The 56,768-nt window shown below is 64.7% G+C and carries 56 protein-coding genes and 1 tRNA gene; 17 read left to right on the forward strand and 40 right to left on the reverse strand.

Going from position 1 to position 56,768, the window contains the following annotated elements; all coding sequences use genetic code 11:
* Positions 1-204: 204 nt before the first annotated feature.
* Positions 205-888 (reverse strand): pyridoxamine 5'-phosphate oxidase family protein, encoded by a 684-nt coding sequence (locus tag QM588_RS24180; protein WP_283317139.1) that lies wholly within the window; start codon positions 886-888, stop codon positions 205-207.
* Between the two features lie 92 nt (positions 889-980).
* On the opposite strand from QM588_RS24180, the gene pdxR reads away from it, so the two are divergent.
* Positions 981-2,384, forward strand: coding sequence for a MocR-like pyridoxine biosynthesis transcription factor PdxR (gene pdxR / locus QM588_RS24185; protein ID WP_283317141.1), 1,404 nt, complete (start codon positions 981-983; stop codon positions 2,382-2,384).
* Here the strand turns inward: pdxR and murA are convergent.
* Positions 2,377-3,630: a UDP-N-acetylglucosamine 1-carboxyvinyltransferase gene (gene murA / locus QM588_RS24190; protein ID WP_027497895.1), complete on the reverse strand. Its 1,254-nt coding sequence runs from the start codon at positions 3,628-3,630 to the stop codon at positions 2,377-2,379. The two genes, pdxR and murA, sit on opposite strands and share 8 nt — an antisense overlap.
* Positions 3,631-3,683: 53 nt before the next feature.
* On the opposite strand from murA, the gene QM588_RS24195 reads away from it, so the two are divergent.
* A complete protein-coding gene (locus tag QM588_RS24195) occupies positions 3,684-4,277 on the forward strand; it encodes a cob(I)yrinic acid a,c-diamide adenosyltransferase (RefSeq protein ID WP_032373968.1) in 594 nt (197 codons plus the stop codon).
* Positions 4,278-4,295: 18 nt separating this feature from the next.
* Here the strand turns inward: QM588_RS24195 and QM588_RS24200 are convergent, their stop codons facing one another.
* From QM588_RS24200 to argS, 22 genes are all read right to left on the reverse strand, one after another.
* Positions 4,296-4,733, reverse strand: coding sequence for a DUF2550 domain-containing protein (locus QM588_RS24200; RefSeq protein ID WP_032373969.1), 438 nt, complete (start codon positions 4,731-4,733; stop codon positions 4,296-4,298).
* Positions 4,734-4,762: 29 nt separating this feature from the next.
* Positions 4,763-5,122 (reverse strand): F0F1 ATP synthase subunit epsilon, encoded by a 360-nt coding sequence (locus tag QM588_RS24205; protein WP_027497898.1) that lies wholly within the window; start codon positions 5,120-5,122, stop codon positions 4,763-4,765.
* A gap of 30 nt (positions 5,123-5,152) precedes the next feature.
* Positions 5,153-6,601 (reverse strand): F0F1 ATP synthase subunit beta, encoded by a 1,449-nt coding sequence (gene atpD / locus QM588_RS24210; protein ID WP_027497899.1) that lies wholly within the window; start codon positions 6,599-6,601, stop codon positions 5,153-5,155.
* Between the two features lie 3 nt (positions 6,602-6,604).
* Entirely contained in the window at positions 6,605-7,576 is a 972-nt protein-coding gene (locus QM588_RS24215) for a F0F1 ATP synthase subunit gamma (RefSeq protein WP_032373970.1), read from the reverse strand.
* 52 nt (positions 7,577-7,628) lie between these two features.
* Positions 7,629-9,272: a F0F1 ATP synthase subunit alpha gene (gene atpA / locus QM588_RS24220; protein WP_032365581.1), complete on the reverse strand. Its 1,644-nt coding sequence runs from the start codon at positions 9,270-9,272 to the stop codon at positions 7,629-7,631.
* 88 nt (positions 9,273-9,360) lie between these two features.
* A complete protein-coding gene (locus tag QM588_RS24225; RefSeq protein WP_027497902.1) occupies positions 9,361-10,188 on the reverse strand; it encodes a F0F1 ATP synthase subunit delta in 828 nt (275 codons plus the stop codon).
* Positions 10,189-10,196: 8 nt separating this feature from the next.
* A complete protein-coding gene (locus tag QM588_RS24230) occupies positions 10,197-10,766 on the reverse strand; it encodes a F0F1 ATP synthase subunit B (RefSeq protein WP_027497903.1) in 570 nt (189 codons plus the stop codon).
* 7 nt (positions 10,767-10,773) lie between these two features.
* Positions 10,774-11,013 (reverse strand): ATP synthase F0 subunit C, encoded by a 240-nt coding sequence (locus QM588_RS24235; protein ID WP_032368773.1) that lies wholly within the window; start codon positions 11,011-11,013, stop codon positions 10,774-10,776.
* 78 nt (positions 11,014-11,091) lie between these two features.
* Positions 11,092-11,817, reverse strand: a complete 726-nt coding sequence (atpB, locus tag QM588_RS24240; RefSeq protein WP_032368774.1) for a F0F1 ATP synthase subunit A — start codon at positions 11,815-11,817, stop codon at positions 11,092-11,094.
* A 441-nt stretch (positions 11,818-12,258) separates the two neighbouring features.
* The gene (locus QM588_RS24245) at positions 12,259-12,690 is read right to left on the reverse strand and encodes a hypothetical protein (RefSeq protein ID WP_283317214.1); all 432 of its coding nucleotides are present in this window, start codon (positions 12,688-12,690) and stop codon (positions 12,259-12,261) included.
* Between the two features lie 94 nt (positions 12,691-12,784).
* Positions 12,785-13,993: a glycosyltransferase family 4 protein gene (locus QM588_RS24250; protein ID WP_027497907.1), complete on the reverse strand. Its 1,209-nt coding sequence runs from the start codon at positions 13,991-13,993 to the stop codon at positions 12,785-12,787.
* A gap of 18 nt (positions 13,994-14,011) precedes the next feature.
* A complete protein-coding gene (locus QM588_RS24255; protein ID WP_027497908.1) occupies positions 14,012-14,674 on the reverse strand; it encodes an L-threonylcarbamoyladenylate synthase in 663 nt (220 codons plus the stop codon).
* A gap of 66 nt (positions 14,675-14,740) precedes the next feature.
* Positions 14,741-15,625, reverse strand: a complete 885-nt coding sequence (prmC, locus tag QM588_RS24260; RefSeq protein WP_283317149.1) for a peptide chain release factor N(5)-glutamine methyltransferase — start codon at positions 15,623-15,625, stop codon at positions 14,741-14,743.
* 34 nt (positions 15,626-15,659) lie between these two features.
* Entirely contained in the window at positions 15,660-16,454 is a 795-nt protein-coding gene (locus tag QM588_RS24265) for an SHOCT domain-containing protein (RefSeq protein WP_283317151.1), read from the reverse strand.
* Between the two features lie 106 nt (positions 16,455-16,560).
* Positions 16,561-17,637, reverse strand: a complete 1,077-nt coding sequence (gene prfA, locus QM588_RS24270) for a peptide chain release factor 1 (RefSeq protein WP_027497911.1) — start codon at positions 17,635-17,637, stop codon at positions 16,561-16,563.
* Between the two features lie 96 nt (positions 17,638-17,733).
* Positions 17,734-17,967 (reverse strand): 50S ribosomal protein L31, encoded by a 234-nt coding sequence (gene rpmE, locus QM588_RS24275; protein WP_283317154.1) that lies wholly within the window; start codon positions 17,965-17,967, stop codon positions 17,734-17,736.
* Between the two features lie 200 nt (positions 17,968-18,167).
* Positions 18,168-20,330: a transcription termination factor Rho gene (gene rho, locus QM588_RS24280; protein ID WP_283317156.1), complete on the reverse strand. Its 2,163-nt coding sequence runs from the start codon at positions 20,328-20,330 to the stop codon at positions 18,168-18,170.
* Between the two features lie 310 nt (positions 20,331-20,640).
* Complete coding sequence (gene thrB / locus QM588_RS24285; RefSeq protein WP_032365577.1) at positions 20,641-21,573, reverse strand: homoserine kinase; 933 nt, start codon at positions 21,571-21,573, stop codon at positions 20,641-20,643.
* A gap of 19 nt (positions 21,574-21,592) precedes the next feature.
* On the reverse strand, positions 21,593-22,660 hold the full coding sequence (gene thrC / locus QM588_RS24290) for a threonine synthase (protein WP_027497914.1): 1,068 nt from the start codon (positions 22,658-22,660) through the stop codon (positions 21,593-21,595).
* Complete coding sequence (locus tag QM588_RS24295; RefSeq protein ID WP_032368776.1) at positions 22,657-23,958, reverse strand: homoserine dehydrogenase; 1,302 nt, start codon at positions 23,956-23,958, stop codon at positions 22,657-22,659. Before QM588_RS24295 ends, thrC begins: the two co-directional genes overlap by 4 nt.
* Positions 23,955-25,376, reverse strand: a complete 1,422-nt coding sequence (gene lysA / locus QM588_RS24300; protein WP_027497916.1) for a diaminopimelate decarboxylase — start codon at positions 25,374-25,376, stop codon at positions 23,955-23,957. The genes QM588_RS24295 and lysA overlap by 4 nt, the downstream gene beginning before the upstream one ends.
* On the reverse strand, positions 25,373-27,025 hold the full coding sequence (gene argS / locus QM588_RS24305; RefSeq protein WP_283317161.1) for an arginine--tRNA ligase: 1,653 nt from the start codon (positions 27,023-27,025) through the stop codon (positions 25,373-25,375). The genes lysA and argS overlap by 4 nt, the downstream gene beginning before the upstream one ends.
* A gap of 232 nt (positions 27,026-27,257) precedes the next feature.
* Between argS and QM588_RS24310 the strand changes: the two genes are divergently transcribed.
* The 8 genes from QM588_RS24310 to QM588_RS24345 all read left to right on the forward strand — a co-directional run bounded on the left by QM588_RS24310 (position 27,258) and on the right by QM588_RS24345 (position 33,525).
* On the forward strand, positions 27,258-28,163 hold the full coding sequence (locus QM588_RS24310) for a DUF3105 domain-containing protein (RefSeq protein ID WP_283317162.1): 906 nt from the start codon (positions 27,258-27,260) through the stop codon (positions 28,161-28,163).
* A complete protein-coding gene (locus QM588_RS24315; protein WP_283317163.1) occupies positions 28,163-28,879 on the forward strand; it encodes a DUF305 domain-containing protein in 717 nt (238 codons plus the stop codon). Before QM588_RS24310 ends, QM588_RS24315 begins: the two co-directional genes overlap by 1 nt.
* A gap of 69 nt (positions 28,880-28,948) precedes the next feature.
* Positions 28,949-29,021: transfer RNA gene (locus QM588_RS24320), tRNA-Arg, on the forward strand.
* Positions 29,022-29,081: 60 nt separating this feature from the next.
* A complete protein-coding gene (locus tag QM588_RS24325; RefSeq protein ID WP_283317165.1) occupies positions 29,082-30,011 on the forward strand; it encodes a hypothetical protein in 930 nt (309 codons plus the stop codon).
* A 14-nt stretch (positions 30,012-30,025) separates the two neighbouring features.
* The gene (locus QM588_RS24330) at positions 30,026-30,613 is read left to right on the forward strand and encodes a class I SAM-dependent DNA methyltransferase (protein ID WP_283317166.1); all 588 of its coding nucleotides are present in this window, start codon (positions 30,026-30,028) and stop codon (positions 30,611-30,613) included.
* A 72-nt stretch (positions 30,614-30,685) separates the two neighbouring features.
* Positions 30,686-32,029, forward strand: coding sequence for a DUF2254 domain-containing protein (locus tag QM588_RS24335; RefSeq protein ID WP_283317168.1), 1,344 nt, complete (start codon positions 30,686-30,688; stop codon positions 32,027-32,029).
* Positions 32,030-32,064: 35 nt separating this feature from the next.
* The gene (locus QM588_RS24340; RefSeq protein ID WP_032365573.1) at positions 32,065-32,598 is read left to right on the forward strand and encodes a MarR family winged helix-turn-helix transcriptional regulator; all 534 of its coding nucleotides are present in this window, start codon (positions 32,065-32,067) and stop codon (positions 32,596-32,598) included.
* Positions 32,599-32,700: 102 nt separating this feature from the next.
* A complete protein-coding gene (locus QM588_RS24345; protein ID WP_283317170.1) occupies positions 32,701-33,525 on the forward strand; it encodes a hypothetical protein in 825 nt (274 codons plus the stop codon).
* Between the two features lie 116 nt (positions 33,526-33,641).
* Here the strand turns inward: QM588_RS24345 and QM588_RS24350 are convergent, their stop codons facing one another.
* The 7 genes from QM588_RS24350 to QM588_RS24380 all read right to left on the reverse strand — a co-directional run bounded on the left by QM588_RS24350 (position 33,642) and on the right by QM588_RS24380 (position 42,689).
* The gene (locus QM588_RS24350) at positions 33,642-34,418 is read right to left on the reverse strand and encodes an enoyl-CoA hydratase (protein ID WP_283317171.1); all 777 of its coding nucleotides are present in this window, start codon (positions 34,416-34,418) and stop codon (positions 33,642-33,644) included.
* Entirely contained in the window at positions 34,415-35,323 is a 909-nt protein-coding gene (gene mmsB, locus QM588_RS24355) for a 3-hydroxyisobutyrate dehydrogenase (RefSeq protein ID WP_283317173.1), read from the reverse strand. Before mmsB ends, QM588_RS24350 begins: the two co-directional genes overlap by 4 nt.
* Positions 35,320-36,378, reverse strand: coding sequence for an enoyl-CoA hydratase/isomerase family protein (locus tag QM588_RS24360; RefSeq protein WP_283317174.1), 1,059 nt, complete (start codon positions 36,376-36,378; stop codon positions 35,320-35,322). The genes mmsB and QM588_RS24360 overlap by 4 nt, the downstream gene beginning before the upstream one ends.
* Entirely contained in the window at positions 36,375-37,514 is a 1,140-nt protein-coding gene (locus QM588_RS24365) for an isobutyryl-CoA dehydrogenase (protein ID WP_283317176.1), read from the reverse strand. The genes QM588_RS24360 and QM588_RS24365 overlap by 4 nt, the downstream gene beginning before the upstream one ends.
* A 6-nt stretch (positions 37,515-37,520) precedes the next feature.
* The gene (locus QM588_RS24370) at positions 37,521-39,029 is read right to left on the reverse strand and encodes a CoA-acylating methylmalonate-semialdehyde dehydrogenase (protein ID WP_032365569.1); all 1,509 of its coding nucleotides are present in this window, start codon (positions 39,027-39,029) and stop codon (positions 37,521-37,523) included.
* 73 nt (positions 39,030-39,102) lie between these two features.
* Positions 39,103-39,855 carry an SWIM zinc finger family protein gene (locus QM588_RS24375; RefSeq protein ID WP_094643557.1) on the reverse strand — a complete coding sequence of 251 codons (753 nt, stop codon included), beginning with the start codon at positions 39,853-39,855 and terminating at the stop codon, positions 39,103-39,105.
* A complete protein-coding gene (locus tag QM588_RS24380; RefSeq protein ID WP_283317178.1) occupies positions 39,855-42,689 on the reverse strand; it encodes a DEAD/DEAH box helicase in 2,835 nt (944 codons plus the stop codon). Before QM588_RS24380 ends, QM588_RS24375 begins: the two co-directional genes overlap by 1 nt.
* Before the next feature lie 91 nt (positions 42,690-42,780).
* On the opposite strand from QM588_RS24380, the gene QM588_RS24385 reads away from it, so the two are divergent.
* The 3 genes from QM588_RS24385 to QM588_RS24395 all read left to right on the forward strand — a co-directional run bounded on the left by QM588_RS24385 (position 42,781) and on the right by QM588_RS24395 (position 45,356).
* Positions 42,781-43,680 carry an NADP-dependent oxidoreductase gene (locus QM588_RS24385; protein WP_283317180.1) on the forward strand — a complete coding sequence of 300 codons (900 nt, stop codon included), beginning with the start codon at positions 42,781-42,783 and terminating at the stop codon, positions 43,678-43,680.
* A gap of 143 nt (positions 43,681-43,823) precedes the next feature.
* Positions 43,824-44,492, forward strand: a complete 669-nt coding sequence (locus tag QM588_RS24390; RefSeq protein WP_283317215.1) for an HNH endonuclease family protein — start codon at positions 43,824-43,826, stop codon at positions 44,490-44,492.
* A 36-nt stretch (positions 44,493-44,528) separates the two neighbouring features.
* Positions 44,529-45,356 (forward strand): shikimate 5-dehydrogenase, encoded by an 828-nt coding sequence (locus tag QM588_RS24395; protein ID WP_206497833.1) that lies wholly within the window; start codon positions 44,529-44,531, stop codon positions 45,354-45,356.
* Position 45,357: 1 nt separating this feature from the next.
* Here the strand turns inward: QM588_RS24395 and nagB are convergent, their stop codons facing one another.
* From nagB to QM588_RS24410, 3 genes are read right to left on the reverse strand one after another with little or no spacing between them, the layout of a single operon-like run.
* A complete protein-coding gene (gene nagB / locus QM588_RS24400; protein WP_206497832.1) occupies positions 45,358-46,152 on the reverse strand; it encodes a glucosamine-6-phosphate deaminase in 795 nt (264 codons plus the stop codon).
* Positions 46,153-47,337 carry an N-acetylglucosamine-6-phosphate deacetylase gene (locus QM588_RS24405; RefSeq protein ID WP_283317182.1) on the reverse strand — a complete coding sequence of 395 codons (1,185 nt, stop codon included), beginning with the start codon at positions 47,335-47,337 and terminating at the stop codon, positions 46,153-46,155.
* A complete protein-coding gene (locus QM588_RS24410) occupies positions 47,334-48,581 on the reverse strand; it encodes a PTS transporter subunit EIIC (RefSeq protein WP_032365561.1) in 1,248 nt (415 codons plus the stop codon). The genes QM588_RS24405 and QM588_RS24410 overlap by 4 nt, the downstream gene beginning before the upstream one ends.
* Before the next feature lie 177 nt (positions 48,582-48,758).
* Between QM588_RS24410 and QM588_RS24415 the strand changes: the two genes are divergently transcribed.
* Entirely contained in the window at positions 48,759-48,989 is a 231-nt protein-coding gene (locus tag QM588_RS24415) for a glucose PTS transporter subunit EIIB (RefSeq protein WP_027497937.1), read from the forward strand.
* Positions 48,986-49,450, forward strand: a complete 465-nt coding sequence (locus QM588_RS24420; protein ID WP_283317183.1) for a PTS sugar transporter subunit IIA — start codon at positions 48,986-48,988, stop codon at positions 49,448-49,450. The genes QM588_RS24415 and QM588_RS24420 overlap by 4 nt, the downstream gene beginning before the upstream one ends.
* Before the next feature lie 2 nt (positions 49,451-49,452).
* On the opposite strand, the gene QM588_RS24425 is transcribed toward QM588_RS24420, so the two are convergent.
* Positions 49,453-50,199, reverse strand: coding sequence for a GntR family transcriptional regulator (locus QM588_RS24425; RefSeq protein ID WP_027497939.1), 747 nt, complete (start codon positions 50,197-50,199; stop codon positions 49,453-49,455).
* Positions 50,200-50,372: 173 nt separating this feature from the next.
* On the opposite strand from QM588_RS24425, the gene QM588_RS24430 reads away from it, so the two are divergent.
* Entirely contained in the window at positions 50,373-50,849 is a 477-nt protein-coding gene (locus QM588_RS24430) for an acyl-CoA thioesterase (RefSeq protein ID WP_027497940.1), read from the forward strand.
* A gap of 2 nt (positions 50,850-50,851) precedes the next feature.
* Here the strand turns inward: QM588_RS24430 and QM588_RS24435 are convergent, their stop codons facing one another.
* The gene (locus QM588_RS24435; RefSeq protein WP_283317185.1) at positions 50,852-51,877 is read right to left on the reverse strand and encodes a phosphotransferase family protein; all 1,026 of its coding nucleotides are present in this window, start codon (positions 51,875-51,877) and stop codon (positions 50,852-50,854) included.
* Between the two features lie 107 nt (positions 51,878-51,984).
* On the reverse strand, positions 51,985-52,311 hold the full coding sequence (locus tag QM588_RS24440; protein ID WP_206497829.1) for a hypothetical protein: 327 nt from the start codon (positions 52,309-52,311) through the stop codon (positions 51,985-51,987).
* A 588-nt stretch (positions 52,312-52,899) separates the two neighbouring features.
* On the opposite strand from QM588_RS24440, the gene QM588_RS24445 reads away from it, so the two are divergent.
* The gene (locus QM588_RS24445; protein WP_283317187.1) at positions 52,900-53,613 is read left to right on the forward strand and encodes a hypothetical protein; all 714 of its coding nucleotides are present in this window, start codon (positions 52,900-52,902) and stop codon (positions 53,611-53,613) included.
* A gap of 39 nt (positions 53,614-53,652) precedes the next feature.
* On the opposite strand, the gene QM588_RS24450 is transcribed toward QM588_RS24445, so the two are convergent.
* The 3 genes from QM588_RS24450 to QM588_RS24460 are packed head-to-tail and all read right to left on the reverse strand — an operon-like array spanning position 53,653 to position 56,515.
* On the reverse strand, positions 53,653-55,074 hold the full coding sequence (locus tag QM588_RS24450) for an NAD(P)(+) transhydrogenase (Re/Si-specific) subunit beta (RefSeq protein ID WP_027497942.1): 1,422 nt from the start codon (positions 55,072-55,074) through the stop codon (positions 53,653-53,655).
* Positions 55,074-55,397 (reverse strand): NAD(P) transhydrogenase subunit alpha, encoded by a 324-nt coding sequence (locus tag QM588_RS24455; RefSeq protein WP_283317190.1) that lies wholly within the window; start codon positions 55,395-55,397, stop codon positions 55,074-55,076. Before QM588_RS24455 ends, QM588_RS24450 begins: the two co-directional genes overlap by 1 nt.
* Positions 55,397-56,515, reverse strand: a complete 1,119-nt coding sequence (locus QM588_RS24460; RefSeq protein WP_032385072.1) for a Re/Si-specific NAD(P)(+) transhydrogenase subunit alpha — start codon at positions 56,513-56,515, stop codon at positions 55,397-55,399. Before QM588_RS24460 ends, QM588_RS24455 begins: the two co-directional genes overlap by 1 nt.
* Positions 56,516-56,768: the final 253 nt, after the last annotated feature.

Consider the following 56,768-nt stretch of genomic DNA (forward strand, 5'->3'; position numbering starts at 1 on the left):
TGAAGACCGGGTCGGTGTCCGTCGCTCTGACTCGACAAAAGTTACGCCACCAACCCCACACACGCAAATCGGCAGGTGGATCGAGTTACCGCCGGCATCTACGCAGGTCGGAGTGCGTGAGCTCGAAGAATGCTTCGCAGCCGGCAGGCTCATCCCCTCGTGTGACGCCAGCCATATCCAGCGAACAGTCGACAGAAACGGGTTTCACGCGCGAGACAACGCCAGAACGTGGTCGGGCACATCGAGCTTCGGTTCCACATCTTCCCCACGTTCTGCAGTGCCGACGGCTTCGTCGATCGGAATCACACCCGCCCACACTTCACCTGCGGCAATGTCGGCCTCGTCGTCGATCGGACCACCGGCACGCGCTTTCACCGATGCTTCGTACAGCGGAAGCGCCAACACACTGGTCGCCGCCAGCTCTTTTCTCGTATGCGCCCGCAGATGCGTGCTCCTACCCGGTACGACCTGATCGACGATGGCGTCCAACGCCCGTGTTCGTTCGCCCTCGTCCTCTACTCGACGTGGCCGTCCCACGATGACGGCACTTCGATAGTTCATCGAGTGATGGAACGCGGAACGGGCCAGGACCAGCCCGTCTACGACCGTGACCGTCACACAGATGTCCTGATCAGGCGCCTCCACCAGGCTTCGAGAAGCGACCGAACCATGGAGGTACAGGGTGCCCGCCCTGTCCGGGCCATCCGCATCCAGGCCGAACACCGTCGGGAGCACGCGTGGCACGTTCCCCACCAGCACCCCCATATGACAAAGGCGAGCCGACCGGAGAACGTCGAGCAATGCCGTCCGCTCCGACTGTGCGCGCTGCCGACCTCGGACCACGGTGGTTCTGGATGTTGGGGACAGAAGTGTTTCGTCGGCCGTCATGCCACCAGAGTGCCGCCCTGTTGGCTCACTGTCATGGTCCAATAGGAAGCAATAATGCTAGGCCACTTTCTGCCATGGACAGGTGACGCACGATGACCTTGCCGCCGAGTGCCCTGTCGATCGCGATCGATCGAGCCGACCGTCGCACGTTGCCCGTTCAGGTAGCCGACGGCATCCGGGCGGCCATCGATCGCGGAGACCTGACACCGGGTGCCCGATTGCCCAGTACCAGAACGCTTTCCGGCGAACTGGGCCTGGCTCGCGCAGTCAAGGAGAAGGCGTACGAACAACTGGTCGCCGAGGGCTGGCTGGACGCACGTCGCGGAGCGGGTACGTACGTTCGAGATGTTCCGCACGCCGTTGGATCGCGTCGCAACCCGCGCCGAGCACAAGAAGACCTACCGGTTGCTCAGCGTATTTCGCTACGACCAGGAATACCCTGGACTCCGCCTCGCGCATCCGAAGCGTGGAAGCGGGCATGGCGAGACGTCGGTGCTTCTCCCCCACCGGGCGACTATCCCGATCCGGCGGGCTTGCTCGGCTTGCGCATGCGCATTGCCGACTTGCTCGGCCGTGCACGCGGCCTGCACACCGACGCGGATTCGATCGTCGTCACCACGGGCAGCATTCACGGTCTGGACCTGGCACTGGGGGCCCTCTCTGCAAACGTCGGCGTCGAACATGTTCTCGCACTGGAGAATCCGGGATACCGGGCTGCTACAGCCCTCGCCACACACCGCGGGTGGTCCGTTCACGACGTCCCCGTGGACCGCGAGGGCCTTGTGGTCGGGGAACTCGAATCTGCACCGCCGAGGACCCCGGCCGTCTACGTCACCCCCTCACACCAGTACCCCACCGGCGGACTCATGCCCATCGGTCGTCGACGCGCCCTCGCGGACTGGGCACGAAGTACCGGATCCACCATCATCGAGGACGACTACGATTCCGAATTCCGTTACGGCATAGCACCTTTGCCTACGGTCACCGAGCTCGTGCCGGACCGTGCCGTCTACCTGGGAACGGTATCGAAGACACTGGGTGCCGGCGTACGCCTCGGATGGATGGTGGCTCCCCCGTCGATGGTCGAGCGCATCACCGACACACGTCGCGCCATCGGCGACTTCCCGTCGGTTCCCGTCCAGCAGGCCATGACCTCGCTGTTGCGGGACGGTGAATGGGACCGGTCCGTACGCACGGCACGTCGGATCTATCGGGCACGTGACCGCGTCGTCGCCGCTGCGCTGGCACCATTCGGCGAACTTCGGGGCGTCGGTGCCGGGCTGCACACGGTGCTCGTACTCGACGCCGACGTTGCACGCGATATCGCAGCCGACTGCGCGGACAACGGAGTCGATCTGCCGACGCTCGCACATTCGACGCGATCGCCGACCACCGATGGTGGCATCGTCGTCGGCTACGGGTCGGTGGCGGACGATCGATTCGAGCGCGCGCTGCGGGTGCTGGTCGACGCTCTCGAGAAGAGGTCGGTCAGCTGACCCGCTCGATGCTCCCGCCGAGAGCGGTCAGGTTTTCCACGAATCGCGGATAGCCCCTGTCGATGTGGAACACGTCGTGCACTTCGGTCGTACCGTCCGCAACCAACCCGGCCAGGACCAGCCCGGCCCCAGCTCGAATGTCCGAAGACCACACCGGCGCACTGGAAAGTTGGGGAACACCGCGAACCACAGCATGGTGGCCATCGGTACGCGCATCAGCGCCCAGTCGGATCATTTCCTCGACGAACCGGAAGCGTGCCTCGAACACGTTCTCGGTGATCATCGACGTCCCGTCGGCGACGGTCGCGAGCCCGATAGCCATCGGTTGCAGATCCGTCGGAAACCCGGGGTACGGCAGCGTCGCAAAGTTCACTGCTCGCGGCCGTTCGTGCTGGACGACGCGGAAGCCGTCCGGTTCGCTGGTCACCTCGGCGCCAGCAGACCGCAGCTTGTCCAGTACGAGCGAGAGATGCTTCGGGTTGACCCCCCGCACGCGAACGTCCCCGCGCGTCATCGCGGCCGCGATTCCCCATGTAGCAGCCACGATTCGGTCGCCGATGACGCGATGAGTCGTCGGCTTCAACGCGCTGACACCCCGGATGGTGAGGGTCGAGGTACCTGCACCTCGGACGTCGGCACCCATCTCGTTGAGCATGTTGCACACATCGACGATGTCCGGTTCGCGGGCCGCGTTGTCGATCACGGTCTCACCGGTGGCAAGCACTGCCGCCATCAGGATGTTTTCCGTCGCTCCCACAGAAGGGAAAGCCAACCTGATGTTCGCGCCGCGCAACTCGTCGGCTTCCGCCACGACGCATCCGTGTTGAATTTCGCTGCGCGCCCCCAGCAACTGCAGGCCGGACTGGTGCATGTCCAGGGGACGAGACCCGATGGCGTCCCCGCCCGGCAATGCCACCACCGCGCGCTTGCACCGCGCGACGAGAGGGCCGAGGACACAGACCGATGCCCTGAACTGGCGTACCGCCGCGAAATCGGCGTGGTATTTCGGCATGGCCGGGGTCGTGATGTGGACGACCGAGCCGTCGAGCTCCACCTCACACCCGAGCCCGCGCAACACCTCCGCCATCAGCGGGACGTCCAGGATGTCGGGACAGTTGGTGATCGTGCTGGTTCCCTCGGCGAGCAGGGCCGCGGCCATCAGCTTGAGGACGCTGTTCTTCGCACCACCGACCGCCACCTCACCCACGAGGCGATTACCACCGTTGACCAAAAAGCGTTCACTCACTTCGACAGCGTAGCCAGCGGTACCGACCGGCAACCGCGCGGTACCGTAGCCGCATGGCCGTTCACCTCACTCGCATCTACACCCGGACCGGCGACGACGGGACCACGGGATTGAGCGATTTCTCGAGGGTCTCCAAGAACGACGAGCGGCTGATCGCCTACGCAGATTGCGACGAGACCAATGCCAGCCTCGGAGTCGCACTGGCACTGGGAAATCCGAGCGAATCCGTGCGGACCGTCATCCGGACCGTTCAGAGCGATCTGTTCGACGCCGGTGCCGATCTGTCGACTCCTGTCGTCGAGAATCCGGAGTATCCACCGCTGAGGATCGATCAGAGTTACATCGACCGTCTCGAAGGCTGGTGCGACGAATTCAACGACGAGCTACCGGCGTTGACGTCGTTCATCCTGCCCGGCGGCACACCTCTGGGAGCGTTGCTGCACGTCGCGCGCACCGTCGCTCGGCGCGCGGAGCGGTCGGCCTGGGCAGCAGTTCATGCCGGCCCGGAAACGACGAGCGATCTGCCGGCCAAGTATCTCAACAGGCTCTCGGACCTGCTGTTCATCCTGAGCAGGTATGCAAACCCGGAGGGCGACGTGCAATGGGTACCGGGAGCGAGCCGCTCGACGGGTACCGATTCCGACTGATTTCCGGCGAGCGACTCGTCAGGCCGCCGGTCGACGGCGCCGCGAGCGCCCCGATGGGCGTGACTCCACCCAGGACAGGAAAGCGGTCAACGCACTTCTGTCCAATGCCATTTCGTAATTCTTGCCGTTGTCCGACAACTCCAGCACAGCGATGTCCGGAGTCATGATGTCGAACTCGGTGTCGCGTGGGGCCCGTCGGTCCCCCACCTGAACGTCCTGTCTGCCCAGCCGATGGTCGGGCCCGGGTCGCAAACTGGACAGTTTGAAGAACACCAGCGTGTTGTCGCCGTACCGAATGATGCCGTGCCGCCAACCGGCACCGCCCTCGGACGGGAGCACACGCATGATCGCCGCCGTACCGCCTCGTCGCAGCACCGCGAGACGATACGCAAAAGCCGCGACGAGCCCTGCGAGCAGCACAACCAGAATGATCAGAGCAATCAATCCGGAGTGCATCGTAGGTCTCGTCGCGGCTTCTCGTGAACCTAGGACCGCTCGACAGCGCGGATACGTCCCTTGGCCACCGCAATGGCCTCGAGGTCGTCGCCGTTCTCTGCCACTACAGCCCGTGCCGATTCGACATCGATGTCATCGGCGAAATCGGCGGACTCCGCCAGCACTGTGACGGTCTTACCCGTCACCGACAGGAAGCCACCGTGCACCGCAGCGATGATCTTCTCGCCGTCGGTCGTCGTGATCGACACCGTGCCCGCCTCGACCAGCTGGCCGAGGACAGGCTCGTGGCCGGCCATGATGCCGATCTCACCTTCGGTGGTCTGAGCACTGACGATGGTCGCAGTACCGGACCAAAGCTTCTGCTCCACAGCGACCAGGGAGACCTCCATGCCGCTCTTCTCGGAAGAAGTCACGTCGGTCTACTTTCCGGCCATCTTCTTCGCGGCTGCCTCGACGTCGTCGAGACCACCACAGCTGTTGAAGGCCTGCTCGGGAAGGTGGTCGTACTCACCCTTGGTGACCTTGTCGAACGCCTCGATGGTGTCCGAGAGGGACACGACCGAACCGGCCTCGCCGGTGAACTTCTCGGCAACGATGAAGTTCTGGCCGAGGAACTTCTGGAGACGGCGTGCGCGGCCGACCAGAACCTTGTCCTCTTCCTGAAGCTCGTCCATACCGAGGATGGCGATGATGTCCTGCAGCTCCTTGTACTTCTGCAGGATGCGCTTGACCTCGTTGGCGACGCGGAAGTGCTCGGCACCGACGATGCCGGGCTCGAGGATGCGCGAGGTCGAGCTCAGCGGGTCCACAGCGGGGTAGATACCCATCTGCGAAATCGGACGCGACAGTTCGGTCGTCGCATCGAGGTGCGCGAACGTCGTGGCCGGAGCCGGGTCGGTGTAGTCGTCGGCGGGGACGTAGATCGCCTGCAGCGAGGTGATCGAGCGGCCACGGGTCGAGGTGATGCGCTCCTGGAGCTCACCCATCTCGTCCGCCAGCGTGGGCTGGTAACCGACGGCAGACGGCATACGACCGAGAAGGGTCGACACCTCCGAACCTGCCTGCGTGAAGCGGAAGATGTTGTCGATGAACAGCAGCACGTCCTGGCCCTGCACATCGCGGAAGTACTCCGCCATGGTCAGTGCCGACAACGCCACGCGCATACGCGTGCCGGGCGGCTCGTCCATCTGTCCGAAGACGAGGGCGGTGTCCTGGAGGACGCCCATCTCTTCCATCTCGAGGTGAAGGTCGGTGCCCTCACGAGTACGCTCGCCGACTCCTGCGAACACCGAGGTGCCCGAGAACTCGCGTGCGATACGGGTGATCATTTCCTGGATCAGCACGGTCTTGCCGACACCGGCACCACCGAACAGACCGATCTTTCCGCCCTTGACGTACGGCGTCAGCAGGTCGATGACCTTGATGCCGGTCTCGAGGATCTCGGTCTTGCCCTCGAGCTGATCGAAGGCTGGTGGCTTGCGGTGGATGCCCCACTGCTCGCCGTCGCGGCCGAGTCCGGGGGTGTCCAGGCAGTCACCGAGGGCGTTGAACACGTGGCCCTTGACGACGTCACCGACGGGAACCGAGATCGGCTTGCCGGAGTCGACGACAGCCGTGCCACGGACGAGGCCGTCGGTGGGCTGCATCGAGATGGTGCGAACCAAGTTGTCACCGAGGTGCTGTGCAACCTCGAGCGTCAGGGTCTTGGCCACGGTCGGCAGAGTGATCTCTGCGTTGAGGGCGTTGAACAGTGCGGGAATCGAGCCGCGCGGGAACTCGACGTCCACAACGGGGCCGATGACCCGAACGACACGGCCGGACTGTGTGTCCGCTCCGCTCGCGTTCTCTTGGGCTACTGCTGCGGTCATTGCTTAGTCACTTCCTGCGCTGTCGGCCAACGCGTTGGCGCCACCGACGATTTCGCTGATTTCCTGGGTGATCTGGGCCTGCCGAGCCTGGTTGGCCTGACGGCTCAAGGTCTCGACCAATTCGTTCGCGTTGTCCGTCGCTGCCTTCATGGCGGTACGACGCGCCGCGGACTCCGACGCTGCTGCATCGAGCAACGACGCGTAGATCCTGGTGCTGATGTACTTGGGCAGCAGCGCCGAGAGCAGAGTGCCTGCCTCCGGCTCGAACTCGTACTGTGCCTGCACATCCGCGGTCGGTGAGTCGGTCAACGCGTCCGCACCCATCTCGAATTCCTCGTCGGTGTACGAGATTTCGAGTGGTGCCATCCGGCGGACTTCGGGCTTCTGCGTGAGCATCGACACGAAGCGGGTGTAGACGATGTGCAACTCGTCCACGCCCTCGACGGTGCCTTCACCGTTGGGAGCGTCGACCTCGGTGCCCGAACCCGCCATGAACAGCTCGACCAGATGCTTGCTGGCCTTCGCTGCATCGGCGTATCCGGGTTCCTGCGAGAAGCCCGTCCAGGCACCCTTCACGTCCCGCTCACGGAACGTGTAGTAGCCCAAGCCTTTTGCGCCCAGCACGTAGATGACCGGGTCCTTGCCCTCGGAACGAAGAAGCTGGAAGAGCTCCTCCGATTCCTTGAGGACGTTGGAGTTGTAGCCACCGCACATACCGCGGTCACTGGTCACGACCAGGACTGCGGCACGCTTGGGCTCGGGTCGCTCGTTGAGCAACGGGTGATCGAGCGAGCTCGATGCACTCGCCAGCGCGGAGAGCACCTTCGTGATCTCTTCCGCGTACGGCTTCGATGCGGCAACGCGGGCCTGCGCCTTGGTGATTCGCGAAGTTGCGATCAACTCTTGCGCTTTGGTGATCTTCTTCGTCGAGTTGACCGACTTGATACGGGAGCGAAGCTCGAGAATGCTTGCCATCTAGCTGTTCACGCTCCCTTCTGTGCTCGTCATGTCACCTGTCATCGCCGGCCTACTTGCTGACTGTCTTGCGGGTGACGTTGACCTGCTCCTGGCTGACCTCGTCGGCGTTCAGAGTGTCTGCCTCGGCCTCGTTGACGACGCGGTTGCCGTCCGAGTCCACGAAGCCGGCCTTGAACTTCTCGGTCGCTTCGGTCAGTGCCTTCTGGTTGTCGTCGTCGAGAGCCTTGCCACCGGCAATGCTGTCGTAGACGCCGCTGGCGTTGCGGTGCAGGTCTTCGAGCAGCTCGGTCTCGAAGCGGCGAACATCGCCGACCGGAACGGAGTCGTACGTGCCCTGGCCTGCGAGCCAGATCGAGACGATCTGGTCTTCCACGGCCACCGGTGCGTACTGATCCTGCTTGAGCAGCTCGACCAGGCGAGCGCCGCGCTCGAGCTGCGCCTTGGACGCCGCATCGAGGTCGGACGCGAACGCCGAGAAGGCTTCGAGCTCGCGGAACTGAGCAAGCTCGAGACGAAGGGATCCGGAGACCTTCTTCATGCCCTTGGTCTGCGCAGCGCCACCGACTCGAGAAACCGAGATGCCGACGTTGATGGCGGGACGGACGCCCTTGTTGAAGAGGTCCGACTCCAGGAAGACCTGACCGTCGGTGATGGAGATGACGTTGGTCGGGATGTATGCCGAGACGTCGTTGGCCTTGGTCTCGATGATCGGCAGTGCCGTCAACGATCCGCCACCGAGCTCGTCGGACAGCTTCGCCGAACGCTCCAGCAGACGGGAGTGCAAGTAGAAGACGTCACCGGGGTATGCCTCACGGCCCGGGGGGCGACGCAGCAGCAGCGAAATCGCGCGGTAGGCCTCGGCCTGCTTGGTCAGGTCGTCGAACACGATGAGGACGTGCTTGCCCTGGTACATCCAGTGCTGGCCGATGGCCGAGCCGGTGTACGGAGCGAGCCACTTGAAGCCGGCCGAGTCGGACGCGGGTGCGGCGACGATGGTGGTGTATTCGAGCGCGCCCTGCTCTTCGAGTGCAGCCTTGACGCCTGCGATCGTGGAGCCCTTCTGACCGATGGCGACGTAGATGCAGCGAACCTGCTTCTTGTCGTCGCCGCTCTCCCAGTTGGCCTTCTGGTTCAGGATCGCGTCGATGCAGACCGCAGTCTTGCCGGTCTTGCGGTCGCCGATGATGAGCTGACGCTGGCCGCGTCCGATCGGGGTCATCGCGTCGATCGCCTTGATGCCGGTCTGCAGCGGCTCCTCGACGGGCTGGCGCTCGAGTACCGAGGCAGCCTGCAGTTCGAGGGCGCGGGTCTCGGAGGACTCGATGTCGCCGAGGCCGTCGATGGGCTTGCCCAGCGGGTCCACGACGCGACCGAGGTAGCCGTCGCCCACGGGGACCGAGAGCACGTCTCCGGTGCGCTTGACTTCCTGGCCTTCTTCGATGTGCTCGTAGTCACCGAGGATGACGGCACCGATTTCGGTGGCATCCAGGTTCAACGCGACACCGAGGACTCCGCCCGGGAACTCCAGGAGTTCGTTGGACATCGCCGACGGCAATCCGGACACGTGAGCGATTCCGTCGCTCGTGTCCGTAACCGTGCCGACCTCCTCGCGGGAAGACTCCGGTGAGTAGCTCGCGGTGAAGTTATCGATCGCGCTACGGATCTCGTCGGAGGAGATCGTCAGCTCCGCCATAGTGTTTCCTGCTCTTCCTTCGAATGATCGCGGTATGAAAAGCCTCGAATGCCGAGGCGATTCTTCTCGTTACTGTGTCCGTGTCGGACTATTTGAGCGTCTTTCGCAATGCAGCGAGGCGGCCTGCCCCGCTACCGTCGATGACCTCGTCGCCGATACGAACGACAAGTCCGCTGAGCAGTTCGGTATCGACCTCTACGTGCACCGTGACCTGCTTGCCGTACGTGCGGGTCAAGGTTGCGGTCAGCTTTTCGAGCTGACTGTCGCTCAGTGGGGCTGCGCTGCGTACGTGTGCAACTGCGCGGTCGCGCTGTTCGGCGGCCAGATCTGCCAATCCGTTCAGCACGTCGGCGGGTGCCGCCTTCCGTGGACGCGTGACGGCCTGCACCGCGAGCGCCTCGGTGACCGCGGTGACCTTGCCGTAGAGCAGTCGACCCAGCAGTTCACGCTTGGCCTGTGCCGGCTTCGAGCGATCCGACAATGCCTGCTCGAGCTGCGGGTTGGCAGCCACGATGCGGCCGAGCCGGAACAACTCGTCCTCGACCGTGTCCAGCTGGTCCTGATCGGCTGCGGCGCGGAGCAGAGCTTCGCGTCCCAGCTCGACCAGCGAGTTCAGCAGGTCACGGGCTGTGGACCAGCTTTCGCCGGCCGCAGCCTTGACGATGGTCGCCGTTGCGCTCGACACCTGGCCGGAGAAGACCTCTCCGGCCAGAGCGCTTCGTCGATCGCCCTCGACCGAGGAGTCGGCGAGAGCGGTACGCAACGTGCGCTGCGCGTCGAGAGTCTCGACGACGGCGAACAACTCGGCACCGGTCTGAGCGGCGACGGCCGTTGCCTCGCCGCCCGACGCGGACCCCAGAGCTTCGTGGGCGACCGACCGTGTGCGGGCGAGCGCCTCACGAGAAGTTGCGTACATGGTTCGACTCACTTTCCTGATGCGGAGTCCGCGGTGACGGAATCCAGCTCGTTGAGGAAGCGATCGATCGAACTGGAACGCTTCGCGTCATCGGAGAGCTGCTCTCCGATGACCTTCTCGGCGAGTTCGACGGCCGTACGTCCGAGGTCGCCACGAAGTTCGGTGACGATCTGCTGACGCTGAGCAACGAGCTGACTGTGGCCTGCGGCCACGATCCGATCGCTCTCTTCCTGCGCCTTTTCCTTCATCTCGGCGAGAATCGCCTGTCCCTGGGTGCGCGCTTCCTCGCGGATCTGCGCAGCCTCGGAACGGGCGTCGGCGAGCTGAGCGTGGTACTGCTCGAGAGCAGCCTTCGCCTCTGCCTGTGCCTGCTCGGCCTTCTTGATTCCGCCTTCGATGAGCTCGGAACGCTCGGAGAGGACCGTCTGGAAACGCGGTACGACGTACTTCCAGAACAGGAAGCCGATGATCACGACACAGACGATCGACCAAACGATGTCGTATGTTGCGGGCAGCAGCGGGTTCTGGGATTCCTCCCCCTCCGCCCCGGCTGCGAGCAGCGTTATCGCGTTTGTCATCGCGCTCTCAGAGAATGAAGCCGGCGACGAGGCCGATCAGGGCGAGGGACTCGGTGAATGCAATGCCGAGGAACATGGTCGTACGGAGCTGACCGGCCAGCTCGGGCTGGCGAGCGGTTGCTTCCATGTTCTTGGCGACGACGAGGCCGAGGCCGATGCCACCACCGATCGCTGCGAGGCCGTAGCCGATGGCTCCGTAACCCTTTGCGGTGATTTCCTGCGCCTGGGCCAGAAGTTCAAGGCTCATTCGGTTTTCCGTTCCCTTTCTTCGGTCCACATCCGGGTGTCGGAGGTGGCGGTGTAGCTAGTTCGGTCTGTTGGTCGGTCAGTGCGAGTCGGCGTGCAGCGACAGATCGATGTAGATCGCCGTCAGCAGCGCGAAGATGTAAGCCTGCAGGAAGATCACGAGCATCTCGAACATCGTGAACAGGAAGCCCATGATCAGCGAGGGTGCGGCGAAGATCTTCAGGCCGGCGGAGGCCTCGAAGAGGAAGAACTGCGTGGCGCTGAAGAACAGCACGAGCATGATGTGACCGGCGAGCATGTTGGCCAGCAGACGCACCGTGAGTGTGAACGGGCGAAGCACGAAGTTCGAGATGAATTCCAGAGGGATCAGCAACACGTGCATGGCCTTCGGAATGCCGGGGATGACGATCGTTCCCTTGACGAACTTGGCTGCACCGAACTTCTTGACACCGGCGTAGATGAACGCGACATACGCCACCGCGGCCAGCACGATCGGCAGGCCGATGCGCGCATTGGAGGAGATGTTCAAGAACGGAATGACGGCACTGGCGTTCACCGCCAACACCGTGAAGAAGATCGTCATGATGACGGGCAGGAAACGACGTCCCTGCTCCTTGCCGAGGACGTCCTCGGCCACGTGGATCCGGACGAAGTCGAGTGCGATCTCGGCGACGTTCTGGATTCCGCGAGGGACGATCTTGGGGCTGCGCAGAGCGATCAGCATGAAGACGATCAGCAGAGCCGACATCAGGATGCGGATGAGCATCAGCCGGTCGAGCTCGAACGGAGTTCCCTCGAACAGCACCGCGGGAGGAAAGAAATCGGATAGTGACGGCGGATGGAACTCCGCAGCCAGGTTGGTGACGCTCAGCGGTCTCTCCCGTGTTCGGGCCGCAACCGAGTAACGGCTGCGGTTCGATCGGACAATGACGATCTATCAAGTCGACGAAAATCGGCTCGCAATCGTCAGAGGCTGAGGCCCGGTCTTCATCGGCCAAGCGTCTGTCGGGTGTCGGCGACTCACGTCGACTCGGCAACTCTCAGGGCGAAACCTTACGTTGCCGAAGTCTGTGACTCCGGGCCTACTGTAAGGAAGCTCACGCTGATGGCTACCTGCGGGGGTCCAGTCCGGGGAAAAAGTCTCTTTCGTCCCGGTCTTGCCCATCGCTTGATGCAAACTTTATCAACAGAACTACGACGTTGTGTAGGCGGCCCTCAGCTTAACCGATTACGACAGCTTGTCGTACTACGCGTTGTCGGGGCTCCCGTCGTCAGGAACGCTGTCGACGTAAGCCACCTTCGTCTTGACGACACCGAACACCTCAGCACCCAGGACCACCACCAGCGCTCCCAGAATGGTCAAGCCGAGCGCATACCGGTTGTAGAAGTCCGCATCCTTGAGGGCCACGAGCACGATCAACGCGATGACCATCTTGACCAACCAGCCACCGAGCAACAGCGCTCCGACGGCCGACGCCGGGAAACGCGTGGTCAGGGCCACCGACAGCGCGGTCGTGATGACGAACCCGCCACCTATGGCCACCCCGATGATCGATCCCCACAATCCTGGAGTTCCCGCAGCAGCAACCGAGATCCCCACGCTCACCACCGTCAGTACCACCAGACCGATGAGGCCGTAGCGGACCGCGGCACGGAGCGGTGCGAATTGGTCGGGCATGGACTGCGGGGTGAAGGTCACAGTTGTCGAGAGTACCCAGTCGCACCCGGTGGCCGGCACCAGCCGGGACACGACCGAAGAACCACCGAGCCGATCAGCGGCGTCGGACACCCCGACGTTCGGATCCGGGCGATCGATCCACCCGCAGAGTGGGCACAGCCGTGACGACGAGCGCGAACACCAGACCGGCAGCGACGAGGAGCACCACGATGCGACGGTCGAGAAGCGAGGATCCGACCGCACCGAACGCGAGCACACCGACCCAGAGGTAGATCACCAGGACCACCCGTCGATGCGAGTGACCGATCTGCAGGAGTCGGTGATGGAGATGCATCTTGTCCGGGCTGAACGGACTCCGCCCTGCCCGAGTGCGGCGAACGACGGCGAGCAACAGATCGAGTATCGGAATGAGCATCACGGCCCCGACCAACAAGAGCGGCGACAACAGACCCAGCAGATCGCGTGGACCGTAGGCCGTCAACGGAATGCGCCCCGAGGCACTCGTCGAGATCGTGGCCAGCGTCAGCCCGATCAACATGGACCCCGAATCGCCCATGAAGATGCGCGCCGGTTGGAAATTGTGCGGCAGAAATCCCAGGCAGGCACCGGCCAGCGCCGCCGCGATCAAGGCAGGTGGGTAGACGCCGACGTCGCCCCCCTGTTCCTGCAGCAGGCCCACCGAAAAGATGCAGATCGCGACCGACGAAATGAGGCCGAGTCCAGCTGCGAGCCCGTCGAGGCCGTCGACGAAGTTCATCGCGTTGACGATGACGACGGTGATCAGAACGGTCACCAGTCCGGCCTGAAGCTGGTCGAGCACCAAGGTGCTGCCCGGTTGGCCGGGCTCGCCGCCCCAGGGCTGGTAGAGCACGACCCAGCTCACACCCATGATGACCAGGACGCCGGCCGCCGTCACCTGGCCGACGAACTTCGTCAGTGCGTCGAGACCCCAACGGTCGTCGATGACGCCGACCAGCACGATCACGAAGCCTGCGACCAGCGCAGCCGGAATGTCGCGGTTGTAGGCGACATCGAATCCGCGGGCCAACGCGGGCAGCTGCGAGGCGAACAGCAGCGCGGCGAGCATGCCGGCGTAGATGCCCACTCCCCCGAGTCGCGGGGTGGCCTGCACGTGGACGTCACGATCACGAGGAATGGCGACTGCGCCGAACTTGATCGCGGCCACTCGAACGCCACCGGTCGCGAAGAACGTGACGACAGCGGCCGTCAGGAAAACAAGCAGCAGCTCGCGGATCGGAACGCCTGCGCCCAGATTCGACTGGGCAAGCACCTCGACGCTCATGCGGAACGGACGGGCATGTCAGGACGCTCCTGGGACCAGGCTTTCGGCGGTGACACCGAGAACCTCGGCAATCTGCTCCGTGGGAATGGCACCGACCCGCAGGATTCGTGCGTGCTCACCGGTCAGGTCCACGATGGTGGAGGCCACCGCGTGGTCGGCCGGCCCCCCGTCGAGATACACCGCTGCAGATCCACCGAGTTGTTCTCGCGCCTGCGTCACCGTGGTGGCGGGCGGACTTCCCGAAATATTTGCACTGGACACCGCCAGCGGACCTACTTCACGAAGGAGCTCGAGCGCGACCGGGTGCAGCGGCATCCGCAGCATGACGGTTCCCTGAGCATCACCCAGATCCCACGCCAGCGACGGTGCCTGCTGGACGACGATGCTCAATGCACCGGGCCAGAAGGCTCGAATCAGATCTCGGGTCCGCGGCCGGACGCTCTGCACCAGGCCGTCGATCGTGTTCCACGAACCGACGAGGACCGGGACCGGCATATCGCGTCCCCGCCCCTTGGCGCGCAGCAGGTCGGTGACCGCGCTGCCGTCGAACGCGTCGGCGGCGATCCCGTAGAGCGTGTCGGTGGGCATCACGACGAGTCGACCGGATTTGAGGGCACCGCGCGCTGCGGTCAATCCGGCAGCCCGCGCATCGGCTTCACGGCAGTCGTAGACGGTACTCACTCCGCCTATCCTTCCACCTTCGGTAACGAAGTGATGTCAGGTGCCGCCGGCTTGCCGCCTTGCCGCTCAGGCAGAGGGCGGCGTCGCCCGTGCCGCCACGACGAAGCGGGGTCGGCCGGCCAGGTCCGGATGCTCGGTGACCTGGGTGAAGACTCGTCGCCCAGACAACAGGGCAGCGACGCCCTCCCCGTTCGAGTCGTCGTGTTCGATGGCGACTCCGCCGCCGACACGCAGCCACCGCGCGATGTTGCCGATCATCGGCTCGATGACCGACAACCCGTCCTCGCCGCCGAAGAGCGCGATGTGCGGATCGTGGTCGAGTACCTCCGGATCGAGCTCCGCCCCGTCCGGAATGTACGGCGGGTTCGCGACGATCATGTCCACCGAGCCGTCGAGGTCGGTCAACAGCTCCCGAGAAGTGACGTCTCCGTGATGCAACGTGATTGGCGAATCACCCTGCTCGGCACGCAGATCCGCGTTGCGCCGGGCCCACGCCAACGCCGACGGATCGAGCTCGACGGCGTGCACGACGGCATCCGGGCGTGCGTTCGCGATGGCCAGCGCCAGCGCGCCCGACCCCGTGCACAGGTCCAGCACCACGGGCGGGTGATGGCCGACGTTCTCGAGAAAAGCGAGCGCCCACGCCAACAGCAATTCGGTTTCGGGACGCGGAACGAACACCCCGGGACCCACCTCGACATCGATGTTTCCCAATGACGTCGTTCCCGTGATGTATTGCAGAGGAATACGTTTCGCGCGCTGCTCGACTGTTCGGAAGTACGCCTCGACGAGCTCGGGCTCCACCAACGGCACCAACCCCAGCCGACCGCGATCGACTCCGACGAGGTGCGCGGCGAGTAGCTCCGCATCCACCCGAGGGCTCGGCACACCGGCGGCCTCGAGCATCGACGTCGCTTCGAGGATGGCTAGGCGTAACGGCTTGCGGCTCACTTGTACAGACTGCCACGGCGGTCCGACACCGGACTCACAGCCGCCCCTGCAACTCCGACTTCTTTGCGAAGAACTCGTCGTCGGTCAGAAATCCCTTCGCATGCAGACCGGCGAGCGCCTCGATCGCAGCGGTGATGTCCGAGATGTCGACACCGGTGTGAGCAGGTGAACCCGACTGCGCAGACGCTAAATTCTGTGCCGCCGGCTGCGGCTGCTGCGACGAAGGCATGTTCTGCGGTGGCGAGTCGGCGGACCGTTGGTCGACGCGCGGCAGACTTGCCGCGGTGAACGTGCCGTACTGGCTGGTGAACTCCACCGAACCCGGACCCCCACCCTGCTGCTGTTGCACTCCCCCGATGGAGTGATCGAGGGTGTCGTACACCGCCAATTCCCCTCCCACGAGGACAGCGAGGCGACGAGTTCCTGGAAACACCGCGTACTGCGATCCGTTCTGGCCACCGCTCGAACTCGGCGAACCCAGATCCGACGGCCACCACGATCCCCCGCCGAAGGAAGTGCCGCCGAACGATCCCGTACCGGCATCTCTCGGCGGATAGACCTGATGCTGCGCCAACACCGCGGACAGATCGCGGCACAAACCGTCGACCCGACTCTTGAGGCCGTGATCGAACATGTTGCCCACCATCGTCATACCGCCGCGCATCCACTGCCCACTGCCGCCGAGCTCGGGAATGTTGAACTGCGCCATCGTGCCGCGGCCGTTGTTGACGGCGTCGAGCATGGTGCGGACCGCGTCGGTGGACACCCCGTAGCGGGAAGCGAGCTCGGTGACGGCGTTCTCGCCTGCGGGGGTCAAGGCCTGGTTCATCTCGGGTGTGCCTTTCGTGGCGCGCGGGCGGGTCGAATCCGATCGCCAGGGTATCTCGAGATTCGTTCGATCAGCAGCGCGAGACCCGAAAACGGTTGGCGCGCAGTTATTCTGCTTGCATACGTGCATCGCGGTCGGCCTTGGCGAGCGCGTCGAGCAGTGCATCCATGTCGCCGTCGAGCAGCGCGTCGAGGTTGTGCGCTTTGAATCCGATGCGGTGATCGGTGATGCGGTTCTCGGGGTAGTTGTACGTCCTGATCCGCTCCGAGCGGTCGACGGTACGCACCTGACTGGCTCGGCCGGCCGAGGCCTCTTCGTTGGCCGCTTCCTCCGCGGCCGCCTGCAGACGCGCCGCGAGCACCTGCATCGCACGCGCCTTGTTCTGCAGCTGCGATCGCTCGTTCTGACAGGTGACGACGATGCCGGTGGGCAAATGGGTGATGCGGACAGCGGAGTCGGTGGTGTTGACACCCTGACCGCCCTTGCCGGACGAGCGATAGACGTCGATGCGCAGATCGGTTTCGTCGATCTGCACTTCCTCGACCTCGTCGGGTTCCGGATACACCAGAATGCCGGCCGCGGAGGTATGCACGCGTCCCTGCGATTCGGTGACCGGCACCCGCTGCACGCGATGGACGCCACCCTCGAACTTCAGCCGCGCCCAGACGCCGTCGAGCGGATCCTTGGTCTTGATCGACAACGTCGCGTCCTTGTAGCCACCCAGGTCCGAGACGTTCGCGTCGAGAACCTCGACTCGCCAGCCGCGGCGTTCGGCGTAGCGCACGTACATCCGCGCCAGATCGGCCGCGAAGAGCGCCGATTCCTCGCCGCCCTCACCCGACTTGACCTCCATCACGATGTCGTCGCCGTCGTGCGGGTCGCGTGGTGCCAGCAGATCGGTCAGCGTCTGTTCCAGGTGCAGAACCGTTGCCTCGAGCTCGGGAATCTCGGCGGCGAACGACGAATCGTCGGCGGCGAGTTCACGTGCGGCTTCGAGGTCGTCCTGAGCGGCGGTCAACTTGGTGTGCGCCGACATGATCGGTGCCAGCTCGGCGAACCTCTTGCCTGCCCTGCGCGCTGCGGACGGGTCGTTGTGCAGGGCGGGGTCGGCCAGTTGCTGCTCGAGGCCGGAGTGTTCGGCGAGGATGTCGTCGATGGCCGAAGGCTTGTCTGTTCTCGCCATGGTGACGACTCACTCTCCGAACGGGTGAAACCGGGTGTGGACACAAAAAAGCCGACGCCCGCCCTGTAGTTCACAGGACGGGCGTCGGCGAAACAGCTAGCTGTCTGCGTCGGCCTTCTTGCCGGCGCGCTTGCCGTAGCGAGCCTCGAAGCGAGCGACGCGACCGCCGGTGTCGAGAATCTTCTGCTTGCCGGTGTAGAAGGGGTGGCACTGCGAGCAGACCTCGACGCTGATGCGCTCTTTGTCGGTGGTGCTTCGGGTCTCGAAAGTATTGCCGCAACCACAGACGACTGCCGTCAGTGTGTAGTCGGGGTGAATTCCTGCCTTCATGGTGTCCTTACCGTTCTTTGTAATGGTCGCCGGGTCGCCTTCGCTGATCGAAGACGTGAACCGGAACCGGACTCGGCCGTTGATTATGCCAGAGCGTGTATCTGCCCTGCTAATCGTCGGTACTTCTGTGCCGACAGATGCTTACAACGCGGGCACCTGCCCTCTTGTTCCCCGGACCCTCGGACCCGGGGAACAGGGGATCAATCGTTGATGCCGCCGGGAGCTGTCTTCGACACTTCCATCAGGAATTCGAGGTTGTTCTTGCTCTTCTTCAGGCGATCGACCAGCAGGTCGATGGCCTGATGCGAGTCGAGACCGGACAACACGCGACGCAGCTTGTGCACCACGGCCGCCTCGTCCGGAGCGAGAAGAAGCTCGTCGTGACGGGTGCTGGACGGGTTGATGTCCACCGCAGGGAACACCCGACGCTCGGCGATCTTGCGATCGAGCTTGAGCTCGGCGTTACCGGTGCCCTTGAACTCCTCGAAGATCACGGTGTCGCCGGTGGACCCGGTCTCGACCATGGCCGTGGCGATGATCGTCAGCGAACCACCGTGCTCGATGTTTCGTGCCGCGCCGAGGAATCGCTTGGGCGGGTACAGCGCGGTCGAGTCGACACCACCGGAGAGGATGCGGCCCGAGGCAGGCGAGCTGTTGTTGTACGCGCGGCCCAGACGGGTGATCGAGTCGAGCAGGACAACCACGTCCTGGCCGGCCTCGACCAGACGCTTGGCACGCTCGATCGCCAGCTCGGCGACCGCCGTGTGGTCACCCGGCGGACGGTCGAAGGTCGAGGCGATGACCTCGCCCTTGACCGAGCGCTGCATGTCGGTCACTTCCTCGGGACGCTCGTCGACGAGGATGACCATCAGGTAGCACTCAGGGTTGTTGATGGCGATCGCGTTGGCGATGGCCTGCAGAACGCTCGTCTTACCGGCCTTCGGGGGGCTGACGATCAACGCGCGCTGACCCTTACCGATGGGCATCACCAGGTCGATGATGCGCGTGGTCAGGATGTTCTGCTGGGTCTCGAGGCGCAGCCGCTGGTTGGGGTACAGCGGGGTGAGCTTGCCGAACTCCGGACGCTTGCGCGCGGCCTCGACCTCTCCCCCGTTGACGGTATCCAGACGCACCAGCGGGTTGAACTTCTGACGCTGACCCGACTGCTCACCCTCACGCGCCACCCGAACGGCACCGGTGACGGCGTCGCCGCGGCGAAGACCGTTCTTGCGCACCAGGTTCATCGACACGTAGACGTCGTTCGGTCCGGCCAGGTAACCCGAGGTGCGAACGAACGCGTAGTTGTCGAGAACGTCGAGAATGCCGGCTACCGGCTGGAGAACATCGTCCTCGCGGATCTCGGTGTCGCGCTCGCGACCGCCGCCGCCCTCGTTGCCCTCGCCGCGGTCGCGTCCACGACGACGCTCACGGAACCGTCGACCCCTGCGACCGCGGCCTTCGCCGTCGTCGTCCTGGTTGTTGTCACGGTTGTCGCGCGGGCCGTTGTTGCGGTCCTCGTTGCGATTGTCGTTTCGGTTGTCGTTGCGGCCGTCGCCTTGATTGCGATTGCGTCCGCCGCGGTCGTTCTGATTGCGGTTGCCGTTCTCACGGTTGGAGTCGCGGTTCGAGTTGTCCCGGTCGCCCTGGTTGCGACCCGCATTGTCGCGATTGCCGCCGTCCCGGTCCCCCTGGTTGCGATCGCCCTGGTTGCGGTCGCCCTGGTTGCGGTCGCCCTGGTTGCGGTCGTTCTGGTTGCGGTTGCCGTTGTCGGTGTCACGCGGTTCGCGCTCGGCACCGTCCTGGCGGTTGCGCTCGCCGCGGCTACGACGTGGGCGCTCCGCTGCGGCGTTCTCGCCGGAATCGTCCTGCTTGTCGGTGGTCTCCGCTGCAGCGGTCGACTCCGCGGTAGCGGGGGCCGATGCGGCCGTGTCGCCGCTGCCGTCCAGTGGCAACTGGTCGGGCGCACCTGCGCGGCGACCCGCGGCGCGGCGGCCCCGGGTGCGACGTCCGGCCTCGGGTGCTGCGTCCGACGTGTCGGCAGCCGTCGCAGGCTCGGGAGCAGTGTCGACTGCGGGTCGTTCGTCGGCAACCGGTGCCGACGCAGCAGCGCGTCGAGCCTTGGGAGCGTCGGCCTTCGGTGCATCGCTCTTCGGCGCATCGGACTTCGGCGCAGCGGACTTGGCCGGCGCGGTGCCCGATTGACGCTCGGTGATGGCCGCGATCAGATCGCCCTTGCGCATGCCGGAGATGCTCTTGATGCCGAGTTCGCCAGCGAGGCTGCGTAGCTCGGTGAGAACCATTCCGGACAGGCCGGCGCGACGGCGTGACGTTTCGGGCGCAGAGATGAGTTCCGTATCGGTCACGGAGGTCCTTTCCTTCCCTCGCTCGCTCGATGCGCAGCCGAGGGTTCGTTCCGCAGCTCGGCTTTCTGCCGAACTCGGATATTGCCGTTCATGTTCGACGCACTCCGCCGACGACACCATCGGTCCGAGACCGCAGCGAACTACGGGAAGGACCGAGCCAGGAGCGTCACATCACTCGGACGTTCTGAACTCCCCCGAATACAGTGACCTGATTGCCCTGACGAAACCGGCGTCTGAAGCGCACGATGTACGGACAGGGTTCACCATAGCGTCGTTGTCCTCGCTCGGCAAGAACCCTATTCGGTGTCGCTCATGCGACAGTGACTCCGTCGGCCACCTCGAGGTCGAGAACTCGCCATCCCTCGGCCAGCGCAGCGTCGCGCAGATCGGCCGGGAATTCTTCGGTGCACAGGGCCATGACGGTAGGGCCTGCTCCCGACACCACTGCGGCGATCGAGCGGGCGCGCAAAGTCGCGATCCACCGAGTGGTGTCGGGCAGCGCCTGTGCCCGCTGGCCCTGATGCAGTAGATCCTCGGTGGCAGCCATCAGCAGATCCGGACGCTCGGTCAATGCGACGACGGCGAGCGCACTGCGACTGACGTTGAAGGCGGCGTCGCGGTGCGGCACCAACTCCGGCAGCAATCCCCGTGTGTGCGAGGTCGAGGAGCGCTCGGACGGCACGAGCACGACGACCTTGATGCTGGGATGTACGTCCAGGCGCACGGCGGCGTACTTGCGTGCCGTCACACTGGCATTGGGCGGTTCGCTCCACGACACGACGGCACCGCCGAGGCAACTCGCCGACGCGTTGTCGGGGTGCCCCTCGAACTCGGACGACAACTGCACCAACTGACTGTCCGACAACGACAGCGCGGGGTCCACCTTCGACGCGAGTGCATTGGCCGCGGCGAGCCCGCCGACCACGGCCGAGGCCGAGGATCCGAGACCTCTCGAATGCGGAATGACGTTGCGGCAGTGGACATTCAATCCATCCGCCCATACTCCGGCCGCTTCCAGACCCCGTTCGATGGCCCGCACGACCAGGTGCGTCGGTCCCCACGGAACGTCCGCCGAACCCTCACCGTCGACGTGGATCGACAGGCCCGACGCCGTGGTCGTGACCTCGATCTCGTCGTACAACCCCAAAGCCATTCCGAGACTGTCGAATCCGGGGCCGATGTTGGCACTGGAGGCCGGCACACGCGCGGTCACCGTGAGCCCGATGGGAAGCGTCTTCGTCATTGCCGGAGATTCCGTCAACTCAGGCCAGCTCGAGCGCAGCCGCAACAGCGACGGGGTCGACCGAAATCGGTTCCACGACAGGCATTCCCGACAGCGCAGTGTCGGGATCCTTGAGACCGTTACCGGTCACCGTGCAGACAACGGTCAGGCCCGGCTCCAGCCAGCCTTCCTTTCGAGCCGCCAACAGACCGGCGACGCTGGCCGCGGAGGCCGGTTCGACGAACACGCCCTCGGTCTTCGCGATCAACCGGTACGCCTCGAGGATCTCCTCGTCGGTCGCGGCCCGGAATGCTCCGTTCGATTCTTCCTTGGCATTGACGGCACCGTTCCAGGATGCGGGTGAGCCGATCCGGATTGCGGTCGCGATCGTTTCCGGGTCCTTCACGGGCGCACCGTGAACCAGAGGAGCGGCACCCGCGGCCTGCACGCCGAGCATGCGCGGCTTGCGGGTGGTGAGGCCGTCGCGGAAGTACTCGGAGTACCCGCGCCAGTACGCGGTGATGTTGCCCGCGTTGCCGACCGGCAGAGCATGGATGTCGGGTGCATCGCCGAGGGCGTCGCAGATCTCGAACGCCGCGGTCTTCTGCCCCTCGATACGCACGGGGTTGACGGAGTTGACCAGACCGATCGTCGGGAACTCGGCCGTGGTCTTGCGCGCCAGTTCGAGGCAGTCGTCGAAGTTGCCCTGGACCTGAATGATCTTCGCGCCGTGCATGACTGCCTGAGCCAGCTTGCCCATGGCGATCTTGCCCTGCGGAACCAGTACGGCACAGGACATGCCGGCCTTGGCCGCGTAGGCCGCAGCGGACGCCGAGGTGTTGCCGGTGGACGCGCACAGCACTGCTTCTTGCCCACGGGCGAGCGCGTCGGTGACGGCCATGGTCATGCCGCGGTCCTTGAACGAGCCGGTGGGGTTGAGTCCCTCGACCTTCAGGTGCACTGTGCAGCCGGTCAATTCGGACAGGTGCCCGGCGGGCAGCAGCGGGGTGCCGCCCTCGCGCAGGGTGACGGTCTTCCAGTCGGGACCGATCGCCAGACGCGAGCGGTACGCCTCGATCAGACCGGGCCAGGGGGTGTGGACGCTCATACTGTGGTGCCTTCCAATCTGAGAACGCTGGCGACGTGGACGACCACGTCCAACTGCTCGAGGGATGCAACGGTGTCGGACAGTGCGGAATCGGCCGCGAGGTGCGTGACCACGACGAGCCTGGCCCCGTCACCCGCGCCGTGCTGGCGCACGGTGGAGATACTGACGTCGCGCTTGGAGAATTCGGCGGCCACGGTAGCGAGAACGCCGGGCTTGTCGGCCACCTGCATGCTGACGTAGTACCGGGTGAGAATGTCACCCATCGGGGCCACCTTGAGCTTGGCGTACTTGGACTCGAGTGGGCCGCGGCCTCCGTAGAACTTGTTGCGCGCGGCCATCACCAGGTCGCCGAGCACAGCGGATGCCGTCGGCGCGCCGCCCGCACCCTGGCCGTAGAACATCAACCGGCCTGCGGCCTCGGCCTCGACGACGACGGCGTTGAATGCGCCGTTCACCGATGCCAACGGGTGATCGAGCGGAACGAGTGCCGGGTAGACCCGGGCCGAGATGCGCTCCTTGCCCTTGGGCGTGGTGATGCGCTCGCAGATCGCCAGCAACTTGATGGTGCAGTCGAGAGACTTCGCGGTCTCGAGGTCGTCTGCAGTGATCTTGCTGATGCCCTCGCGGTAGACGTCGCCGGCCGTGACCCGAGTGTGGAACGCGATCGAGGCGAGGATGGCCGCCTTGGACGCGGCGTCGTAGCCCTCGACATCGGCCGTCGGATCGGCCTCGGCGTATCCCAGTCGCCCTGCCTCGGCGAGGGTTTCGGCGTAGTCCGCACCGGTCTCGTCCATGGCCGAGAGGATGAAGTTGGTGGTGCCGTTGACGATGCCCGCGACCTTGTTCACGCGGTCGCCTGCCAACGACTGCATCAACGGCCGCACCACCGGAATAGCTCCGGCGACAGCTGCCTCGAAATACAGATCGGCGCGCGACTTCTCGGCCGCGTCGGCCAACTCTCCGGTGTATTCGGCGAGCAGGGCCTTGTTCGCAGTGATGACGGACTTGCCGTTCTCGAGCGCCGACAACACCAGCTTGCGTGGGATGTCGATACCGCCGAGCACCTCGACGACGATGTCGACGTCGTCGCGACCGACCAATTCGGCCGGGTCGTCGGTGAGCAGCTCGGCCGGTACTCCTCGATCGCCGTCGATCCGACGTACCGCGATTCCCCGAATCTCCAGTGGCGCACCAATTCTGGCCTCGAAGTCCGCTGCATTCTCGGTGAGGATCCGGACGACCTCGCTACCGACGTTTCCGAGTCCGAGTACGGCGACGCCTATCGGCTTCGATGTCATGGCTGAACCTCCAAGCTGAGCAGATCTTCGATGGTTTCCCGCCGCAGGATCAGGCGCGAACGCCCGTCCTTGACCGCGACCACAGCGGGCCGCGTCAGCAGGTTGTAGCGGCTGGACATGGAGTAGCAGTAAGCACCGGTGGCTGCGACGGCGAGCAGATCACCGGGCCCGACGTCGGCCGGCATCCACGTGTTCTTGATGACGATATCGCCGCTCTCACAGTGCTTTCCAACCACGCGAGCCATCACGGCATCGGCGTCGCTGGTACGCGAGACCAAGCGGCAGTCGTACTCGGCCTGATACAGCGACGTACGAATGTTGTCGCTCATACCGCCGTCGACACTGATGTACCGCCTGCGGGTGGCGTTGTCGACGGTGACGTCCTTGACGGTGCCCACCTCGTAGAGCGTCACGGTGCCCGGACCGGCGATGGCCCGACCCGGCTCGACGGCAATGGTCGGAACCGGCAAACCGGCCGCGGCCGACTCCGTCTCGACGATGCTCGCCAGCTTGGCCGCCAATTGGTCGACGGGCGGCGGATCGTCACTCGGTACGTACGAAATACCCATGCCGCCACCGAGATCGAGCGTCGAGATCTGCGAGGTCTTGTCCACGCCGAACTCGGCGACGATGTCGCGCAGCAGCCCGATGACCTTGTGCGCAGCCAGCTCGAAACCGTCGACCTCGAAGATCTGCGAGCCGATGTGACTGTGCAGCCCCACGAGACGAAGGTTGTCTGCGGCGAACACCCGACGGACTGCTTCGATCGCCGAGCCGTCGGCGAGCGAGAAGCCGAACTTCTGATCCTCGTGAGCGGTCGCGATGAACTCGTGCGTGTGTGCCTCGACGCCGACGGTGATACGAATCAGCACGTCCTGCACCACACCGGCCGAACCGGCCACGGCGTCGAGACGGTCGATCTCGATATTGGAGTCGAGAACGACGTGCTCGACTCCGGCACTCACTCCGGCCTCGAGCTCGGCCACGGATTTGTTGTTGCCGTGCATCGCAATTCGATCCGCCGGGAATCCGGCAGCGAGGGCGATGGCCAGCTCACCGCCCGAGCAGATGTCGAGCGAGAGACCCTCGTCGGCCACCCAACGAGCGATCTCGCCACACAGAAATGCCTTGGAGGCGTAGTGAACTCGTTCGGGTGCCCCGAACGCAGCGGCCATCTCGCGGCAGCGTGCGCGGAAGTCGTCCTCGTCCACGACGAACAGTGGGGTGCCGTACTGCGCCGCGAGGTCGGTGACCGACACCCCAGCGAGCCGAACCGTGCCGTCGTCGCCGCGTGCCGCGTTGCGTGGCCACACCTGTTCGGGAAGCGTCGTCATGTCCGACGCGGCGCTCGGACGCTCGGACATCGACTGCTTGGCTGGGGCATCGGCGTGCTTGGGCCCTGCCGGATGTGCGCTCACATGCGCTCCGGTGCGCTGACACCGAGCAGTTCGAGGCCGTTGGCCAGAACCTGCCGGGTTGCTTTGCCCAATGCCAGTCGTGCGGTGTTCACAGGTCCGGGCTCCTCGTCTCCTTGGGGAAGTACTCGACACGCGCCGTAGAACCGGTGGTAGGCCCCCGCCAGTTCTTCGAGGTAGCGGGCGATCCGGTGTGGTTCGCGTAGTTCGGCGGCACTGGCCACCACCCGCGGGTACTCGCCGATCGTCCTGATCAACTCGCCCTCCTGCTCGTGCGTCAGCAGGCTCAGATCGGGATCGTCGCCCGAGATCCCCAGTTCGGCGGCATTGCGCGCGAGCGATGCCAACCGGGCGTGGGCGTACTGGACGTAGTACACCGGGTTCTCGTTGCTGGCGCTGGCCCACAGGGCGAGGTCGATGTCGATGCTGGAGTCGACGGACGACCGGATCATGACGTAGCGCGACGCGTCGACGCCGATGACTTCGACCAGATCGTCGAGCGTGATGACGGTGCCTGCCCGCTTGCTCATCTTCACCGCGACGCCGTCTCGAACGAGGTTGACCATCTGCCCGATCAGAACCTCGACGGTCTCGGGGTCGTCGCCGAATGCAGCGGCGGCGGCCTTGAGTCGACCGATGTAACCGTGGTGGTCTGCTCCGAGCATGTAGATGCACAGGTCGAATCCGCGTTGCCGCTTGTTCTGGAAGTACGCGATGTCGCCTGCGATGTAGGCAGCATTACCGTCGCTCTTGATGACGACGCGATCCTTGTCGTCGCCGTACTCGGTGGACCGAAGCCACCATGCACCGTCTTCCTCGTACAGGCTCCCCGAGCCCTTGAGGTAGTCGACCGATTTTTCGACGGCACCGGACTCGAAGAGTGAGTTCTCGTGGAAGTAGACGTCGAAATCGACACCGAATTCGTGCAGGTTCGCCTTGATGCGGTCGAACATCAGCTGGGTACCTATCGACCGGAAGGTCTCGTCCTGCGCCTCGGGTGCCAGCGCCAGCGCTTCGGGCTCCTTCGCCAGCACCTGCTGTGCGATCTCGGCGATGTACTCGCCCGCATAGCCGTTCTCCGGTGCCGGCTCTCCCTTGGCCGCGGCGATGAGCGACCGGCTGAAGCGATCGATCTGAGCGCCGTGATCGTTGAAGTAGTACTCGCGAGTGACCTCGGCTCCGTGCGCGGTCAGGATGCGTCCGAGGGCATCACCGACGGCAGCCCATCGGGTTCCACCGAGGTGCACCGGTCCGGTGGGGTTGGCCGAGACGAACTCGAGGTTGACCTTCTTGCCTGCCATCGAGGATCCGGTGCCGAACTCGGCACCGGCGGCCAGCACGCGGGCAACGATCTCGCCCTGCGCTGCGGCAGCCAGCCTGATGTTCAGAAAGCCGGGGCCTGCGACGTCTGCACTGGCGATCGCGGCGTCGGCCGCGAGCGCCTCGGCGAGCCAGCCGGCGAAATCACGAGGATTGGCTCCGGCCTTCTTCGCCACCTGCAGCGCCACGTTGGTGGCGTAGTCACCGTGCTCGGGATTGCGGGGACGCTCGACCGTGAGCTTCGCAGGGAGAACGGATGCGTCCAGGCCGCGGTCGGCAAGCACCTTGGCGGCGGTCGCGTGAAGCAATTCGGCAAGATCGGCGGGAGTCACAGGTAGCCATCCTATTGGCTGGTGTGCGGCATACTCGCATCCACTGCCCGTCCGAGCGCGGGGCCACCTGGCCGATGCGGTCCACACGGGCTCTGAGCACGCTCTCAGACAGAGAACGTACAGTAGGGGCGCTCTGCGCGGACGACCGTCGAGTACGGCCGTCACCAGCAGATACGTACCACCAGCGCTACCGACCACCCACTTTTCCTCGACTGAGAGAGCAACCACAGCGATGCCAACGGGTCCCGACAAAGGCAGTCAGAACAAGTCGGCTGCGAAGGCAGACAAAGCCATCAGTGCAGCCAACAAGAAGTCAGCTCGCAAGAAGCAGGGCGGTGTCCCCGCCGCCAAGGGCAGACAGATTCCCTGGCTGACGGTTGCCGGTGTCGTTGTGGTCGTCGGACTGGTCGTGGGCCTCGGGGTCAACCTCTACCCCAAGTACCAGGACCGCGCCGAGGCGCAGAAATTCGCGCCCAGCGAGAGCAATCAGGATCCGTCGACGGGAATCGACGGCGTCACCATCAAGGAATACCCGGCAGCTCTGCACGTCGGGCGCGCGCAACGCGTCGCCTACGACCAGACGCCGCCGTTCGGTGGACCGCACGATGCGGTGTGGGCCACCTGCACCGGCATCGTCTACCCCGAGGCCATCCGCACCGAGAACGCCGTGCACTCCCTCGAACACGGAGCGGTCTGGGTGACGTACAACCCCGACGACCTGAACGAAGACCAGATCAAGTCCCTCGCCGACCGCGTCGACGGGGAAACCCAGATGATGATGTCGCCGTACCCGGGCCTCGACACTCCCGTCTCGCTGCAGTCCTGGGGTCACCAGCTCAAGCTCGACAGCGTCGACGACGAGCGCATCGGTCAGTTCATCTCGGCTCTGCGCCTCAATCGATTCGCCTACCCGGAGGTCGGTGCCAGCTGCGCATCCGTGCCCGGAGTCGGTGACAACGCGTTCGATCCCGACAACCCGCCGCTGTTCGACGCTTCGGCCCCGGGTGCGGACGCCGTTCCGATGGACGGCGCCGGCATCACTCCCGACGCCAGCGAGACCAGCGGTGCAGGCGGAATGCCGAGCGGCCTGCCCGGCGGAGCACAGCTGCCCAGCGATCTCCAGGTGCCCGCGAGCTGATGACCGAATCGACAGTCGAGTCGGTCAACGGCGTCCCCGAGACCAAGCGGAGCCAGCGCACTGCGCTGGTCGCTTTGGCCGTGATCGCCGTACTGGCGATCGGATTCGCGCTGGGCTTCCTGGCGCAGAATCCGTTCCGCGAGGGTGACAACTCACCCGCGGCAGATTCGGTCGACGTCGGATTTGCCCAGGACATGACGGTGCACCACAACCAGGCCATCGAAATGGCCGCGGTCGCGTTGACCAACGCGCCCGATCAGGCAGTCAAGAGCCTGGCGTTCGACATGCTCACCTCGCAACAGAATCAGGTGGGCCAGATGCAGGGCTGGCTCGCGTTGTGGGACCGCGCGCCGATCTCGACCGACGGCTACATGACCTGGATGACGGCCGACGACTCTCACGGCCATTCGATGGGCGGCATGTCGATGGAACCGGGATCCTCCGATCCCACCAGGGCCATGCCCGGCATGGCCAGCTCCGCGGAGCTCGCCGCACTACGCCAAGCGACCGGAACCGACGTCGACGTCATGTTCTTGCAGCTGATGCTGCGTCACCACGAGGGCGGCCTGGCGATGATGGAATACGCCCAGACGCACGCGCAGTCTCCTGCGGTGATCAACCTGGCGAAGTCCATGGTGGCGACTCAGACGAGTGAGTCGACGCTGATGAAGCAGATGCTCGCGGCGAAGGGTGCGCAGCCGCTGCCCGAGGGGTGATTTCGACTCCCGTCGCACATGCGCTAGTCTTTCGTACAGCCCAACAGGCACGCCGGCCGAAGCCGGTGCGCCCCCGTAGCTCAGGGGATAGAGCGTTCGCCTCCGGAGCGAAAGGCCGCAGGTTCGAATCCTGCCGGGGGCACACATCTTTCACGCACGTCACTTCCCCGAGGCGACTGCTCGAACGAGACGGACTGTTCACATGTCCGAGGATCTCCCCGATATCGACACCGTCATCGACGACCTGTATTCGCTGGCACCCGCCGACTTCGTGTCGCACCGATCGGCGTACGTGACCCGGTTCAAGAAGGCCGGAGACAAGTCCGGTGCCACTCGTATCGGCGGACTCCGTAAACCCACTGTCGTGGCCTGGTTGGTGAACACACTCGCTCGTCAGGACGAATCCGCGGTCGCCGAGTTGTTCGACCTCGGTGCCGAACTCGAGCGAGCTCAGCAACGCGGCGACGGTCATCGACTGCGTGAGTTGTCCACCGCTCGAAGCGCTTCGATACGCGCGCTCACCGATCGAGCCGTTTCATTGGGTCGCGAACGTGGCGTGACCGTCGGTGACAACGCGGCGCGCGAGATATCCAACACTCTCAATGCCGCAATGGCCGATCCGGAAATCCGCGACCGGGTTCGTGCGGGCCGAACGGTGGTGGCCGAAACATACAGCGGCTTCGGCCCCGCGCTGCTCTCGCTCGTTCCTGACACGGTCGACGATGCCGATAACGATGACGAGACGGAAGCCGAACCGGACGCTACCGATGACGCGCCCGAGTCCACTGCAGAGCCGGATGCCGAGGACACCTCCGAAGCCGAGCGGCTGCGCGAGGCCGAACACGATCGGCTGGTGGCCGAACTCGACTCTGCCGTCACCGCATTGGATGCCGCACGCGATGCGTCCGACGCTGCCGACCAGGACACCGAACGCGCCGCGTCCGAACGACGCAGCGCCACAACAGAAGTCGAGAGACTCGAAGGCGAGCTGGACGACGCCAGAGCCAGAGCGAAGGCTGCGCGGGCCGCGGAGAGAGCACGCGTCGAACAGGCAGAGTCGACGGCGGAGGCGCTCGCGGCGGCCCGGGCACGCGTGGCCGACGCCCGGTCGGCCCTCGACGAACCGAGCTGACCTACCCTGGCGGCATGACCACACGCTGGCAAGCCGAGAACTCCGCCGACGATTCCGCCCGGTACATCGAGCGATTCGATCGTCTGGCCGAACGCGGCGTGGATCTGCACGGTGAGGCCCGCATGGTCGACGCGGTGGTCTCCCCCGCGTCGAGCATTCTCGACGCGGGCTGCGGCACAGGCCGGCTCGGTGCCGAGTTGGCGCGACGTGGCCACCACGTCACCGCTGTGGATCTCGATCCGATTCTGGTCGAGAAGGCGCGCAGCCACCCCGAACTGGAGGTCCATCTCGCGGATCTGACCACACTCGAGTTGAATCGCACGTTCGACGCGGTTGTCGCGGCCGGCAACGTGTTGGTTTTTCTGGAGCCAGGCACCGAACGTGCTGCGCTCGAACGCATCTGGGCACACCTGAACGAGGGCGGAGTGTTCGTCACCGGCTTCGCCACCGACCGGGCATACACGAACGACGAACTCCACGAGGATCTCACTGCGGTCGGATTTTCCGTCGAACATCGGTTCTCCACCTGGGACCTGCGGCCCTGGCGCGCCGACGCGGACTGGGCCGTCACCGTGGCACGAAAGCCTGCTCTGCTCGCTTGAGACGAACCGGGGCGAGCGACGGGATTCCACGTGCGGGTGTCGATCGGTTCCTGGGCGGGAAGACTGTCGCTCATGAAGGAACACATAGCGCGGTTGCGGGAGTCGTTCTGGTTCATTCCCGCCGTCCTCGGAGTTCTCGCGCTCCTGCTGGCGCAGGCGCTCGTCAGCCTCGATCGCTACCTGCTCGACACCCGCGTGGACCTGACTGGCTCGTTGCTCTATCACGTCGGAGCGAGTGGCAGCCGGGACATCCTCGGGGCGATCGGTGGCTCGATGCTGGGGGTGGCCGCCACGTCGTTCTCCATCACCATCTCCGTCCTCGCCACGGCCAGTTCCTCGTACGGCCCCCGCCTGGTGCGAAACTTCATGGCGGACCGCGGAAATCAAGTGGTACTGGGTATCTTCGGGGCGACGTTCCTGTACTCGCTGATGGTGTTGCGGTCGATCCGTTCGATCGAATCCGATGGTTCGGTGTTCGTGCCGGACATCGCTGTCAATGTCGCCGTGGCGCTCGCGGTGGTCGATGTAGGCGTACTCGTCTACTTCATCCATCACATCGCGCAGTCGATTCAAGTGGCCACCCTGTCCGCGAGAGTCCGCGACGAGCTGTCGGAGTCCGTCGACTCCCTCTACCCGACCGATCGTCCCGACGATTCCGCATCGATCGACGGCATCTCGAAACCACCTGTCTACGTGACGGTCCTGGCCGAGACATCCGGGGTGATCATCGACATCGACGAGGACGCACTGCTGGGCATCGCGACCGACAACGGCACGCTGATCGAGATTCATCGGGTCCCGGGCGAGCACGTCGTCTCCGGCGAGCCGCTCGTCGACATTCTCGCCGATCGCTCGGCCGACATCTCCGCTGCATCGATCGACCGAGTCCGCTCTTCCTTCGACATCGGTACCAGTAGGACGCCACGCCACGACATCGCGTTCGCCGTCGAGCAGATGACGGAGATGGCGGTCCGGGCGCTGTCCACCGGGGTCAACGATCCCTACACGGCGCGTAACGCCATTGACGATCTTTCCGTCGGACTCGTTGCCCTGGTCCAACGGCCGGCCCCGTCACGCGGACGGCGCGGAACCGACGGAGAGGTGCGCTTGATAGTCCGGCGGGTGACCGTCTCGACCTTGATCGACCATGCGCTCGATGCAGTGCGCATCTACGGAACCGGCAGTCCGATGGTGGTGCAGGCCGGAATCCGTCTCGCCGAGAGGGTCGGCCGCGCGGCGCGCTCCACCGACGATGTCGACGCCGTGCTGGCACAACTGAGCCTGTTGGACGCCGCCCTGACCGTCGACGAGACAGACAGCGCGTGCAGAGCCGATGCCCGCGAGCAGATCTCGCGGACTAGAGCAGCGATCACCGACCGAGTACCACTCGCGGTACTTCGCACCGTCATTCGGTAGACGCTCCAACCGGACACCGTGGGAGGATGGTCCGTATGCCAGCACCGTCGCCGCTTCCCCTCGACCCCATTGCAGAGGCCCACCGTCAGTGGACCAAGCACGGGTGGTCCGACGCCGCCGACGGTATGGCCGCGGTGACGTCGTTGATGCGCGCGCAGCAGATCATGCTGGCCCGGGTCGAGGAAGCGCTCAAGCCGACGGGACTGACCTTTTCGCGCTACGAATTGCTGACGTTGTTGACGTTCACCAAGAACGGCGCGTTACCGATGGCGAAGGCCAGTGCCCGGCTGCAAGTGCACCCCACCAGTGTGACCAACGCGGTGGACCGCCTCGAATCGGTCGGCTACGTGCGCCGCATTCCCCATCCCAGCGATCGACGGACCACCCTGGTCGAAATCACCGAGCAGGGGCGCACGTTGGCGGTCGAAGCCACCGAGCGCCTGAACACGCTGGTGTTCGCCAAGCCCGGGCTCGCGCGCGACAAGCTGATGGCGCTGGTGCGCATCCTCGCGGAACTGCGTTCGGATGCAGGCGATTTCGACAGTGATGACATCACCACATCGTTCTGAGTTCGATGGTGACTCGTCACAAGACAATGGCACAGCCGTACCGTTCGTGGTCCAATTGCTCCGGGAACAGGCCGGAGTCGGTCTGCTGAAGGGCGGGGCGGGGTGCTGGTGTTGGGGGTCGGAGCGGGTGCGCACGGTGCACGCGCAATTCTGACGTATCTGGACAGCCCCCATCGCACACCTATCGTGTCTCGGACGGTGCGCCGCGCTCCCGGTCAGTCGCTGGCCAGCACGATCGCCACCGGCGTCGACGCCATCCACTCCATTGCCGCGACGATGTCGCTCCCGGTGCAGTTCTCTGCCATCGCCTACCGGGTCGCCACCGATCCCGGCACGGTTGCCACCCGAGGGACCGCTCGAACGGCCTCACTGGTTCCGGAAACCGCTGCGCAAGTGCGGTTTCTACGATTCATCGGGCTGGTACCCAATCACGGCGTCACCGTGCTGTGCGACATCGGGAGTACCGGCACCACGGTCACCGTCATCGATCTCGCGTCCACTCGCACCCTCATGACGCGGCGCACTGCCACGTTCTGCGGCGACGATCTCGATCATTCGGTGCGCCGGCTGCTCTCGTCCAACGGCGTTCGCGTCGGAATCGACGCCAGCCGGTCCATCAAGGAGCAACTGAGCATCGATTCCGTCGTCAGCACCACAAATCCAGCCGGCACTGCACGGCATGTGCTGACGCGGCGCGACTTCGACGATCTGATCGCGGGACCCGTCCGCTACGCGGGCATGCTGGTGGAACAGACCATCGAATTGTCCGGTGCCAGACCGCAGTCCATCGTCGTGGTCGGCGGCGGCGCGAACATCACCTCGATAGCGCGGTCTCTCGAACTGCGTACCGGGCTGACGACCCTGGTGCCGACGATGCCCGAGCTGGTCTCGGCCCGCGGGGCCGCCCTCCTGTCCCCCGACAGGTAGGACGGCCCCGGGAGTGGAGCCTGCGGAACGACCGGTCGGGGTGAGACTGGAGCCTGCGGAACGACCGGTCGGGGTGGGAGTGGAGCCCACGGAACGACCCGACAGAGCGGCCAGCACTACCGGTGCTGGAAGTTGGGCGTGCGCTTCTCGATGAAAGCCGACATGCCTTCCTTCTGATCCTCCGTGGCGAACGTCGAGTGGAATACGCGGCGCTCGAACAAGACTCCCTCACGAAGGCTCGACTCGAACGAGCGGTTGACCGCTTCCTTCGCCATCATGGCGACCGGCAGCGACATCTCGGCGATGGTCGTGGCAGTCGCGATGGCGTCGTCGAGCAGGTCCGCGGCCGGCACGATCCGCGAGACGAGCCCCGCTCGCTCGGCTTCTTCGACCTTCATGTTGCGACCGGTCAGGCACATCTCCATGGCCTTGGCCTTGCCCACCGCACGCGTGAGGCGCTGCGACCCGCCGATTCCGGGAATGACCCCCAGCTTGATCTCGGGCTGACCGAACACCGCGGTATCGGAGGCGATCAGCACGTCGCACAGCATCGCGAGTTCACACCCACCACCGAGTGCATAGCCGGAGACCGCCGCGATCAACGGCGTGCGAGCCGATGCCAATCGATCCCACGCCGCGAAGAAATCGTCGAGGTACACGTCCATGTACGACTTCGGCTGCATTTCCTTGATATCGGCACCGGCCGCGAAGGCCCGCTCGGAACCGGTGATCAGGATTGCACCGATGTCCGAGTCCGCATCGAGTTCCTCGACCACCGAGACTACTTCGCGCATCAGCTGGGAATTGAGCGCGTTCAACGCCTTCGGACGGTTGAGCGTGATGATGCCTACGCGTCCACGGCGTTCGAGCAGAATGGTCTCGTAATCGGTCACTGGACAGCTCCGTTCGAGCGTTCGCGGATGTCGTTGATGATTCCGGAGAAGTCCACGTCGGTTCCACCACCGGACGTCTCCTTGAACTGCGCGTAGAGCTCGGCTGCACGCAACCCGAGAACACCCTCGACGCCGTTGTCGCGCAGTGCATTCGCAGCCAGACCCAGATCCTTGTCCATGAGGGCCGCTGCGAATCCGGGCTTGTACTCGTTGTTCGCCGGGCTCGTCGGAACCGGACCGGGCACCGGGCAATTGGTCGTCAACGCCCAGCATTGGCCGGACGCAGTCGATGCCACGTCGAAAAGCGCCTGATTGCTCAGACCGAGCTTCTCGCCCAACACGAAGGCCTCGCTGATGGCAATCATCGATACGCCGAGAATCATGTTGTTGCAGATCTTGGCGGCCTGACCGTTGCCCGCCGGTCCGCAGTGCACGACCTTGCGGCCCATGACATCGAGAACGGCAGCGGCGGAGGCGAAATCGTCCTCCGAACCACCGACCATGAACGTGAGCGTGCCTGCGGCCGCTCCCCCGACACCGCCCGAGACCGGAGCGTCGAGGCTACGGTGTCCGGCCTCGTGCACCAGCCGGTGCGCTGCATGCGCGTCGGCGACGTCGATGGTCGACGAATCGATGAACAACGTCCCCGGTGCCGCGGCCGGAAGCAGGTCCCCGTACAGCCCGAGTACCAGTTTTCCGTTCGGCAACATCGTGATCACGATGTCGGCTCCAGCAACGGCCGCGACCGCGGACTCCACCACAGTCACGCCGTCCTTCGTGGCCTGCTCCAGCGCCGCGGGAACAAGATCGAAGCCCTGCACCGTGTACCCGGCCGCAGCCAGGTTGGCGGCCATCGGCCCACCCATGTGCCCGAGGCCGATGAATCCGATCGTCTTCTCGCTCATGACTGCTCACCTTCTGTAAGTGCTTTCGACAGACCGAGTTCGGCGTCGCCCAGGGGCGCGAAGTATCGATCGACGTCCTCGGCAGTGACGTCCGCCGACGTGGCCGGCTGCCACTGGGGATTGCGATCCTTGTCGACGACCTGCGCCCGAATTCCCTCGACCAGATCGTGACTGCTGAGCGACGCGACCGACACGCGGTACTCCTCGTCCAGTACGGCCTCGAGGGAGGGCAGCGTCGCCGCCCGTCGCAGCGACCGCAGCGTCACCGCAAGAGATACGGGCGATTTGGACACGATGTCCTTCGCGGCCTGCTGTGCCTCCGGCACCGACGATGCGGCCAGAGCGTCGACGATGCCCTGGATGTCATCACCGGCATAACATTCGTCGATCCACTCCTGCTGAGCAGCGATGGCAGATTCCGGGGCCGACTCGCTGAACGTCGCGACGGCTTCTCCGACACTGACCGTCTCGAGTGCCGAGTAGAAGTCTTCCAGCTTGTCCGACGGGATGTAGTGATCGGCGAAGCCGACCGCGATGGCGTCGGCGGCGTTCATCCGCGCCGTGGTGAGCGCGAAGTGGGTGCCGATCTCGCCCGATGCACGCGAAAGTAGGTACGTACCACCGACATCCGGAACGAAACCGATTCCGACCTCGGGCATCGCGATCTTGGAGCGCTCGGTCACGATGCGGGTGTTCGCGTGGGCCGAGAGCCCGACGCCACCGCCCATGACGATGCCGTCCATGATCGCGACGAAGGGCTTGGGGAAGCGGGCGATCGCGGCGTTGAGCACGTACTCGTCGCGCCAGAAGTCCTTGCTTCCGCTGCCGCCGTCCTTGGCGTCGTGGTAGATCGAGACTATGTCGCCGCCCGCGCACAATCCGCGCTCGCCGGCTCCGGTCAGCAGGACGACGTCGACGCTGTCGTCGGTTGCCCACTGCGTCAACGCCGGAGCTATCTGCTGCACCATCGCATGCGAGAGTGCATTGATGGCTTTGGGGCGGTTCAGAGTGATGCGACCGATCCCGCCCGAAACCTCCAGTAGGACATCGCTCATGCTGCACCCACGATGGAGCGAGCTACGACCACGCGCATGATCTCGTTGGTACCTTCCAGAATCTGGTGGACCCGAAGGTCGCGAACGATTTTCTCGACACCGTACTCGGCGAGATAACCGTATCCGCCGAGCAACTGCAGCGCCCCGTTGGCGACCTCGAAGCCGGTATCGGTACCGAAACGCTTGGCCATCGCGCACATCTCGACCTTGTCGGCTGCATTGTTCTGCAACCCGTCCGCTGCTCGCCACAGCAGAGTTCGGGCAGCTTCGAGCTCGGTCTTGAAATCCGCCAGTCGAAACTGCAGGGCCTGCGAGTCGAGCAACCTGGCGCCGAATGCGTTGCGGTCGGCGAGGTAGGACACGGCCTTGTCGAGAGCGGACTGTGCGCCGCCGATCGAGCACGCGGCGATGTTGATGCGTCCGCCGTTGAGCCCGTTCATCGCGATCCGGAATCCGTCGCCCTCGCCGCCGAGCAGGTTGGCGGCCGGAACGCGGGCACCTTCGAAGATCACCTGGCGGGTGGGTTGAGCGTTCCACCCCATCTTCTTCTCGTTCGTTCCGAACGACAGTCCCGCGGTATCCTTCGGCACGATGAACGCCGAGATGCCGCGGGGACCCGGCGCTCCGGTGCGGGCCATGACGACGTACACCTCGGAAGTGCCTGCGCCGGAGATGAATTGCTTGACGCCGTCCAACACGTACTCGTCACCGTCACGGACGGCCTTGGTACCGAGCTTCGCCGCGTCGGATCCAGCGCCGGGTTCGGTGAGGCAGTAGCTACCGAGCTGATCCATCGAGCACAGTCCCGGAAGCCAACGCTGCCGTTGCTCGTCGTCGCCGTACGTGTCGATCATCCAGGCGACCATGTTGTGGATCGAGATGTAGGCCGCAATGGACGGGTCACCGGTGGCGAGTTGCTCGAAGATGCGCACCGCGTCGACGCGGGTCAGGCCCGATCCGCCGACGTCTTCACGGATGTAGATGCCACCCATCCCGAGAGCAGCAGCCTTGCGCAGCACGTCCACCGGAAAGTGCTTCTGCTGATCCCATTCGACGGCGTTCGGTGCGAGGAACTCGTCCGCGAAATCACGAGCAGTGTCGTTGATGGCACGCTCGTCCTCGTTCAACGTGAACATCGTCGATCAGTCCATGTTCGGAATGACGAAGTGATTCTGCGCAGCTGCTTCCTTGGTGCCCGACGGCCAACGCTGAGTGACGGTCTTCGTCTTGGTGTAGAAGCGGATGGAATCCGGTCCGTGCTGATTGAGATCGCCGAATCCCGAACGCTTCCAACCACCGAACGTGTGGTACGCGATCGGCACCGGAATCGGCACGTTGACTCCCACCATGCCCACCTGGACGCGGGAGCAGAAGTCGCGAGCGGTGTCGCCGTCGCGGGTGAAGATCGAGACGCCATTGCCGTACTCGTGTTCGGACGGCAGACGCAGTGCGTCCTCGTAGTCCTTCGCGCGCACGACGATCAGCACCGGTCCGAAGATCTCTTCCTTGTAGATGCGCATGTCGGTGGTCACCTTGTCGAACAGCGTTGCGCCGGCGAAGAATCCGCCCTCGTGGCCCTCGAGACTGAATCCGCGTCCATCGACCACCAACTCGGCACCCTCGTCCACACCGATCTGGGTGTAATCGTTGACGCGCTTCAACGCATCGCTACCGACGAGCGGGCCGAAGTCCGCGTTCTCGTCGTCGGAGCGGCCGATCTTCAGTTTCGCCACTCGCTCGGTCAGTTTGGCGACCAACGCGTCAGCGGTCTCCTCACCGACCGGAACCGCGACGGAAATCGCCATGCACCGCTCGCCGGCCGAACCGTAGGCAGCTCCGAGCAGAGCGTCGGCAACCTCGTCGAGGTCGGCATCGGGCATCACCAGAGCGTGGTTCTTGGCCCCTCCGAAGCACTGTGCGCGCTTACCGTGCTGCGCCGCCGTCTCGTAGATGTACTGCGCGATCGGCGTCGATCCGACGAAGCCGATCGCCTTGACGCGATCGTCGGTGAGCAGCACGTCGACGGCATCCTTGCCGCCGTTGACGACGTTGAACACGCCCGGCGGCAGACCTGCCTCGAGGAACAGCTCGGCGAGCTTGAGGGGCACGGACGGATCCCGCTCGGACGGCTTGAGAATGAAGGCGTTACCGCAGGCAATGGCCGGGCCGGCCTTCCACAGCGGAATCATGGCTGGGAAGTTGAACGGGGTGATGCCGGCAACGACACCGAGCGGCTGACGCATCGAGTAGACGTCGATGCCACCGCCCGCACCCTCGGTGTACTCGCCCTTGAGCAGATGCGGAACACCGACGGCGAACTCGACGACCTCGACGCCACGCTGGATGTCGCCCTTGGCGTCGGCGATGGTCTTGCCGTGCTCCGACGAGAGCAGCCGCGCGAGCTCTTCGGTGTCGCGGGTGACGAGCGCGAGGAACTTCATCAGCACCCGAGCGCGCCGCTGCGGGTTCCACTTCGCCCACTCACGCTGCGCCTGCTCGGCGTCGGCGATGGCGGCCTCGACCTCGGATACGTCGGCCAGGGGCACCCGGGCCTGCACCTCACCGGTATTGGGATCGAACACATCCCCGAACTGTCCGGAGGTGCCGGCGACATGCTTGCCGCCGATGAAGTGCGTGAGTTCGCGAGCCATGGGTGTCCGTCCTCGAGCGTGGAATTAAGTACGCTCATCCTATAGTCGGATGTCCATGTAAGTCCAGGAGCGGTCACATTCGGTCGTAGAACGCGCGCAGATCGGCGCAGGCCCGGCTGACTTCCGCCTCCGTCGAACCGTCGGCGCGAAAGATTCTGCGCAGGATCAGCGGATCGAGATCGTCCGTCGCCGGAGCGAACGACACTTTCGGAAGTTCGGGGAACGCCGCACGATCGCCGAACCAGTCGTCCGGGTCGAACTCCTCGTCGCTGTCGCCGACCCCCTCGATCAACTGATCCAGATCGACACCGCGCAGTGTCAGGATCGTCCCCGCGGACGCGTCGATGTGCTCGGCGGCGATGTACATCAGCGCTGCTGCGTGTTTGCACGGCCACCCGTCGTCGGGGCACGAACAGTCGAAATCCAGTTGCCCCTTGTCGTGGGGAAGCAGCACCGACGCCAGCGCCTGAGGAATCGCGTTGGACGCGAGTTCCGCCAGCATGCCGGGGTTGGATCGCACTCGGCCGACGAGCCCGGCCACCTCGCCTTCGGTGAGCGGCTCCACGCTGACCGACGCCGAGAACGGCTCGAGCTGACTGCCCTGCACCTCACCGTAGATCTGCCCGCGTTCGACGCCGAGAGTGAGCACCTGCCCCTGGCGGGCATAGGTTCGGCCCCGTGCGATCCGGCCCGGGTCGGCCAGATCTTCCATCGCGGCGACGAAGTGCCTGCCCCACCACGTCTGCCCGAAGGCACCCCGCTTGTTACGAGACTCGATGCCGCCCTTGGCTTGTCGACGCTTGCCGTACTGCGAGAAGTCGGCCATCACTCCCCCACCGCGTCTTCGCTGAGACGAAACAGTTCCTGCAGTTCCGCAGTGTCCATCTCGGTCACCCAGCTCTCACCGGTGCCCACCGCCAGATCCGCCAGATCCTGCTTCGACACCAGCATCGAATCGATGCGTTCCTCCACGGTGCCCACACACAGCAGCTTGCGCACCATCACATTCTTGCGCTGGCCGATACGGAAAGCGCGGTCGGTCGCCTGGTTCTCCACCGCCGGATTCCACCAACGATCCAGGTGCACAACATGATTGGCGGCAGTGAGATTGAGCCCGGTACCGCCGGCCTTGAGCGAGAGCATCATGATCGGCGGACCGTCGTCGCTCTGGAACTTCTCGACCATCTCATCGCGCTTGCCCTTGCTCACGCCGCCGTGCAGGAACGGCACCTGAACTCCGAAACGCTCGGCGAAATACGGTGCCACGAGCTCACCGAACTCTCGAAACTGCGTGAACAACAACGCCTTCTCGTTGTCACCGAGAACGGAATCGAGCATGTCCTCCACCAATCCGATCTTTCCGGAACGGTGCTGACCTCGCTTGAGTACCGCCGAACCGTCGGACAGGAAATGCGCGGGATGGTTGCACACCTGTTTGAGGCGGGTGAGGGCCGAGAGCACCGCACCCTTGCGTTTCATGCCCTTCGCGTCGGCGATCTGCGCCATCATCTCGTCGACGACCGCCTTGTACAACGCCGCCTGCTCGGCAGTGAGGTTGGCGCGCACGGTCATTTCGTTCTTCTCCGGCAGATCCGAGATGACCGTGGGATCGGTCTTGACGCGACGCAGAATGAAGGGAGATGTGATGGCACGCAGCCGCGAGACGGCGTTCTCGTCGTTCTCCCGCTCGATCGGCACCGAGAACCGCTTCCTGAAGTCCGACGGACGTCCCAGCATGCCCGGGTTCGCGAAATCCAGAATGGACCTCAGCTCGTCCAGCCGGTTCTCCACCGGCGTCCCGGTGAGCGCCAGTTTGTGATCGGCCGGAATCGCCAGCGCCGCCTTTGCCTGCACGGTGCCTGCATTCTTGATGTGCTGCGCCTCGTCGAGAACCACGCGACGCCACGTCTGTGCGGCCAACTGCGCGCGGTCCTTGGCCATCAATGCGTACGTGGTGACGATCAGGTCGTGCTCCGCGATCGCTCGATCGAGCTCCTCGTCGCGTAACCGCGTCGGACCGTGGTGCACCAGAACACGCAGTGCAGGAGTGAATTTCGCGGCCTCACGTTGCCAGTTACCGACTACCGACATCGGGGCCACCAACAGCGTCGGAGTCGCACTGTTCTCGTGAGCGAGCAGCGTGAGCACCTGCAGTGTCTTGCCCAGGCCCATGTCGTCGGCGAGCACGGCACCGAGACCGAGCCGGCTCATGAACGCGAGCCAGTCGAGACCGCGTTGCTGGTAGGGCCGCAGAGTCGCACGGACACCGTCGGGCACCGGGATGGTTTCCGGAACCGCCCCGGGTTCGAGCAATGTTGCCGCCCAGCCGGTGGCTCGGATGTCCTGGACCGGAGCCGGAGGCGGATCGGCCAACGTCATCTCACGCATCAGCGTGCTGAGCGCAGTCCCGTCACCGTGATGCTCGGCGACGTACTTCGCGGCCCGCGCCAGCTGTCCCCCGTCCGCGAGCACCCATTGCCCGCGCAGCCGGACGAGGTCGCCCTTCGAGACGGCAAGCCGGTTCATCTCCGCCTCGGTGAGCACCATGTCGCCCAGCTGCAGTTGCCAGTCGTACGACACCAGCTCGTCCATACCGACGGCACGATCGGCCGCAGCTTTGGTCACCGCGGGTGACTCGACCCGCAATCGCATCGACGGATCCAACCTGGTCCACGCCCTCGGCAGCAGGACCGTCGTGCCGGTGGCCTGCAGCGCAGTGGCACCGTGTTCGACGAGGTCGATAACCACCGACGTGGGCAACAACAGGTCGAGGGTGCCCTCCTGGGTGGGCAGATCACGCAGCCTCGGGTAGGCAGCCACGGCCTCGCCGAGTTTGCGCACTGCCGTCGAAAGCAAGGTCGCGTCGACCTTGCGGCTCATCGGGACCGGACGCGGCGCCTCCCCGTCCGCGCGCAGGCACACCTGCAGTGTCCAGAACGACTCGACGGCATCGTCCTGGGCACCATCGGCAGCACCCGTCTCGTCGTCCGGTTCGAGCAGGCGCAGCACGAGCGCCGGTTCGTCGACGGTGAGGCTGGCGCGCCAATTGTCGAACAGCGTCGAGATCTTCTGCGTCCCATCGAGATACGGATCGTCACGCACGAGGGCCGACAGCAACGGATGCTCGGAGTCGGGCTTGCCGAGCACCGATCTGACGATCGGGTCGGTGAGCTCCTCGACCATGTCGTCCAGAAGCTTCTTCGGCCGTTCGTTCGCCCGCTGCACCGACGGCATCGCAACAGCGAGCTCGCTGAGCCATGCGCGTTGACGCTCGCCGCCGACCAGCCGCCAACGCGGCCACCACTGGCCGTCCATCAATTTCAGTGCCGGCACCACTCGTCCGGCCCGGACCCATCGTTCGATGCCCTGGGCGACGTGGCCCAGGAACCGGAGGTCGCCGGAGATCAGCGGGTGGGTCGACGGGGTGCGGAGCAACAGGTCGGCCGCATCGTGCGGAGCCAGCGCGATCGCCGGCAGTTCGACCGGATCCCGAGGGGTGGCGCGTCGAGTGGAGTCGGGAAACGTCACGCGGGCGCGATGCCGGAACGTGCGGGTGAGCACGTGCGAGTGTGTCGCCGGTAGGTCGGGTTCGTCTCCGGTGTTGATCTCGTCGTCCCAGAGCAGCAATCCGGCACCGGGAGACCAGAGACCGTGCAGCATCGGTCCATCCAACCAGCACGCACCGACATACCCGGCGCCGATGTGTCATCGATGGGGCACCGATGTGTCATCGATGAGGCACAGTGGTCCCATGATCGCGTACGGCTTCGACGAATACGGCGGCCCCGACACCGAGACATTTCTGGACCTCCCCGTGACGGAACCGGGATCGGGGCAGCTTCTCGTGGCGGTACATGCCGCGGGGGTGAATCCCGCAGATTGGAAGGTGCGGGCGGGTAATCGCAAGGACACCGTGCAGATCACTTTGCCTGCGGTGCTGGGGCGGGAGGTGTCGGGCACTGTTGTGGGCGTCGGCTCGGGAGTGGACGGGTTCTCGGTCGGTGACGAGGTCTTCGGGGCGACGGCGTCGGGTCACGGCGGCTATGCGCAGGACACGCTGCTCAACGCGGCCGGTACGGCACACAAGCCCGAGCCCGTGTCCTGGTCGGTCGCGGCGACACTGCCGGTGGCGGCCGGGACCGCCTTCGACGCACTGCGTGGGTTGGCGCTGACTGCAGGCGACACGGTTCTCGTTCTCGGCGCAGGCGGCGGTGTGGGTTCGTCGGTTCTGCAGCTGGCGCGTGCCGACGGTATCGACGTTCTCGGGGTGGCGAGCTCGGGCAAGCGGGAGTGGATCGAGAGCCTCGGTGCGGAGTTCGTCGAGTCCGGACCCGAGTACGTCGATTCGATATCGCGGCCGGTGCACGGAATCGTCGATCTGGTCGGCGGCGACACTCTTCGCACGGCCGCTGTGAAGACCGGCGCTCCGATCGTCAGCGTGGCCGACCCGGTGCTCGCCGCCAGGTGGGGTGGGTCTGGAGCAGTGCGCGAGCGCACCACTGCAGCGTTCACCCGATTGGCCGATCTGGTCGTGACGGGCGTCCTTCGCCCACGCATCGATCACACGTTTCCACTCGACCGCGCAGGCGAGGCTCTTGCGCTCGTGGAGAACGGGCACGCACTCGGCAAGGTCGTCATCGAGGTCCGCTGACACCCGACCGTGTCGGGCGGTGTCGGTACCGTCCGGCACACTGCTGTCGCGAGGTACGAGAGTCGGCAAGATCGAAGTTTCACGATGGGGCGTGTGTGAAGAAGCTGTGGGTAGCGGCGGCGTTGGTGATCGCCGCGATCGTCATGGCGACGTTCGATTCCTGTGACCGGTCCGACATACCAGGATTGGCTCCCCCACCCCCGGCTCCGGGCAGCCCCACCCGCGCCCAGATCGAAACGCTGTTGGATCGCGTGGCCGTCGTCGCCGCACGACCCGATCCCCGTGGGTACGAGCGCGGATGCAAGAGCGGTGAAGGGTGCGTGTTCGGACCGGCGTGGACGGACGACTACGACGGACCGGGCGGGCACGACGGGTGTGGAACCCGCGACAACGTGCTGGCACTGTCGATGACCGAAGTCGAGTTCAAGGCCGGCACCCGAGACTGCGTGGTGCTCTCGGGCTCCTTGGACGACCCCTACTCCGGTGAACGGTTGCAGTTCACCAAGTCCGACGCCGGCAAGATTCAGATCGATCACGTCTATCCGTTGTCTGCCGCCTGGGACATGGGTGCCGACGGCTGGGCAGCGGACAAGCGCATTCGTTTCGCGAACGACATCGCGTTCAATCTGCTGGCGGTCAACGGGCCGGACAACCAGAGCAAGAGCGACAAGACGCCGTCGCAGTGGATGCCGCCGAACGCGGCGTACCACTGTTTCTACGCGGGTAAATACCTGTCGGTGGCGGCCCAGTACGAGCTGCCGATCACCGAGGCCGACCGCCGCGCCCTTGCTGCGGTGGCCCCCAGCTGCTGATCCAGCGGCGCGAACGCGGGCGGTAAAGTCTGGCCAATGGCAACGACGTCGTCGCGCAGCTTTCTCGACCGTGACACCCAGCTCTGCATGTCTCTGTCGGGAAGGCCGAGCAATATCGGAACCCGCTTCCACAACTACCTGTACGACGAACTGGGATTGAATTTCGTCTACAAGGCGTTCACCACCACCGATCTCGCGGCCGCGGTCGGTGGAGTCCGTGCACTCGGTATCAGGGGATGCGCGGTCTCCATGCCGTTCAAGGAGGACGTGATCGAGCTGGTCGACGTCATGCACGAATCTGCAAGCGCGATCGCATCGGTCAACACCATCGTCAACGAGGCGGGCGTGCTGCACGCCTACAACACCGATTACCAGGCTGTGGCCGATCTGCTCGCGTCCAGCGAGTTCTCGACCGATTATTCGGTGGCCGTGACCGGCAGCGGCGGTATGGCCAAGGCAGTGGTTGCCGCACTGCGAGATTCGGGTTTCACCCGCGGCACCGTGGTTGCCCGCAACACGTCGACCGGTCCGGCTCTCGCCGAGGCGTACGGATACGACTGGTCGGCCGAGTCCGTCGCAGCCGACTTGCTGGTGAACGTCACCCCGGTGGGAATGGCGGGCGGACCGGCTGCCGACTCGACTCCCTTCACCGAGTCGCAGATCCACGCGGCGCAGGCAGTGTTCGACGTGGTCGCGATGCCGTCGGAGACGCCGCTGATCACCGCGGCGCGTTCGGCGAACAAATCGGTGATCACCGGCGCTCAGGTCATTGCCTTGCAGGCAGCAGAACAGTTCGTTCTCTACACCGGAGTTCGCCCGTCCGACGATCAGATCTCGCGGGCGTCGGAATTCTCCCGTCGCTGACTCAGAGGCGTTGCCACGCGGGCTTGTTCGCGTAGGCGTGGCGGTAGTAGTCCGCGAGAGCGAGGGACGCAGCAGCTGCCTCGTCCACCAGTACCGTCACGTGTGGATGCCACTGAATCGCGGACGCAGGACAGCGTGCCGACAACGGCCCCTCGACGGCCGCGGCCACCGCGTCTTTCTTGGACTCTCCGGTAGCGATGAGCACGAGATGACGCGCCTCGTCGATGGTGCCGAGGCCTTGAGTGAGCACGTGGTGCGGCACGTCCTCCGACGAGGGGAAGAAACGCGCATTGTCGACCCGAGTCTGTTCGGTGAGCGTCTTGACCCGGGTTCTCGACCGTAGTGACGATCCGGGCTCGTTGAAGCCGATGTGCCCGTCGGTGCCGATGCCGAGAATCTGCACATCGATACCACCGGCCTCCGCGATCGCGGCGTCGTATCGTCGCGCTTCGGCAGCGATGTCGACGGCTTCACCGTCCGGCGAGAACACCGCGGAATCGTTCAGATCGACGAGATCCACGAAATTCTCGCGAATGAACGAGAAATACGACTGCTCAGCAGTTCTGGGAAGCCCTATGTACTCGTCGAGCAGAAACGCCCGACACCCAGCGAAGAACAGCCCTTCCTCGCGATGTCGGCGGGCCAGCTCGCGATACGTGCCGACGGGACTCGACCCGGTCGCCAACCCGAGGACGGGGCCCGATCCCGGGACCGAGTCGGTTCGCACGACGCGCTCGACGATGTCGGCCGCGGTTCGGTCCACGTCGGCGGCTGTGGGGAGTACGACGATCTCCATCTAACTTTCCTCCTCGATCGCGCGTCCGCCTCGAATGACCTGCACCGGCTCGAAGGATGCGTCGACGACCAACACGTCCGCTCTCGATCCGGCTACGAGAGAACCGGTTTCGGCTCCGATCCCGATCAGTGCTGCCGGGGTGGTTGCCCCGGCACGCACTGCGTCGAGCAACGACACACCGGCGTCGAGCACTGCGCGGCGTACCAGGTCGAGCACACTCGACGTGCCGCCCGCGATCGGGGCCGCCTCGGGATCGTTCTCCCGCGACAGGCGGGCGACCGAACGGTGTACGGTGACATCCAGCGGCCCGAGCCGGTAGCGGCCGTCGGCCATTCCCGCCGCGGCCATCGCGTCGGACACCAAAGCGATGTTCCCACCGCCGACGAGATCGAACACCGCTCGCACGGTCTCGTCGGCGAGATGCACTCCATCGCCGATCAATTCGAGCACCATCGACCCTCGCGCCGCGGCGGCCAAGCACTCGCTGACCGGTCCCGGCGACCGATGGTGCCAGGTGGGCATCCCGTTGAACAGGTGGGTGGCACCGATGGCACCCTCGCCGAGGGCGTCGATTGCGCTTCGAGTGGTGAGCGCGTCGGCGTCGGTGTGCCCGATGCTGGGCACGATACCGTTCTCTCGCAACATTTTTGCGACGGCCGTGAAGCCGTCGATCTCGGGCGCGAGTGTCATCGACCGTACCGCTCCTCGCCCGGCGTCGATGATGTCTGCCAGCAGACCGGTGTCGCCGCCACGGAGTGACGCGGGGTCCTGCGCTCCGCAGCGGGCAACCGACAGGAACGGCCCTTCGAGGTGAACCCCGGCGATGTCCCCCGACTCGTACAGATCGGCAAGCATCGACGTCTGCTCGACCAGTCGCCGCGGGGACGCCGACACCAGCGATGCGAGCATCGTGGTGGTGCCGCGGCCGCGGTGGTGCCGTACCGCGGTCATCAGATCGGCACGGGCAGAATCCGGGAACGACGCCCCGCCGCCGCCGTGGCAGTGCACGTCGACCAGCCCCGGCAGGATGGTCGAGTTCGATTGCGGTGGGGCCTCGTCGGGCCACGCCGACACCGGACCCACCCAGGAGATTCGATCGCCGGCCAACGCCACGACGGCATCCTCGATGACCGCGTCGGGTGTGACGACCCGCCCCCGGAGCGTCGTCGTGATGGATTCGCTCATGCCCGGTCGGGTTCGAGCACCGCGTCGTCCTCGCGGCCGGGGGTGCGCAGGTTCCACTTCTTGATGACGAAGCTGAACAGGAAGTAGTAGATCACCGCATACACCAGGCCGATAGGAATGAGAAGCCATGCCTTCGTGGCGATTCCGTAGTTCAACAGATAGTCGATACCGCCGGCAGAGAAGAAGAAGCCGTCATGGATTCCCAGGGCATTGGTCAGTGCCATGGAGGTTCCGGTCAGCACGGCGTGGATGATGTAGAGCGGCCAGGCGACGAACATGAACGAGTACTCGAGCGGTTCGGTGATGCCGGTGACGAACGCAGTCAGACCGGTGGACAACATGATTCCGCCGACGATCTTCTTCTGCGACGGCTTGGCGTTGCGATAGATCGCGAATGCAGCGGCAGGCAGAGCGAACATCATGATGGGGAAGAAGCCGGTCATGAAGACTCCCGCGGACGGATCTCCCGCGAAGAATCGGTTGAGATCGCCACGCACCAATTGACCACTCGCGTCCTGATAATCGCCGACGAGGAACCAGACGACCGAATTGAGAATGTGGTGCAGCCCCGTCGGAATCAGCATGCGATTGGCGAAACCGTAGATTCCGCTACCCACCACACTGTGATCGGCAACGGTGTTTCCGACCCAGTTCAGTGCGCTGTAGAAGAGCGGATAGACGAACGACATGACGACGGCGACGACGAGGCCGGTGACAGCGGTCAGGATGGGAACCAGACGTCGTCCGCTGAAGAAGCCGAGGTAATCCGGCAGTTTCTGGCGGTAGAACCGCTGCCACAGAATGGCGGAGAGCAGGCCGATGACGATGCCGGCCAACACGCCGTAGTCGATCACGGCCGGATCGCCGTTCGCGTCGACTTTGCCTTCCAGTACCACCGGTGACATCGCGGTGAAGACACCGTTCATCACCATGTAGCCGACGACGGCGGCGAGGGCGGTCGAGCCGTCCGACTTCTTGGCCCAGCCGATGGCGATGCCCACGGCAAATATCAAGGGCAACCAGGTGAAGACCGCCTGTCCTGCAGCTGAGATGACGGCCGCCGCGGTGCCCAGAGCACTGAATCTGCCGAGGAGGTCGTCCTGGCCCAGCCGCAACAGAATTCCCGCTGCGGGAAGAACCGCGATGGGCAGCATGAGACTGCGCCCGAATCGCTGCAACCCGGCGAGAGATCTGGATTCCTTCTTCGGTTCGGCTTCGGCCGAGTCCGTCTTCTTCAGGGTCATGGCGACCTTCTCTTCGAGGCTGGTCCGGCAAGGGAGTTCTACTGTTGTGACCGGATGACATCAGGGGTACTGTCCGGTCATTACCAGTTGTAGTTTGGCCAGGTGACGACCTCATGTCAACCCGGAGATGTGACCTCGCCGACACCACTGCACACGAGAAGGAAGCGGGAACAGAACATGGCCAAGGCGGACGCGATCGTGAAGGGCCTCGGCGGTGCCGACAACATCGTAGAGATCGAAGCGTGCATCACCCGGCTCCGTACCGAGGTCAAGGACGGGTCGCTGGTGGACGAGGCTGCGCTCAAGGCAGCCGGTGCGCACGGAGTGTTCCACAAGGGGACAGCCGTGCAGGTCATCGTCGGCCCGGAGGCCGACACCCTCGCCGAGGACATCGGCGACATTCTGTGAGCGGGACCTCGACGATCTCCAGTCCTGTTGCCGGTCAGGTCATCTCGCTCGCCGACGTCCCCGACCCGGTCTTCTCTTCGCAGATGGTGGGCTCCGGGGTCGCCGTGCGCCCGGCGGCCGGTAGCGGGCCCGTCGAGGTGCGGTCTCCGATAGCCGGCAAGATCCTCAAACTCCACCCACATGCGTTCGTCGTGTTCACCGACGACAAGGCGGGAGTGCTGGTGCACATCGGCATCGACACCGTGAAGATGAAAGGCGAGGGTTTCGAACTCGTTGCAGCAGAGGGCGATCGGGTCCAGTCCGGCGATCTCGTGATCACCTACGACCCTGCGGCGATCGCGGAGGCCGGATACTCCGGCGTGATTCCCGTGGTCCTGATGGACTCCGAGCCCGATGCCGTCACGAGCGCGGCCGTCGGAACCTCGGTGGCACAGGGTGACTCGCTGTTCGCGTTGCCCTGAGCCTAGCGGCGCTGCGTGGTGCGCCGCTCCCCCTGCACCTCCATCGAGAGTTGGTACCGGTCGCACCGGTACCAACTCTCCGTGTGCTCGATCGGCTCGTCGCCGCTGAACGACACTCGGTCGAAGTACAGCACCGGTGCGCCGCGTTTGGTCCCCAGCAGCGTGGAGGTGTCGCTGTCGGCGGCTGTCGCTTTGACGGTCTGCTCGGCTCGATCGATGGTCAGGCCGTAGTGGTTGCGCACGGCCTCGTACACCGACTGACTCAGATCGTGGTCGATCAGCCCGGGAAGGAGTTCGGCCCGATACCACCCGTCGTCGACACTGACCGGCTCGGCGTCGGCCAGCCGTAGCCGTTTGATGTGGTAAGTCCGATCACCGTCGACCAGGCCCAGAGCACGAATCGTTGCTGCCGAGGGCTTTTCGAGTCGCGCGAACAGGACCACCGTCGTCGGCGTCAGCCCCTGGGCACGCATCTCCTCGGAGAACGACGCCAGGTGCAACCGCGACTGCACGGTACGAGAAGCAACGAACGTCCCTTTCCCACGTACCCGAACCAGATGCCCGTCGTTGACGAGCTGCCCTATCGCCTCGCGTACCGTGATGCGACTGACGCCGTAGTCCTCCATCAACCGACGCTCGCTCGGCATGAGATCCCCCGGCGAAAGCTCCTTGGTGCAGCGGTGCAACAGGATTGCGCGTAGCTGTTCGTGCTTCGGGATCTGACTGTCCCTCAGGTGTACGGGCATCACCACTGCGCCGGCCTTTCGATCACTCGCAGAACCAGCGGTACGGACTGGTCCGGTCCAACCAAAGACTACGTCACGACGGCGATACCGAGGAAGCATTCGCCCGGACTCAGCTCTCCGATGTCTCGAATCCGGTCGCGTTTGTTGCCGACGTGGCGACGGGTTAGCGTCGTGCCATGACGGAGTCGCCGAAGGACAGCGTGGAATTGTCGAATGCGTCGGATTTCCCGGCGCTGTGGCCGGTGTCGACCCGATGGGACGACAACGACCACTACGGTCACGTCAACAACGTCACGTATTACGCGTATTTCGACACCGCCGTCAACGGGTGGCTCATGGAAACGACGGGTGTGGACATCAGGACTCTCCCCGCGATCGGCGTCGTGGCAGAAACCTCGTGCCGCTATCTGTCCGAGCTCAGTTTTCCCGATCGCCTTCAGGTCGGTCTGGCGGTGGAGAAGCTGGGCACCCGCAGCATCGTCTACTCGCTGGCCTTGTTCCGCGAAGCCGAGGACGACGCACTGACATTGGCCGCTCGGGGACGGTTCGTTCACGTCTACGTCGACGCGAACTCCCGCCGTCCCGTCCCCATTCCCTCCGAAATCGAAACCGCGGCACGCACTTTGGTGATCGGAACGTCAGTAGACGCCTGAATCTAGAGCCCGATTTCGTCGGCGCGCTGCAGCGCTCGGGTGACGATGTCGTCGATCAGCGTGGTGGTCGGCGCGCCGCCCACGGCGCGGTTGCGTGAATCGGCTTCCATCCGACGCATCACACCTTCGGCAATGATCGACAACTTCCACAGCGCCAGCACTTCCCAGAATCCGGCATCGGCCACATCGCGGCCCGTGTTGTGCGCGTAGGACTCGACCAGCTCCGCCCGGGTAGGGAAACCGGGCAGTGTCGATGCCATGAAAGGACCGGCAACCCCGTCGTCCGCCTGAGGCCAGTAAGCGAGCAGACCACCCAGATCCGCCAACGGGTCTCCGAGCGTGCACAACTCCCAATCGACAACGGCAATTACGTGGCCGTCGTTTCGAGCGGTGATGACGTTGCTCAGATGGAAGTCGCCGTGAACCAGCGTCAACTCGTGCTGCTCGGGAATCTTGGCCGTCAATCGTGCTGCGAGCGAATCGATCCCAGGAACCTCCCGGGTTCGGGAGGCGTCCCACTGCGTGGTCCACCGCGCGATTTGACGCGCAGCGTAGGGCTTGCGGCCGGCGAGGTCGGCAAGACCCGACGACTCGAGGTCGACACGGTGAATGTCGGACAACGCCGCGGTCAGACCGAATCCGACACGTCGACGCTGATCGGGGTCCAACTGTTCGGCAGCCGACACCGAGTCGACGACGACCCCGTCGACGAAACTCATCAGAACCAACGGGACGTCGGAAACGGCTGGATCCTGCGTGATAGCAATCATTTTCGGCACGGGGACCGGCGAATTCTGCAGACCGGAGAGGATCCGGTGTTCGCGCACGACGTCGTGAGCCGACGCCAACAACGTGCCCAGCGGCGGCCGACGAAGGACCCACGCACTGCCGCCTGCGTCGCGAACCGCATACGTGAGGTTGGACTGGCCGTTACCGATGCGCTGAAACGAGAGCGGCGATGTTGCGCCTATCCCCAGCTCCGCGATCCACGCCGACACTGCATCTTCGTCCAAGCCCACCACGCCCATACAAAACCCTCACTTCGTTGTGCGGCACCGTTGCCGACGGACATCACCGGTTCGGGTGATCGTAACGAAGTGGCACCACCGGATGCCGGTGGCACGAGCACGGACGGTCAGCTGGCGCGACCGAACGCGGAAATCAGCGCCGGCGTTGCGACGGCAGCGGCCGGAACCGAGGCCTCGTGCCGCCTGACGGCGATTTCGTCGATCTCGCCGACGAGCAGTGCGGTCATCGACTCGGGCTCCGCGCACCAGACGGACGAGATGTTGTGCACCTCGGCGGGCGCGAACAGTCCGCTGGTGGACAACGCGTCGATCCATTCGGCCACGGCGTCGGCCGTGGGCTCCGGCATCACCGTGCGGTCCAGCGAGTCCGCTTGGAACTCGTTGCAAAAGAACGCGCGGACCATATCGAGCTGCCCCTGCGACATTGCGGTCATGTTCTTCTCCTTCGAGTTTCCGACTTCCGTTGGTGCCGAGTGCCCGTTCACGAGTTGCAATGAGCCGACAAGACCGTGTTCAGATCGTTACCAACTTGGCCGTAACGGGGGAATACGGTTTTCCGATGCGGCTGAAACTACGCCCTTTCGGACGGTCTCGCCCAGGGTGAACTGGACTATGTGACCATAGTCACATAGATCGGCCCATCCGATCAACGACTTGCAACGAATTCATAGTTCGCATTTCAAAATACTGTGACGGGAAACAAACTCCGCACAAAAGTCCAGGTAGAGCAGGGTGCACTCTTCAGGAGCAACCACCCGGAGCCGCAGTCGCGTAGCCTCCTCTGCACCGCACTGCACCACACACTCCGACCGATCGGTTGGTTGCAGAGCCAAATAATACTTTCGATCCGGTTTTTCGTCAGTTAGCGAACCCGAGGAATTTGACAGATTCCCTTCACTGGGTTGCGGCTACAACAATGACTCGTCGCCGCTTCGTCGTGATCTGACCGTTACCGCAAATGCTCAGCCGGCTCCCACGATGCTCACACCTCACGCTCAGCCGACTGCGGCAGTCTGGCGTCCATGCGATCACCGAGTCTCGACAGCGGACCGATCCGGTCACCCCGTGGGGCCGGCAATGCGAGCCGTTCGGCGAACACGAGCGATCGAGCGCACCGACGGGCGATCCGTACCCGGCTGACGGTGTCGGGCCTCTGCGCGGTGCTGTTGTCGGTACTACTGATGTGGACCCCGAACATGGCACCGGTGTGGCCCGTCTCCACGAGCCCGGCTGCCGCCCTGGCCTCGCGAGCACTGAGCACGATCGACGTCACCGCCGTCCTGACCGTCCTCGCCGCCCTCACCGTTGTCGCCCTGGTCCGAAAATTGCCTTACGGCATCGGGGTGGTGATTGCCTGCGTCGTCGGCGCGGAAGTGACCACAGCTCTGGTGCGTCACCTCGCGGCGTCGTCGACAACGGCCACCGACCTTCCGAGCGGGCAGCTCGTCGCTGTCACAGCGCTGTTGGGTGCCGCGTCGATGGTGGCATCGGCCACGTGGCGGCCGATGATCCTCGGACTCGGGACCGTCGCCGCCCTCGCTGTCGGAGTGGCACAACTGGTCGTCGGGTCCGTCTCTCCCGTCGGGATTGTCAGCGCACTGCTGATCACGGGCGTGTGGTGGCCGGCGTGCTCGGTGGTGATGCTCTTCTCACCCGCAACCGCTGCCCGCGAGGCTCGAAACCCGTTCGATACCGCTGCCCTCGTCGCCCAACGCAGAATGGGACGCTTCCGTTGATACACGGGAGCGTCCCATCCGGGCCGAGACGGCGACCGACTAGAGGGCCTTGAGCTCCTCGGTCACCTCGGACACCGACTTCTTTGCGTCGCCGAACAACATCGACGTGCCTTCCGCGAAGAACAGTGGGTTCTCGATGCCGGCGAAGCCGGACGACATCGATCGCTTGAGGACGATGACCGACTTCGACTGATCGACGTTGAGAATCGGCATCCCGTGAATCGGGCTCGACGGATCGTTGCGCGCCGCCGGGTTGGTGACGTCGTTCGCGCCGATGACCAACGTGACGTCGGTGCGAGAGAACTCGTCGTTGATGTCGTCCATTTCCTTCATCGCGTCGTACGCGACGTCGGCCTCGGCGAGCAATACGTTCATATGTCCCGGCATACGACCGGCGACGGGGTGAATGGCGTACTTCACCTCGACGCCCTTGGACTCGAGCAACTTGGCCATGTCCTTGACGGCGTGCTGTGCCTGCGCGACGGCAAGGCCGTAGCCGGGCACGACGATGACCTGGTTGGCGTAGGCCATCTGGATCGCTGCGTCTGCCGCCGAGGTCGCCTTGGCGGTTCCCCCGCCTGCACCGGCCGGGCCTGCAGCCGCGTCGCCGCCGCCGAATCCACCGGCAACGATCGCCGGAATGGACCTGTTCATGGCCTTGGCCATGAGGTTGGTCAAGATCGTGCCGGACGCGCCGACGATCATGCCCGCCACGATCATCGCGGTGTTGTTGAGCGCAAGACCCGCAGCCGCAGCAGACAGACCGGTCAGAGCATTGAGTAGTGAAATGACGACCGGCATGTCCGCGCCGCCGATGGGCAGTACCACCGTGAGACCGAGGATGCCTGCCAGCACGAGAACCGCGACGATCCACCATTGCGACACGCCGCCGCCCGGAGTGGCGTTGATGCCGATGACCACTGCAGCGGCCACAGCGCCGATCAGCAGCAGAGCGTTGAGCGGCTGCTGCAACTTGCCGATGGTGATGGGCGAGCCGGGCAGAGTTTCCTGCAGCTTCAAGAAGGCGATGAGCGAGCCCCAGAACGAGATGGAACCGATGATCGCCGCGAAGAGTGAGCCGATGACGATATGGACCGTCGGCGACTCTCCGTGGTTGAAGTTCGAGAATCCGGACGTGTCGAGGAATTCGGCCCACGCGATCAGTGCGACCGTGCCACCGCCGACGCCGTTGAACAAAGCCACCAGCTGCGGCATTGCCGTCATCTTCACCCGTCGTGCGGGCGGGATTCCGAGCGCTACGCCGACGACGAGTCCGACGATGATGAGGATCCAGTTTCCGGTGTCGCGAATGGATATCAGCGTGGCCACGACGGCGATGAACATGCCGACGGCGGCGATCTGGTTGCCGCGTACCGCGGTCTTCGGTCCGGTCAGACCCATCAGACCGTAGATGAACATGCCGAAGGCGACGATGTAGAGAATGTTGACGAGGTTGTCCATCAGAAGTCAGCACCCTTCGAGGTCTTGGCGGGCACCGGCTTGGACTTGAACATGCCGAGCATGCGGTCGGTGACGACGAAGCCACCGATGACATTGACGGTTCCGAACACCAGCGCGACGAACAGGATGACCTGCAGCCCGATGGACGGGTCTTCCACCTTGCCGAGGACGACGAGCGCGCCCAACACGACGATGCCGTGGATGGCGTTGGTTCCCGACATCAGCGGGGTGTGCAAGGTGTTCGGCACCTTGGAGATCACCGCGAAACCGACGAACCCGGACAACACCAGGATCGCGATGTTCGCGAGAAGCGGGGTGTACATCAGTTCTCCTTCTCACGTGTCACGCAGGCACCGGCGAGCACTTCGTCGGAGAAATCCGGAGCGAGTGCGCCGTCGACCAGCATGAGCTCGAGCAATGCCGAGATGTTCTTCGAGTACAGCTCGCTGGCGTGCTCGGGCATCGTGGCAGGCAGGTTCAACGGCGAGCAGATGGTGACATCGTGCTTGACGACGGTCTGGCCGGGCTCGGTGAGTTCGCAGTTTCCGCCGGTCTCACCGGCCAGGTCGACCACGACGCTGCCGGGCTTCATACCCTCGACTGCGGCGGCCGTCACCAGACGCGGTGCGGGACGGCCGGGCACCAACGCCGTGGTGATCACGACGTCGAATCCCTTGATCGCCTCTTCCAGGGCACGCTGCTGCTGGACGCGTTCGTCCTCGGTCAGCTCACGCGCGTAGCCGCCTTCGCCGGCGGCATCGATCCCCAGATCGAGCCACTGCGCGCCGACGGAGCGAACCTGATCCGCCACCTCCGGACGCACGTCGTACCCGGTGGGTCGACCACCGAGACGCTTTGCGGTGGCCAGGGCCTGCAGACCGGCCACACCGACACCGAGAACGAGCACAGTCGCCGGCTTGACCGTACCGGCGGCGGTGGTCAGCATCGGGAAGAACCTCGTGGACTCCGACGCGGCCAGCAGAACGGCCTTGTACCCGGCGACGTTCGCCTGAGAAGACAAGGCGTCCATCACCTGAGCGCGGGAGATACGCGGGATGGCTTCGACCGCGAACGCCTGTACTCCGGCGGCCTTCAGCGCGCCGATGCTGTTCTCGGCATTGCGTGGGGCGAGGAATCCGATGAGCGTCGAGCCCGACTTCAGCCTCGAGATCTCTACGTCGGTGGGCGGTGCGACCTTGACCACGACCTCCGAGCCCCAGGGATCGCCGATCGTGGCTCCGGCTGCGACATAGAGCTCGTCCGGGATCAGAGCGCCGAGTCCGGCACCCGATTCCACGACGACCTCGACGCCCTTGCCCGTGAGCGCGGCAACGATCTTCGGGACCAGAGCGACACGTCGCTCACCTTCCCCCGATTCGCGGACCACACCGACGACCGTCGTGGATCCCGAACCCTTTTCAGTGCTCTGCGATGTATCCAAATCTCCGTCTTCCTGCGTTGAATGGTGCCCACCGATCGGCCAATGGCTCGAAATCTGCGACGAGTGGACGAACCCATGCGACAAGGCACGAGGTTCCTGATAGTAGCCACAGCAAATGGAGCGCGGGTAACCCAGAACACAGTCCGATTCGTTCTGAATCGAGTCCGTTTCGACATTTCGCGACTACAGGACGAGCAATTGTGATGCACGCCATACAGGTCAATCCGTGATGATCGGACCTTACAGTGACAAT

Source organism: Rhodococcus sp. IEGM 1354 (genome assembly GCF_030056855.1).
In the GTDB taxonomy this organism is placed as follows: Bacteria; Actinomycetota; Actinomycetes; order Mycobacteriales; family Mycobacteriaceae; genus Rhodococcoides.

Bases quoted from the DNA above. Each gene is read 5' to 3' on its own strand.
- QM588_RS24180 (WP_283317139.1), bottom strand. From the start codon at position 888: ATGACGGCCGACGAAACACTTCTGTCCCCAACATCCAGAACCACCGTG.
- pdxR (WP_283317141.1), top strand. From the start codon at position 981: ATGACCTTGCCGCCGAGTGCCCTGTCGATCGCGATCGATCGAGCCGAC.
- QM588_RS24195 (WP_032373968.1), top strand. From the start codon at position 3,684: ATGGCCGTTCACCTCACTCGCATCTACACCCGGACCGGCGACGACGGG.
- QM588_RS24200 (WP_032373969.1), bottom strand. From the start codon at position 4,733: ATGCACTCCGGATTGATTGCTCTGATCATTCTGGTTGTGCTGCTCGCA.
- QM588_RS24205 (WP_027497898.1), bottom strand. From the start codon at position 5,122: ATGGAGGTCTCCCTGGTCGCTGTGGAGCAGAAGCTTTGGTCCGGTACT.
- atpD (WP_027497899.1), bottom strand. From the start codon at position 6,601: ATGACCGCAGCAGTAGCCCAAGAGAACGCGAGCGGAGCGGACACACAG.
- QM588_RS24215 (WP_032373970.1), bottom strand. From the start codon at position 7,576: ATGGCAAGCATTCTCGAGCTTCGCTCCCGTATCAAGTCGGTCAACTCG.
- atpA (WP_032365581.1), bottom strand. From the start codon at position 9,272: ATGGCGGAGCTGACGATCTCCTCCGACGAGATCCGTAGCGCGATCGAT.
- QM588_RS24225 (WP_027497902.1), bottom strand. From the start codon at position 10,188: ATGTACGCAACTTCTCGTGAGGCGCTCGCCCGCACACGGTCGGTCGCC.
- QM588_RS24230 (WP_027497903.1), bottom strand. From the start codon at position 10,766: ATGACAAACGCGATAACGCTGCTCGCAGCCGGGGCGGAGGGGGAGGAA.
- QM588_RS24235 (WP_032368773.1), bottom strand. From the start codon at position 11,013: ATGAGCCTTGAACTTCTGGCCCAGGCGCAGGAAATCACCGCAAAGGGT.
- QM588_RS24245 (WP_283317214.1), bottom strand. From the start codon at position 12,690: ATGCCCGACCAATTCGCACCGCTCCGTGCCGCGGTCCGCTACGGCCTC.
- QM588_RS24250 (WP_027497907.1), bottom strand. From the start codon at position 13,993: ATGAGCGTCGAGGTGCTTGCCCAGTCGAATCTGGGCGCAGGCGTTCCG.
- QM588_RS24265 (WP_283317151.1), bottom strand. From the start codon at position 16,454: ATGAACCAGGCCTTGACCCCCGCAGGCGAGAACGCCGTCACCGAGCTC.
- prfA (WP_027497911.1), bottom strand. From the start codon at position 17,637: ATGGCGAGAACAGACAAGCCTTCGGCCATCGACGACATCCTCGCCGAA.
- rpmE (WP_283317154.1), bottom strand. From the start codon at position 17,967: ATGAAGGCAGGAATTCACCCCGACTACACACTGACGGCAGTCGTCTGT.
- thrB (WP_032365577.1), bottom strand. From the start codon at position 21,573: ATGACGAAGACGCTTCCCATCGGGCTCACGGTGACCGCGCGTGTGCCG.
- thrC (WP_027497914.1), bottom strand. From the start codon at position 22,660: ATGAGCGTCCACACCCCCTGGCCCGGTCTGATCGAGGCGTACCGCTCG.
- QM588_RS24295 (WP_032368776.1), bottom strand. From the start codon at position 23,958: ATGACATCGAAGCCGATAGGCGTCGCCGTACTCGGACTCGGAAACGTC.
- QM588_RS24310 (WP_283317162.1), top strand. From the start codon at position 27,258: ATGCCAACGGGTCCCGACAAAGGCAGTCAGAACAAGTCGGCTGCGAAG.
- QM588_RS24315 (WP_283317163.1), top strand. From the start codon at position 28,163: ATGACCGAATCGACAGTCGAGTCGGTCAACGGCGTCCCCGAGACCAAG.
- QM588_RS24325 (WP_283317165.1), top strand. From the start codon at position 29,082: ATGTCCGAGGATCTCCCCGATATCGACACCGTCATCGACGACCTGTAT.
- QM588_RS24330 (WP_283317166.1), top strand. From the start codon at position 30,026: ATGACCACACGCTGGCAAGCCGAGAACTCCGCCGACGATTCCGCCCGG.
- QM588_RS24335 (WP_283317168.1), top strand. From the start codon at position 30,686: ATGAAGGAACACATAGCGCGGTTGCGGGAGTCGTTCTGGTTCATTCCC.
- QM588_RS24340 (WP_032365573.1), top strand. From the start codon at position 32,065: ATGCCAGCACCGTCGCCGCTTCCCCTCGACCCCATTGCAGAGGCCCAC.
- mmsB (WP_283317173.1), bottom strand. From the start codon at position 35,323: ATGAGCGAGAAGACGATCGGATTCATCGGCCTCGGGCACATGGGTGGG.
- QM588_RS24360 (WP_283317174.1), bottom strand. From the start codon at position 36,378: ATGAGCGATGTCCTACTGGAGGTTTCGGGCGGGATCGGTCGCATCACT.
- QM588_RS24365 (WP_283317176.1), bottom strand. From the start codon at position 37,514: ATGTTCACGTTGAACGAGGACGAGCGTGCCATCAACGACACTGCTCGT.
- QM588_RS24370 (WP_032365569.1), bottom strand. From the start codon at position 39,029: ATGGCTCGCGAACTCACGCACTTCATCGGCGGCAAGCATGTCGCCGGC.
- QM588_RS24375 (WP_094643557.1), bottom strand. From the start codon at position 39,855: ATGGCCGACTTCTCGCAGTACGGCAAGCGTCGACAAGCCAAGGGCGGC.
- QM588_RS24380 (WP_283317178.1), bottom strand. From the start codon at position 42,689: ATGCTGCACGGTCTCTGGTCTCCCGGTGCCGGATTGCTGCTCTGGGAC.
- QM588_RS24385 (WP_283317180.1), top strand. From the start codon at position 42,781: ATGATCGCGTACGGCTTCGACGAATACGGCGGCCCCGACACCGAGACA.
- QM588_RS24390 (WP_283317215.1), top strand. From the start codon at position 43,824: ATGGCGACGTTCGATTCCTGTGACCGGTCCGACATACCAGGATTGGCT.
- QM588_RS24395 (WP_206497833.1), top strand. From the start codon at position 44,529: ATGGCAACGACGTCGTCGCGCAGCTTTCTCGACCGTGACACCCAGCTC.
- nagB (WP_206497832.1), bottom strand. From the start codon at position 46,152: ATGGAGATCGTCGTACTCCCCACAGCCGCCGACGTGGACCGAACCGCG.
- QM588_RS24405 (WP_283317182.1), bottom strand. From the start codon at position 47,337: ATGAGCGAATCCATCACGACGACGCTCCGGGGGCGGGTCGTCACACCC.
- QM588_RS24410 (WP_032365561.1), bottom strand. From the start codon at position 48,581: ATGACCCTGAAGAAGACGGACTCGGCCGAAGCCGAACCGAAGAAGGAA.
- QM588_RS24415 (WP_027497937.1), top strand. From the start codon at position 48,759: ATGGCCAAGGCGGACGCGATCGTGAAGGGCCTCGGCGGTGCCGACAAC.
- QM588_RS24430 (WP_027497940.1), top strand. From the start codon at position 50,373: ATGACGGAGTCGCCGAAGGACAGCGTGGAATTGTCGAATGCGTCGGAT.
- QM588_RS24435 (WP_283317185.1), bottom strand. From the start codon at position 51,877: ATGGGCGTGGTGGGCTTGGACGAAGATGCAGTGTCGGCGTGGATCGCG.
- QM588_RS24440 (WP_206497829.1), bottom strand. From the start codon at position 52,311: ATGACCGCAATGTCGCAGGGGCAGCTCGATATGGTCCGCGCGTTCTTT.
- QM588_RS24445 (WP_283317187.1), top strand. From the start codon at position 52,900: ATGCGATCACCGAGTCTCGACAGCGGACCGATCCGGTCACCCCGTGGG.
- QM588_RS24450 (WP_027497942.1), bottom strand. From the start codon at position 55,074: ATGGACAACCTCGTCAACATTCTCTACATCGTCGCCTTCGGCATGTTC.
- QM588_RS24455 (WP_283317190.1), bottom strand. From the start codon at position 55,397: ATGTACACCCCGCTTCTCGCGAACATCGCGATCCTGGTGTTGTCCGGG.